This window comes from Prauserella cavernicola (assembly GCF_016595675.1).
Taxonomy (GTDB): domain Bacteria; phylum Actinomycetota; class Actinomycetes; order Mycobacteriales; family Pseudonocardiaceae; genus Prauserella_A; species Prauserella_A cavernicola.
Map to the genome: position 1 here is coordinate 169,158 of NZ_JAENJH010000006.1, position 57,671 is coordinate 226,828.

Consider the following 57,671-nt stretch of genomic DNA (forward strand, 5'->3'; position numbering starts at 1 on the left):
CGTCGAGATCGAAGCGGGCGGCGATCGTCCGGGATCGCCTGCTCGCCCGCTCGAACTCGGCGATCACGTCGGCCAGCGACTCGTCGTCCGCGACAACGAAGGTGCCCTCGTCCCGGTTCGAGTATCCGTCGCATTCGGACTCGTCGAGTCCCGCCCAGAACCGCTGGAACCAGATCCGTTCGGCGGCCGCGGCATGCTTGAGCAAGGAAATCGGTGTCGTCAGTGACGCGACGAGTCGTCGGCGGGCGTCGGCGTCGGAGAGACCGCGTGCGGTCTCGATCAGGGCCTCGCGGTTGCGGTCGAGCAGGTTCTCGATGACCGCGCGCTCGGCGCCGTCGGTGATTCGGACGGTACTCATGGCTTCGCTCCGTTGTTGGGTGCGGCAGCGGATCTGCGCGAGGGAACTGGGGATGGCGACAAGGGCACTCAGGAGAGGTCGCGGAGTTCGATGTGCTCACCGTGGGGAGGTGCGGGAGCGGGTCGATGCGGTCTGACTGAAACACCGCGATCGAAGCCGGCCGGTCAGGAGCCGAACGCGTCGCCGACGCCTGGTGAGGCGGAAGTCGCAGGTTCCCACCTGCTGCGACATGTCTATCACATGGTCTCGCCGGGGGAGGCCCCGGCAGTACGGGAGCAGTACGGGCAGAGCGATGTCATCGGCGATTCCTAGAGTTCCGTCTGCTTCGTCCGGGAACCGGACGGGCACCGGAATGCGCCCATCCTGAAGGGAAGTCCCCGCTGTGAGATGGAAGAATCTGAGACGAAGAGCCGCCGCACTGGCAGTGGCGGTCACCGCATCGCTGTCCGGCATTCTCTTCGTGTCCGCACCGTCGGCATCCGCCGCCGGTCTGAGTAACCCGAGCGGCACGCTCACTGTCGAATGCGCCGGCGCTCGGGCGTTCATCCAGGTCGACTGGAAGGGCGCGAACAAGGTGACCGTTCGATGGCGCATCGACGACACCGGCACGGCGGCCAACATCTCCCCGGTGCTCCGGATCCAGGCCCGGGACGCCGACGGCTCGGCGGCTCCCTTCGTCTTCCCCGGAGACAACGCCTACTTCATCCTCCGCGGCGGCAACGGCCACCACGAGGTCGGTCTGCGTTCCGACTGGAACCCCAGCAACCTCGCCGACATCAACCGTCTCCGGGTGCGCGTGCAGAACGGGACGACCGCGCAGGGTACGCACTGCTACCAGGAGCGCGACATCTTCAACTGGACGCGGATCGGCTACCGGAAGGCAGTGGACCAGCAGGGCAAGTCATACGTGCTCGGAGGAACGGGGCCGAACTCCTTCGACTGCTCGGGCCTGGCACTGACCTCCTACGAGGCCATCCCGCACTTCCCCGACTTCCCGAGCGGTGTCCGTACCGCCGAGCAGATCTACTTCTGGATGCGGGACAACACGTCGCCGTCGAAGCGCTATGCCAAGCCGGTGGCGACCTCGGACCTGAAGATCGGTGACCTGCTCTTCTTCGAAAGGACGGCCAACAACGGCCGGGTGGCCACCCACGTCGCTTTCTGGGCAGGGGACAACAAGCTTTTCCACGCTCTTTCGCCACAGTTCGGTATCGATTTCGGTAGCTATTCGTCGTATTTCAGCAGCCGGTTCATCGGCGCCTACCGCGTCCTCGGGGTCGCGACCGTCGCCAACGGATAACCGTCGTCCTGGCCCCCGGTGCTTCGTGTCGGGGGCCAGGACCCTGGAATTCCGCCGTGAGGGAATCGGTCCGGTCCGGGCCGCTTTCTGACGTACCATCACCCGGTGCCGCCAAGATCGCCGATCGGCTTCGGGAGGTTGCTCCGGGCGCACCGGTTGCGTGCCGGGCTGACGCAACGGCAGCTCGCCGGGCGGGCGAACGTGAGTGCGGGCGCGATCCGCGACCTGGAACAGGGCCGGACCAGAAGTCCGAGGAGCACCTCCGTGCAGGCGCTCGCGGCCGCACTCGGGTTGGCAGGCAACGACGTCGAGCACTTTCACGCCGCCGCCGAGGATCGACGGGTCGCTCAGGCGGAGGCCGGGGGCGGCCGGCTGCGGATCAGGGTTCTCGGCCCCATCGAGGTCTGGCACGGCGACGCACAGGCGTCCCTCGGTTCCGGCAGGCAGAGCGCGCTGCTGGCGCGGCTCGCGCTCGAAGCGGGCACGGTGGTGGGCCAGGACGAGCTCATCGAACTCCTGTGGCGCGACGGCGCCACCCGTAAGACGGTGCAGTTGCTGCACACGCACGTCACGAGGTTGCGGCGGTTGCTGGACACCGAAGCGCGAACCGGCAGCGTACTCGTCGGCAGCCGGACCGGGTACCGGCTCGTGGTCGGCCCGGAGCACCTCGATCTGCTGAGGTTTCGCGAGCTGATCGCCCGGGCGGGCCACGACGCGCCGGAGACCGCCCTGACCCGGCTGGCCGAGGCCGTCGCTCTGTGGCGCGGCGACACCGACGTCGAGCGGTTGGCATCGGACCCGCTGTACACCGCGGTGCAGGCCGAGTACACCGGCGCCGTCCTGAGGTTCGCCGCGCTCGCGCGCGATCTCGGCCAACCCGAACAGGCGTTGAGACCGTTGCGCGAGCTCGCGAGTGTGCAGGGACTGGACGAGCCCCTGCACGCGGAACTGGTGCTCACCCTGGCGGCCGGTGGCAGGCAGACGGAGGCACTGGCGACCTACGACCGGATCCGCTCGGCGCTCGCCGACCAACTGGGCGTCGACCCTGGGCAGCCACTGCGCTCCGCCCAGCTCGCGGTGCTGCGGCACCAGGCCAGACGGACAGCGGGGTTGACCGCGATCCAGCAGGCACCCGCGGCGCCATCGGACTTTCTCGGCAGAGCGAGCGAACTGGCCAGGATCGAGGACGCGCTCGCCGACTCTGACCCGGAGTCCGGCCCCGCCTCGTCCCGGATCGTGCTGATCAGCGGAATCGCCGGCGTCGGCAAGACCGCGCTCGCGCTCGCCGCGGCACACCGGCTGCGCGCGCGATATCCCGACGGACAGCTTTACGCCGACCTGCGCGGCACCACGGCGACCGCGCCTGAGCCGATGCGGGTTCTCGGCCGGTTCCTGCGTGCGCTCGGCGTACCCGACCGGGGAATCGGCATCGACGAGGCGGAGGCGGCCTCGTTGTTCCGTAGCGAGCTCGCCGACCGGCGAATGCTGGTGCTGCTGGACAACGCTCGCGACGCCGAGGAGATCCGCCCGCTGCTGCCGGGCGCGGGCGGCAGCGACGTGATCGTGACCAGCAGGCGGAGACTGCTCGGCCTCGCCGGTGCTGCCGTGACTCGCCTCGGACCACTTGGCCGAGAGGAGTCGGTGGCCCTGATCGCGGCGACCGCGGGAACGCATCGGACCGACGCCGACCCTGACGCGGCGGGCGAGCTTGCCGAGGCATGTGGACGACTGCCGTTGGCACTGCGCATCGCGAGCGCGCGGCTGGCCACCCGTCAGTCGTGGACGATCGGCGATCTGGTTCGACGATTGCACGACGACCACCACAGGCTCACCGAACTGTCGACGAGTGAGTCGAGTGTGCTCGACAGTTTCCGGCTCAGCTACGCCGATCTCGGTGACGCGGCTCAGCGCGCGTTCCGGCTGTGCGGCCTGCACCCCGGTGACGACTTCGATGCCCAGGCCACCGGCGTGCTGCTGGGGATGACGCCGGCCGGGGCGGATCGCGTGCTGGAGGAGCTGCTCGAGGCGAACATGCTGATGCAGTACACGGCCGACCGCTACCGGTTCCACGACCTGCTCGGTCTCTACGCCCGGAGGCTGCTCGCGGACGATGCCGAGGCCGACACCGCGTGCTCCCGGCTGTACACGTGGTACGCCGACGCCGTGACGGCAGCCATGGAGTGGGTGTACCCGCAACTCGTGCGCCTGGACACCTGTCCGGCCCGCGACACGTTCTTCGCCGACGAGGCCGAGGCGCTCGCGTGGCTGGACTCCGAGCTGCCCGCGTTGGTCGCCATCGTCGGGCGCACGGCGGAGACCACCGATCCCGGGCTGTCCTGGCGGATCACCGACCAGCTCCGCGGTTACTTCCTGGTGCGCAGGCAGGCCGACGGCTGGCTGACCGCGGCGGAGTCGGGGCTGGCCGCCGCGGTCAGGGCCGGTGACGACGTCGCGCGAACAGCGATGTTGATCAGCCGCGGCCAGGCCAGGTGGTCGGTCGGCCGGGAGGAGGAGGCGCTGTCCGACTGCATCGCCGGTGAGCGGCTCGCGTGCGCCGTCGGCTGGTCCACAGCCGCCGCGTACCTGGCCCATCACATCGGATGGCTCTGTCTGGAACAGGGCACGCTCACCGACGCGGACGGATGGTTTCGTCGCGCGCTCGATTCGGCCGACGAGGATCGCCTCGGTCATGTGCGGGCGGTCGCGCTCAACGGACTCGGTGTGCTGCGGCTGTGCCAGGGCGAGCTGCGAGCTGCCGCCGAGCTGCTGACCGCCGCGATGGAGATCAACGAGGCGACCGGCCGGGAGACCTCCGCGCTGGCCAACCGGGGCAACCTGGCGAGCGCGCTCCGCCAGCTCGGTGACCGGGCGCGCGCCGCGGAGCTGCTCACCGATGTGCTCGCCGCGTACCGGAAATCGGCACACTTGCGCGGCGAACTGTCCACTCTGGACGAACTGAGCGAACTGTATCGCCAGGGTGGGGACGCCGCGGCCGCGTTGGAGCTGGCCAAGCGCGCACACGAGATGACGTCCACCGTCCGCGACCGGAAGGCGACGGCCCAGACTGCCGCCACCGTGGCACAGGCATACCTCGCGCTCGGCGACCTGGAGTCCGCCGCCCGGTGGTTCGAGGACTGCCTGACGATCGCGCACGACACCTACCCGTTCATCGAAGCTCGGGCGCTGGCAGGCCTCGCGTCGGCCCGGCTGCGCGCAGGCGACCCCGCCTCGGCGTCGGGCGCGGCCGAACGGGCACTGGCGATCGCGGGCTCCTGTGGCTTCCGGCTGCTCGAGGCACAAGCGCTGACCGCCTTGAGCGCGGCGACGCAACTGGTGGCGGCAATCCCCTCGACGCGTGCCGTGCCGGGGGAGCCGGGCCGTGCCGAGTTCTGGCCCGAACCAGGCGGCTGGAACTGACCCGTCTCGCGCAGTGCGGCGATGCCCGGCTCAGGCGTGGGCCGTGGACCCTCGCACGATCAGCTCGGTCGGGATCATGATGCGGCGTGGCTCACCGTGTTCACCGGCCATGCGGGCCACGAGGCGATCCATCCCCTGCTTGGCGATCTCCTCGATGGGCTGGCGGTGGGTCGTCAGGTCGAAGGGATCCCATTCCGACATCGGCAGGCCGTCGTTGCCCATGACCCACACGTCCTCGGGAACCCGGACGCCTCCACGGCGCAGTGCGCTGATGACACCGAACGCGATGAGGTCCGCCGAGCAGAACACGGCGCTCGGCAGCGTCCCCGATTCCAGCAGTGCGGTGGCCGAGGCCCAGCCGTGCTCGTAGCTCGTCGTGCCGACGAACCAGCGCCGCGTGGCGACCTCGACCCCGCGCTCGGCGAGGCAACGCCGGAACCCGCGTTCCCTGGCGGGGCTGGCGAAGGTGTCCCTCGGCCCGAACACCGTCGCCAGGTCGTCGCGTCCACGGTCGAGGAAGTAGGCGGCCGCGGCGTACCCCGACCCCTCGTGGTCCGAGGTGACCTGGTCGACCGGGTTTCCGGGATCGGCGCGGTTGACGAGCATCACCGGCACACCGCGGCTCGCGAGCTGGTCCACCCCCGTGGTCTCCTGCTTCGCGGCCGCGAAGATCACCGCGTCGACGGCTCCGCTCTTGACGCCCGCCTGTGCCATCGGAGCGGCCGGGTCGTCGTCGTTCCACAGCAGGACGGTGAGGTCGCGTTCCCTGGCTTCCCTGGTGAGCGCGTCGAGCAGCCGGGGGAAGTACGGGTTGAGCATCTCGGAGGCCACGATGCCCACCGCGCCGGCGCGAGCCGTGCGCATCGCCTTGGCCGAGGCGTTGGGAACGTACCCGAGCTCGTCGAGCGCGCGCAGTACCCGCTCGCGGGCCTCGGGGGCGACACGGGTGTTGCCGTTGAGGACCCGCGACACGGTGGCCTGGGAGACATGTGCGGCATGGGCGACATCGCGGCTGGTGACCACGCCCACCTCCCGACGATGCCGATCCCGCCGCCCTGGGCGGCGTGGCGCCCAGTGTAGCGGCGGCGGGATCACCGGCCGCGGCACTGCGGGGCCACGCCTCAGTCGGCCACGGCGGTGTCGAGTTCCGCGGGCGGCGCGGTCCAGGAATCCGGCACCTGGGCGAATCCCCGGTCGATGTCGCGTGCCCGGTTGGCGCCGAGCAGCGCGAGCGTCTGCCGGAACTCCTGCTCGAAGATCTGGATCACCCGGTCCACTCCGGGCCTGCCTCCCGCGGCGACCCCGTACACCCACGGCCTGGCCACGGTGACTCCTGCCGCTCCCATCGCGAGCGCCTTGGCGATGTCCACACCGGTTCGCACGCCCCCGTCGAGCAGGACGTCCGCGCGTCCCGCCGCGAGGTCCACGATGCGAGGCACCGCGCTGACCGCGCTCGGCAGGCCGTCGAGCTGGCGGCCGCCGTGGTTGGACACGATGATCCCGTCCACTCCGGCGGCGAGCGCCTTGCTGGCATCGCCGACGGTCGTGATCCCCTTGATCAGCAACGGGCCGTCCCAGGTTGATCGCAGCCACGCCAGGTCGTCCCAGTCCGCCGCGAGGTTCGACAGCTCCTTGTTGATGAACTCGCTGTGCGAGAGCGCGCTGTTGCCTTCGGCGATTCCCTGGAAGTTCCTGAAGCCGATCGGCGGCCCCTGCACCAGGTCGAGGAGCCACCGGGGATGCCGGACGGCGTCGAGCGCGTTGCGGGCGTTCACCTTCGGCGGGATGGACATCCCGTTGCGCAGGTCGCGAATGCGGTTGGCGTTCAGCGGAACGTCGACGGTGAGCACCAGCGTGCCGCAACCCGCCGCCTTCGCCCGCGACACCAGGTCCTTGATGAGCTCCCGGCTTCGCCACAGGTACAGCTGGAACCACAGCGGGCCGGTCGCGGCGTCGGCGATCTCCTCGATCGACCAGGCTGACGAGGTGCTGATGGTGTAAGGGATCCCGCGTGCTCCCGCCGCGCGCACGGCGGCGAGCTCACCGTCGTTGCCGACGACGCGGACGAGACCGGCCGGGCCGAAGACCAGCGGCAGCGGCAGCTCCTGGCCCGCGATCGTGGCCGTGGTGTCCTGCTGCCGGACGTCGACGAGGGTGCGCGCGGCGAAGACCACGTCGCGCAGGTCGTTTTCGTTGGCGCGCAGGGTGTTCTCGTCTCCCGCTCCGCCGTCGACGAAGTCGAAGATCATCTTCGGAACCTTCTTACCGGCGCGAAGACGCATGTCGGCGATGCTCGGCACGGCCGCGACACCCGAGGGGCCTGACGGCGCGGTGACCAGCTTGAGCAGTTCGGCGACACCGGAGAGTCGTCGCATGATGGTGTTCTCCCGTCCCAGTGCCGTCAGACGAGCGGCAGTTTCTTCGAGTAGTCGATGGCGAGGCTGCAGGCGAGGTAGACCAGTCCGCAGCCGGCGAAAATGATGAGCCCGGTGAAGTACGAACCCGTGGCGCTGACGACGAAGCCCGTGATGATCGGGATGATGATGCCGCCGATGTTGGAGAACAGGTTCATCATCCCGCCGAGCACTCCGGCGCGCGAGCGGATGGTGAGCGTGCCGGGCAGCGACCAGTACAGACCGAGGAACCGGCCGAAGAAGAGCGTCGCCGCCAGCAACACGACCGCGACCGTCGTGTCGGACACGAAGGCGACGGCCAGGATCGCGGCGGTGGCGATCAACGCGCTGACACCGATGAGGGTGCGCATCACGAGGTTCGCCGAACCTCCCGCCCTGCGCCAGCGCTGCGCGATCCAGCCTGCGACGTTCTCGCCGACGAAGCCGGAGAAATAGATCGCGAACGACGCGCCGGCCAAGCCGCCGATGTCGAGCCCGCGCTCCTGGAACAGGTACAGCGGCCCGAAGGTCAGCAAGCCGTAGAACAGCATGTTGGCGGCCATGAACCCGATACCCATGAACCAGAACGTGCGGAACTTGAGGAAATGCGCCGCGGACTTGGTGCTGGTGGTGAGCTCGGCGTCGCGCTCGTCCTCGATGGCGTGCTCGCCCTCCACGTAGGCGATCTCGGCCTCGTTGGCGCGCGGGTGCTCGCGCGGTGTGTTCCGGATGAACCGCCAGATCACCCAGCCCGCTCCCGCGGTGACCACGGCGACCACCACAAAGGACTCTCGCCAGCCGCCGAGCAGCGAGATCAGGCCAGCGACGACAAGGCTTCCTACGGCGGCGCCGAGGGTCGAGGAGGAGTCCATCAGCACGGCGCCCCTGGCGCGGTCCTTCTCCGGCAGCCAGAGTGCGGACAGCTTCGCGCCGGTGGGGTACTGCGGCGCCTCGGCCGCGCCGAGCCCGAGCCTGGCCATCAGCATCATCCACATGTTGGCCGCGAGCCCGGTCAGCAGTTGGAAGAACGACCACAGCGAGACGGCGATCGTCAGCACCTTCCGGGGGCCGATCCTGTCCGCCAGCCAGCCGCCGGGCACCTGGAACGCCGCGTAGGTCCAGAAGAACGAGCTCAGCAGGATGCCCTGGACCGCGGGATCGAGGTCGAACTCCTCGGCGATCAGCGGCATCCCCACCGACAGCGAGATCCGGTCGATGTAGCTCAGAGTGCCGACCAGGAGCAGCAGCACGAAGAGGTGCCACCGCACGTTCGTCGGCGAGCCCGACGTGGAATCCAGGGCGGCGGGTGGCTTGCCTTTCCGCATCGAACCGAACGACATCGTTGTCTCCCTCAGTGACCAACCGGGCCCGCGCGGCCCGGCTCGCTCCGGACGGGAGCGAACGATGCGAGACCCTACGTGAATACGTATTCACGAGCAAGCGTGGGCTGCGCCCGAGCTGTGCGCCGTGCGTCTGGCGTTCGCAGAGCAGCCGCCGGAGCTGGATTCGGGGCTCGTCAGCGTTGGCGTGCCTCGGAAAGGGGCCGTGAACGGTAGCTCTGCTGAGGTCAGGGGTCACTATCCGACATCGGCGGTGGTGTCAATCGGTTGATCGACCCACACCGGTCGGCAGCCCGTGCGGGTACCGTGCCCTCGCCCCGTCGCAGGCGTCTGCTCATCCATCATCGACGATCATCGTCGGCGCAGCACGTCCCTCAGCGAGATCACGAGACACAGGAGCACAACATGACCGCCGTCCCTGGCCGGTTGTCGACCCCGTTGGACGACGTCAGGGAGCACGTCGATCGCGTGTTCGGCGCGAATGTCGCGAAGCGACTGGACAAGTTCAAGGACGGGACGTTGTACATCTCCGCGGGAGGCTGGGCGCGCGTGGCGTCCTGGTTCGTGGACTTCGTCGTCTTCGTGCTCGGCATGGCGATCGGCTTCGTCGTGCTGGTGATCGCCCTTCCCGAACCTTCCGACAACATGCTTGTGGTGGCCGTGCTCTGCCTGGTGTTCGGCGTGCCGATGCTGTCCGGTCTGTACTTCGGTAACGGGCGCGCGCTTGGCGCCGTGCTGACCGGCACCCGGCTCGTTCGGGTCAAGAACGGCGGGCGGCTCGGCGCGACGGCCTGGTGGGCCATGATCATGCGGAACGTGCTGCTCGTGCCGTTCTTCGTTCCGGTCATCATCGTCGCGCTGTTCGAGAACGCGACCAGCGTCATCTCCTTCCACCGGATCAGCATCGACGACGGTGCCACCCGGCGGCTGCACGCCGCCGGCTTCCAGCACCTCGGGGGCGCCACGCCCCATGCCTCCACCCGGTGAGGCTCCTCGATCGGTGAGATGACCGACAACTTCAGGTGATCGAGGGCGCTCAGCGCTGCTCGGTCCCCGGATACAACCCCACGTGTGCGCGTCGAGTGCCAACTCGGCGCGCACTTCGTGTTGTCCGGGTCAGTGGAGATCGGGTCAGGAGCCGCTCTGTCACTCCACCCTTGACACGACGCAGATAACGAGAAATAGTTCCCGCCAATCGCAACGAAGGATCCACCATGACTGCTCGACCCGGAGACCTGCACACGGTGAGCCGTGCCCTGCAGGTCCTGCGCGCCTTCACCGAGGACCGCCCCACCCGAGGCGTGACCGAGTTGGCCGACGAGCTCGGCCTGGACAAATCCCAGGTACAGCGGATCTTGGCCACACTGGCCCGACAGGGCTTCACCGTGGTGGACCCGGCCACCCGCCGCTACACGCTCGGCCCCGCCCTGGTGCAGCTCGGCCGTCAGGCAGAACACAGCCCGGGCCTGCGGCACCAGCTCGAACCACACCTCGAGAAGCTGGCCGCCGCCACCGGTGAGTCCGTGGTGGTCTGCGTGCCGGACGGGTTCCGCTACCGCACGATCGCCGCCTGCGACGGTCCCGGGATGTTGCGCTACGCCACCGCACTGGGCCGGTCCTATCCCGGCCACCTCGGGGCGACCGGGCACGCGATCTTCGCGTTCCACCCCGCCGCATCCGCCAAGGATCTGCTCGGTGCCGACGGCCACGAGCCCGACCCCGATGCGGTCACCGACCTGACCCACCGCCAGGAGCAGGTACGGCAGCGCGGTTACTCGATCAGCGAGGGCGAGTTCGACAGCCGGGTGATGGCGGTCGCCGCGCCCGTGCTGCTGGACGGCACCCTCTTCGGCGCCGTGAGCGTCCTGGGGCCGTGGTCCTACATGACGCCGAACGCCGACGAGCTCGTCGACGCCGTGCTCGCGAGCGCTGACCAGCTCGGGCAGGCTCTCCGCCCTCCCGCCGACTGAACCCCGCGCGCACGACAGGCACCTCGCCCGTCACCGCCTATCCCACGCGCACGAAACGAGACCTCCCCATGTCGCATGACTCCGCGCACGACGCTGCGCCCACGAGCACCGAACCGCTCCGCCACCCGAGGGCGTTCGCGCCACGCACGCTGGTCATCACGATCCTGCTGTCCGTGCTGGGCGCCTTCATCGGTCTGCACCTGGTGACCACGCTGGGAATCTCCGCGAACACCTCGGTGATCGGCGCGCTCGTCGCGATGGTCCTTGGCCGGGTGGGTATCTGGGGCCTGCACCAGTTCCGCGACGTCAACCGGCAGAACCTCGCCCAGACCGCGATCTCCTCGGCCACCTTCGGTGCCGCCAACGCCCTGCTCACCCCGATCGCGATCGGCTGGGCGTTCGGCCGCCCGGACCTGATCTGGCCGCTGCTGCTGGGTGCGGCCGCGGGTCTCGGGGTCGACTCCTGGGTGTTGTTCAAGACCTTCGGCTCCCGGTTCCTGCCCGCCACCGCGGCCTGGCCTCCCGGTATCGCCGCCGCGGAGACGATCAGGGCCGGTGACGAGGGTGGGCGCCGCGCCAAGATCCTCGTGGCCGGTGGCGTCGTCGGCGCGGTGCTCTCCTGGTTCGGCCTGAGCGGCTCCGCGGCCGGTGTGGCTCTGATCGGCAACATCTTCGCGCTGCTCATGTTCGGCGTCGGGCTGATGGTCAACCAGTACGCGCCGGACATCCCGGGGCTGTCGCACATCTCGCTCTCCGACGAGTTCATCCCGCACGGGATGATGATCGGTGCCGGTGTGGTCGCCCTGATCCAGGCGGTCCTCATCCTGACCAACCGGCGCAAGAAGAAGGCCGCGGACGCCAAGGCCGAGGCAGAGAAGCACGGCCTCGAGCGGCCGGACGAGTCCGAAGTGGACCAGAGTATCGACCCCGCGATGTACCACACCCGCAACGCGTCCGAGCTGGGCCGCGGACTCGGCTCCGGCGTGGTGATGTTCCTGGTCGCCGCGATGGCGCTCGCGGCGGTCTCCGGCATCATCGCCGACCTGAGCGTGCCCGCCCTGATCGGCTGGGTCGTCTTCGCCGCCGTGGCCGCGTTCGTGCACGAGATCATCGTGGGGCTCGCGGCAATGCACTCCGGGTGGTTCCCCGCCTTCGCGGTGACACTGATCTTCCTGGTCATCGGGCTGGTGATCGGGCTGCCGGAGGTGCCGCTCGTGGTGCTCGTCGGCTACTGCGCCGCCACGGGCCCTGCCTTCGCCGACATGGGCTACGACCTCAAGGCAGGCTGGATCCTGCGCCGCGTCCACTCCCGCCACCCCGGGTACGCCCGGTACGAGATGTCCGGCCGCAAGCAGCAGTACTACTCGTCGATCATCGGCTTCGTCGTCGCGCTGGTCATGGTCGCGCTGCTGTGGCGCTCCTACTTCGAGGCCGACCTGCTGCCCCCGGTGTCGCAGGTCTTCGCCGACACGATCAGCGCCGGGCTGACCAACCCGGACGCCGTGCAGAACCTGCTGATCTGGGCCATCCCCGGCGCGCTCATCCAGGCCATCGGCGGTTCCCGGCGGCAGATGGGCGTCATGCTCGCCACCGGGCTGCTGATCTCCGCCCCGTACGCCTGCTGGCTGGTCTTCGCCGCTCTGCTGGCGCGGGTGATCGTTCGCCACGTCAAGGGCCCCAAGGGCGAGGAGGACCTCAACCTGTTCGGCGCCGGACTGATCACCGGCGACGCGGTGGCCGCACTCGGCCAGGTCGTCCGCTGACCCTGAGCACTGTCCCAATTCCCACCACAGAAAGGAGTTCCGCGTGGAGGTCACCAACCGGGTCGAGTCCCGCAGTGAGTATCTCGCGTTCGAGGCATTCGTCGGCGCGCGCAAGCTGATCGAGGAGATCATGTGCGTGCAGGAGGGCGAGAACGTCCTCATCACCACCGACACCTCGTCGGACATGCGCGTGGCCGAGCTGCTCGGCGGCGCCGCGAAGGCCGTCGGTGCCCACCCCGTGATCGTGCGGTACGAGACCAGGTGGCAGTCCGCCGTCGAACCTCCCGCCCCGGTGGCGGGCGCGGCCCTCGGCGCCGACGTGTGGATCGAGCTCCAGCTCGGCTACATCATGCACTCCGACGCGTTCCGCGCCGCGATGGAGCGCGGCACCCGCTACACCTGCCTGACCGGGCTGGACGTGCAGATGCTCGTCGACACCGTCGCCAAGGTCGACTACCAGGGCGTGCGGGACCTCGGCGACAAGCTGGTCGAGCTGATGACCGCGGGCGAGGAAATCCGCATCACCTCGGCCAACGGCATGGACATCACCGGTCGCACCGGTGACCGCCCGATCCACGTTCGCGGCATCCCCGCGGACAAGCCGGGCATGTCGGTGATGCTCGCGGGCCAGATCTCCTGGAACCCGATCGAGGAGACCCAGAACGGCACGATCGTCTTCGACGGAGCCGTGTGGCCGCCGGACGAGAACGGCCTGATCTCCAACCCGGTCACGCTGACGGTCGAGAACGGCGTGGTCACCAAGGTCGAGGGCACCGGCCGCGACGCCGACGTCTACCGCTCCTGGCTGGCCGCGCAGGACGACGAGAACATGTACCGGGTGGCGCACTGGTCGCTGGGCTTCAACCCCGGCGTGACCAAGTCGACCGGCCGGATCGTCGAGGACGAGCGCGTCTTCGGCTGCGTGGAGTTCGGCATCGGAACCAAGGGCGCCTGGATCGGCGGCGAGCCGTGGGTGGCTCCGGCGCACTCCGACGGGTCGAACGTCGCTCCGTCGATCTACGTCGACGGCGTGGCCCTCGAGGAGAACGGCAAGTACGTCCACCCCGAGCTGGTGGAGATCTGCCGCCGCCTCGGAGTGGACGGGTACTGAGCATGCGGACTCGCAGCCACCGGCTCGACGGGCACGACGTCCACGAGCACACCCTCACCGTCCCCCTGGACCACACCGGTGCCACGCCGGGCACCATCGAGGTCTTCGCGAGGGAGATCGTTCGCGACGGCGGCGCGGACCGGCCGCGCCTCGTGTGGTTCCAGGGTGGTCCGGGGAACCGGGCGAACCGGCCCGCCTCGATTGGCGGCTGGCTGGACCGGGCGCTGCAGGAGTACCGGGTGGTGCTGCTGGATCAGCGCGGCACCGGCCGGTCGACCCCGGCCGACCGGCAGACGCTCGCCGAGCTGGACACCGTGGGCCAGGCCGCCTATCTGGCCCACTTCCGCGCCGACTCGATCGTGGCCGATGCCGAGGCGCTGCGCCTGGCGCTGGGGGAGCAGCCGTGGACGGTGCTCGGCCAGTCCTACGGCGGCTTCATCGCCACCGCCTATCTCTCCCGCGCGCCGCACGGGCTGCGGGAGGTGCTGATCACCGCGGGGCTGCCTGCGCTGAGCGGTCCCGCGGACGAGGTGTACCGCCTGACGTTCGCGCAGACCGCTCGCCGCAACGCCGCCTTCTTCGCCCGCTACCCTGGCGACGCGGTCACCGTGGCCGAGGTGGCGGGGCAGCTGCGCGAGCACGAGGAGCGGCTGCCCACCGGTGAGGCGCTCTCGGTGTCCCGGTTCCTGCAGGTGGGGATCAGCCTGGGCTCCTCGACCGGGTTCGACTCGCTGCACTACCTGCTCGAGGACCCGTTCGTCACCGTGGGCGGGAAACGCCGGCTGCGGGAGCGGTTCCTGCGGGAGGTGGGCGACGTGGTCTCGTTCGCGGCGAACCCGCTCTACGCCGTGCTGCACGAGACGATCTACGCCCAGGGCGCCCTCTCCGACGGGGCGACCTCGTGGGCGGCGCACCGGGTCCGGCAGTCCCTGCCGGAGTTCGACCCGGATGCGGACCGGCCGTTGCTGACCGGGGAGCACATCTTCCCGTGGCAGCTCGCCGAGGACCCGGCACTGGTGCCGCTGCGCGAGGCTGCGGACCTGCTCGCGAACCGCGAGGACTTCCCGGCGTTGTACGACCCGGAAGCCTTGGCGGGCAACGAGGTTCCGGTGGCGGCCGCGATCTACCACGACGACATGTTCGTGCCGCGCCAGCTGTCCCTGGCGACGGCGGAGTCGATCCGGGGCCTGCGCCCGCTGGTGACGAACGAGTACCAGCACGACGGTGTCCGCGTCGACGGCTACCGGCTGCTCGACCGGCTGCTCACAATGCTGCGTCGCTGATCGCGCCCGACCGGGGGCGCCTCGACCGAGGCGTCCCCGGCACGGCCGCTGGGGTCCTTTTCGGACATGAGTCGCCATGTCCGGTGGGGGACGGGTGGCGTTCGGCCGCTGACGCCGGTGCGGCCCTCGTCGGCGCGCGTCACTCGATAAATTTTGTTCCGACCAAAACAAATAATTCCGAGCTTGATTTTTTGTTCTTGAGGAAACAAATAGGACGCCCATTGCGGTTCAATTGTCAATACTCGTCTCGCCACGCGGACGACTATGGAAACCGCTGAAATTAGGTGGAAGGCTGCGTCGACATCTCCTCCGAAAGGCATGACGACGTGAGCTCTCTCCCCAAGTCCCGACTCCTGTCAGCGGCCGTGGCGTTGGTGTCCATCGCAGCGGTGGTGACCGGCTGTTCCCGCGCCGAGGACACGTCCGAGGGCGCGGCGCCCGCACAGAGCGAGGGGCCCGCCTCCGAGGTCCGGCTCGGTTACTTCCCCAACGTCACCCATGCTCCCGCGATCATCGGCGTGAACAACGGACTGTTCGCCGACGAGCTCGGTTCCACCACCTTGACCACACAGACCTTCAACTCGGGCACCGAAGAGGTCAACGCGCTGTTGGGTGGCTCGCTCGATATCGGCTTCATCGGCTCCGGTCCGGCCATCAACGCCTTCACCAAGTCCGAAGGCACCATCCAGATCGCCTCCGGCGCGGTCTCCGGTGGAGCCCAGCTGGTCGTGAAGCCGGACATCACCTCGAAGGACCAGCTGCGGGGCAAGACGATCGCGACCCCGTCGCTGGGCAATACCCAGGACGTCGCCCTCAAGAAGTGGCTCGACGAGAACGACCTCACCGATTCGGTCGAGGTCGCGAACTTGGACAACCCGCAGACCTTCGACGCGTTCCGCGGCGGCGAGGTCGACGGTGGCTGGCTGCCCGAGCCGTGGTCCTCGCGGCTGGTCGACGAAGCCGGTGCCCGCGTCCTGCTGGACGAGAAGGAACTGTGGCCGGACGGCAAGTTCCCCACGACGGTCATCGTGGTGCGCAGCGAGTTCCTCCAGCAGCATCCCGAGACCGTGAGGGGGATCGTGGCGGGTTCGCTGGCGGCGAGCGACTGGGCGAGCTCCAACCCCGACGAGGCCAGGACCACGGTGAACGACGGCATCAAGGAGCTCACCGGCAGTGAGCTGAGCCCGGCCGTGCTCGACCGGGCCTTCTCCAACATCACCCTCTCGTCGGACCCCAACAGCGCCACCTACACACAGCTGGCCAAGGACTCGGTGACCGCGGGCATCGTCGACACCCCGGCGGATCTTCAGGGATTCTTGGATCTGCGCCTGCTCAACGAGGTGCTGAAGGAACAGGGCAGGCCCGCCATCGACGCGGCCGATCTGCAGGCGAACTGAGGCCGGCGCATGAGTGTGAACCTTCACCAGCGGGTTCGACCACAGTCGACCGACGTCGCGGTGCAGCTCTCCGGCGTGGTCAAGAACTTCGGCCGCGGCGAGCACACCGTGACCGCGCTCGACGGGGTGGACCTGACCGTGGCGCCCGGTGAGTTCGTCTGTCTGCTCGGCGCGTCCGGCTGCGGCAAGACGACCCTGCTGAACCTCGTGGCCGACCTGGACGCGCCCACCGCGGGCACGGTCACCCGCAACACGTCGCGGCCAGCGGTGATGTTCCAGGACGCGGCGCTCATGCCGTGGCTGACCGCCGCCACCAACGTCGAGCTTCCCTTGCGCCTGGCCGGTTTCTCCCGCGCCGAGCGCAGGGCGAAGGCAGCCGAACTGCTCGAGTTGGTTCGGCTCGGCGGACAAGATCGCAAGCGGCCGCACGAGCTGTCCGGCGGCATGCGCCAGCGGGTCGCGCTCGCGAGGGCGCTCGCGGCCACGCATCGCCTCGACGGCGGCGAACAGCAGTCGCTGCTGCTCATGGACGAGCCCTTCGCCGCACTGGACGCGATCACGCGCGACGTCATGCAGGGCGAGCTGGTGCGCATCCACGACGCCACGAAGCCCTCGGTGTTGTTCGTGACGCACGACGTCCGCGAGGCGGTCCGCCTCGGACACCGGATCGTGCTGCTGTCCTCCCGTCCGGGAAGGGTCGTGCGCGAATGGACCAAGGACGAGAACACCGACGAGGGCCCGTTGACCGATGACATCACCGCCCGGTTGCGGGAGGTGATCAGCACCCATGCCGCGCACTGACTCCGACACCGAGCTGGCGGCGGTGGGCGCCGGCCTCGACGCGCTCGACACTCCCGCCGTCGAGCAGGCACCCCCGCTGTGGCGGAGGGCCCTGCGTTCGGTGGCGCCTCCCGTGGTCGCCCTCGCGGCGGTCGTGGTGGTGTGGCAGATCCTGTGGTCCACCGCGTGGTGGCCGGAGTTCAAGCTCCCCGCACCGCAGGCCGTGTGGGACGAGTTCTGGACGAGCGCGTCCACAGGCGAGGTGTTCGGCATCGTGTGGACCTCCGTCCACCGCGCGATTCTCGGCTTCCTCGCCGGCGTGGTGATCGGTACTCCACTCGGGTTGCTCGTCGCCAGGGTCCGGGTCGTGCGGGCCGCGATCGGCCCCCTCCTCACCGGGTTGCAGAGTCTGCCCTCGGTGGCGTGGGTTCCCGCGGCCGTGCTGTGGTTCGGCATCAACGACGCCGCCGTCTACTTCGTGGTGCTGCTCGGTTCGATCCCGTCGATCGCCAACGGTCTCGTCTCGGGCATCGACCAGGTCCCGCCGATCCTGCCGCGCGTGGGCAAGGTGATGGGCGCGGGCAGGTACGCCTCGGCGCGCTACATCCTGTTGCCCGCGGCCCTGCCCGGATACCTGGCGGGACTCAAGCAGGGCTGGGCGTTCTCCTGGCGCTCGCTCATGGCGGCCGAACTCATCGCGGTCTCGCCGCAGCTCGGGCTCGGCCTCGGCGCGTATCTCAGCCACGGCCAGAACTTCAACGACATGCCCAAGGTGCTCGCCGCGATCTTCCTGATCCTGCTCGTCGGCGTGGGCATCGACCTACTGGTGTTCCGCCCGCTCGAGCGGGCCGTGCTGCGGGCCCGAGGGTTGACGGCCTCGCTGTAGCCGCAGGCCCGGCCTGCCCGCTGAGCCGGGCAGGCCGGGATCACCTGTGTTCGGTCAGCGCCGCTGCGCCGAGCGATGGGTGAGCTTGCGAAGCGCGGTCAGTGCTCGGGCAGGCAGCGGCGGGCTGGTTACTCGGGTGGTGATCCGGTGCGCGATCACACCGAACAGCGCGGCGTAACCGAGTCCCGCGAAGAATCCGGTGAACAGGTGCAGTGCGGCGCGCTGGTTCCGGGTTCGGACGGCGGCGGGCCAGATCGTTGGTCCTGGACGCGCAAAGCGGGACTCCTCTCGGGCGGTTGCGTCCTCAGGAGAACCCCTGCCGTGGGGACACACTCAAGTCCTGATCACACGGGGTGCCGAGGGCGATGATCGTGGGGAACGATTCGGCCGCACCTGGAGGTACTTCTGGACCGGTCGGGTGTGGCGGGGCAGACTGAACCACGAACGACGGAAGCTGGGCTGTTCATGAATCTTCTGCTGAACCGACTTGTCAAAGGTGCCGAACTCAATGTGGTACAACAGTTATCTCGCTGAGAAGATACCGCCGATGGCCGGTGAGCAGAGTCTGGCCGTGTATCTCGCCAGTCGACGGCAAGGTGGCTGGCGGGTTTTCGGCGGTGTCCTCTACGTGACCAGTCACCGATTGATTTTCTCGCCGAACTCGACGGAAAGACGGCTTGCCGGTCGGGATTTGGTGGGTGCGGAAGGGTCGGATATCCAGGGTCGATGTTGCGCGCAGGAACCCCCTCGATCTCCTCGGCGGCGGAGTCAGAAGGCGGTTAGGGGTGGTTACGGATTCTTCCGAAGACTATTTCGTGATCGGCATGGTGGACAGGGTGATCTTTGATTTACACCGGTGGTTGTCCCAGCCTGGTTCCTAAGAAATCCCCGTGCGGTGTTTGAGTGCGCCGATCTTGGTGCCGTACATGAAGAGCAAGCCGTTGAAGACCTGCAGCTGCGTCGGTCCGTCGAGGTCCTCGTAGAGGTCGTACAGGTCGTCCTCGGCCAGGTCCCCGGTCGCGACGGTGCGCTGGTTGAAGATCCGCTTGGCCAGCTCGTGAGGCCGGTCGCCCATCTGCAACGGCACGATCGTGCGCAGGTCGTACTCGTCGGGCAGCGGGCTGGTGACCAGTTCGGCGGGGTAGCGCGCCGACATGATCCGCATCGCGCAGTTGACCACGTGCACGGCCAGCGTCGGACCCATCATCAGGGTCTCGACCATCGCCTTCAGATCGGACAGTGACGCGACATCGGCTTCGATGTTGATGGAGGAGTCGACGTCGAGGCGTTCCATCGCCTTCGCGATGTTGGCCAGCACCTGAGCCGGGTCGATCGTCGTCCGCTCGCCGTCGCCGGTGGACTCGTGCTCCTGCGTCATGCTGTGCTCCCTCGGGCCCCGGTGTGTGTCACCCTCCACCCTGCCATCCGGCACCGACAGCTCGCGAGCGCCGCCCTCACCTGCTGGGCGCGCGCAGGACCTTGCCGGGTTGGGTGTTCGTCCGGCAGCGTGGCCCTGCCGGAGAGCTGCCCGGTCCGGTCGGGTTCCGTGCGACTCGGGGTGCGGGCGGAGCACATCACGATCTCCGCTGAGGACTCCGGCGACGGGCTGGCGGCCGAGATCGTGAGCGTCGAGCGGCTGGGTGCGGAGACGCTACTGGGGTTCCGGCTCGGGCAGGCAGACGGGCGGACCGGAGTCTCGGACTCGACCCGGTCCGACGTGCACCTGGCACGCATCTCCGGGACCAGTTCCCTGGAACCGGGAACCGCGTGCCGCGTTCAGCCGGCGTTCGAGCTCGCCTCGTGGTTCGACGCCGAGTCCGGCCTGCGACTCACCCCGGACGAACGGGTCGGCGCGCTCGCCGGGTAGCCGCCCGGATCACTAACGGCGACGAGGCTTGCCACCCCGGCCACGTTTCCCCGGCTTTCCGGAACGGTCCCGGGAGTGCCCGCCGGTCGGCTTCGCCTGCGCGGGTTTGCGTTTCGGCGTCTTCGGCGCGGGCGGACGTCCGCGCGTGCTGTTGACGGTCCGGCCACGGACGATGCCGATGAACTGCTCCATCAGCTCGGTGGTCTCGTCCTCGATCCAGGACAACGCCACCTGCGACTGCGGAGCGTCGGTCACCGGCCGGTAGGTGAGGCTCTTGCGGTGGTGCAACCGGGCCAGCGACTGCGGTACGAGCAGCACTCCGACACCGGCCGCAACCAGCTCTATGGCGCCGGGCGTGGTGTCGGGACGGGCAATGGCCGGCTTGCCGGGCAGCTGCTCCCAGACCAGGGTGTCGTCGTGGGGGTGCAGCACGACGTCGTCGGCGAGATCCTCGATCGACAGCTCGTCGGCGGCGGTCAGCACGTGCTCCTTGTCGACCACGGCCACGGTCGTCTCGGTGTAGAGCGGGATCGCGTGCAGGCCGGTGCGGTCGGTCGGCAGGCGGAGCAGAGCCGCGTCGACCTGGCAGTCCCGCACGACGTCCGCGGCCTCGGCGGGGGACACCGCGACGAGCTCCAGCGCCACCTCGGGCACCCGCTCCTTCCAGGTGCGCACCCACTTGTCCGGAGTCACGCCCGGCACGTACGCGAGCCGGAACGGCTGGGACTCGTCCGAGGCTGTCACCAGGCCAGGTTACCGGGAGTGGTCGGCGGCCACGCACCTGGCGATATCCTGGACTCCATGTCGTCACACAAGACCGTCCAGACCATGAAGCCCGCCACCGCGGCCAAGAAGCTGGGTGTCTACCTCGAAGCCACCCCCGCCGAGTTCCAGGAAGGCGTGGTCTCGCGCGACGAGCTGAACGCGTTGCAGACCGACCCCCCGGAGTGGCTGCGCGACCTGCGCCGCAACGGTCCGCACCCGCGCCAGGTCGTCGCGGCGAAGCTCGGCATCTCGATCGGCGGGCTCGCCCGCGTCGGCCTGATGGACCCGCTCACCACCGAGCAGATCGACGCCATGAAGGCCGAGAACCCGGACTGGCTCCAGCGCGAGCGTGCCACCCAGGCCGAGGTCAGGAAAGAGGCGGCCCGCGCCAAGGAGAAGAACGCCGGGACCGACCGGCCACGCTCCTGACCTCGTCAACCACCGCGGGCGCTGCGATCGCCGGCTGCCGCGCGAGCGAACTCGGCGGGGGTGAGCCCGTACCGCCTCGTGAAGGCGCGGATGAAATGGCTGCTGTCGGCGAACTGCCACTGGGCGGCGAGCTCCGACACACTCGGCCTGCCGGACGGCGCGAGAAGTTCGAGCCGGGCTTGTTCCAGTCTGCTGCGGCGAATGTATCCGGCGATGCTCTCGTCGACGGCCGCGAACGCCCGTTGCAGCGTACGTAGGGAGACGTTGAGCTCACGAGCAAGCGTCGACGGCGAGAGATCCGGATCGGTGAGCCGGTTGTCCGCGAGATCCTTCGCGGCCTGAGCCAGCGCGGGGCCGAGGTGGGGCTCGGTGCTGTCCGCCCGCTGCCTCAGCACTCCCTTGACCAGCTCGATCGTGGCGTTGCGAGCGGTCAGCGCTCCGGCCGGGCTGAGGTCGTGTGCGCGCTGGCTGACCAGGTCCAGGTGACCGCGGAGCAACAGCATCTCGGCTGAGGACGCCGGTCCGGCGATCAGCCGGTCCCGGACGAGGTGGGTGAGGGAGGACGCGGGCACGATCAGGACCGTCGCCGAGGTCTGCCGCGCCTCCTCGAACGTCGGCGGGCCGAGTCGCTGCACCATGAAATGCCCGGCGGGGACGGTGCGGTCGCCTTCGCGCGGCCGGGCGAACCGCCAGCTGTTGTGCCTCACCATGTGCAGCACCACCTGCTCGTCGCTCTGGTGGGATGCGCTGGTGTAGCTACCGTAGAGCGACTCGCCACGAACGTCGGCGATCACCGAGTCGTGCACCGTGACGGCGCGGGCGCTCATCTGGAAGTCCCCGGCGCTGCCCGGCGTGAAGTCGGGTGCCGGCAGCTCCTTGCCGAGCTGCTCCTCCCACCCACGCCAGAAGCGGCCGAAGCGATCTTCCACGGCGCCGGCTCCGCCGGACGTCCCGTTCGAACCCGGTCCGTCCGGCACCGTCACGCTGGCCTCGCTTCCGCCGCGCCGGGGCGCGGATGTTCTACCGGTCTGGCGTCGTTGTCCAATCCTATGCGGCGCCTCGCTCGCTAATCTGCGCCTGGCCGGGCACGGCCTTGGGGAACACCGTCGCCATCATCGGGAAGGACAGCAATGCGCTCCGCGAACGCGGTCGAGGAACTCACCCGTCAGCTCGAGCAGCGGTTGGGTGCCGACCGGGTGTCCCGGCAGGACGCCCAGGCCTATTCGGACGCCGTGACGCTGTGGAACGGCGCGGTCACCGCTCGGCCGGCCCTGGTGGTGCGGCCGCGGAGCAGCGCCGAGGTCGCGACGACGGTGACCGCGGCGCGAGAGTCCGGCGCCGCGGTGTCGGTCCGCGGAGGCGGACACGACTGGGCAGGGCGAGCGCTGCGTGACGGCGGCGTGGTGATCGACCTCAGCGCGATGCGCGAGGTCCGGATCGCGCAGGACGTCGCGATCGCCGAGGGAGGAAGCCTGGCGGGCGACGTGGTGGCGGCCGCCGCGCAGCACGGTGCGAACGTCGCGACCGGCACGGCCGGGCTCGTCGGCATGGCCGGGCTCACCCTGGGAGGCGGCTACGGCCTACTGCTGGGGACCGCGGGGCTCGCCGCTGACAACCTGCTCGGCGCGGAGGTCGTCCTCGCCGACGGCAGGCTCGTCTCGACCGACGAGGATCCCGAGCTGTTGTGGGCTTTGCGCGGTGGCGGCGGGAACTTCGGCGTGGTGACGCAGCTGCGCATCCGGACCCATGCCGACCGCGGTCTCGTCGGTGGCATGGTCCTCTTTCCCTGGAATGAGGCGGAGACGGTCCTGGCCCGGTACTCGGAGCTGATCGAGGGCGCTCCCGACGGGCTGACCGTCCTACTTGAACTGTCGGTCGTCCCCGAGATCGGGCCGTGTCTTCTCGCCGTTCCCGTGTGGTCCGGTGAGCGACAGGGCGCCGACGCCGCCCTGGCTGACGTCGGCAAGCTGGGGACCCCGATCAACACCGCCGTCGGTCCCGCCACGCAGCGGGATCTGCTGGCGCAGTTCGACCAGGCCGTTCCGACCGGGATGCACTGGGACCTGCGCACCCGCACCATCGCGACGTTGACGCCTGACATCATCGACCTGCTCGTCGGCTTCGCGGCGGCACGGCCGGGGCCGGGAGCGGGCATCGGACTTCGGCCGTTCCACGGAGCGGCCACCCGCGTCGGCGCCGACGACACCGCCTTCGGCCTGCGCACCCGCCACGTCGTCGTCGAGATCTCGGCCGGTCGCCAGGCGGACGAGGAGGCGAGCGCGTACCGGGGCTGGGCCGACGAGGTCAGGACCGCGCTGGAACCGCACGCACTGCCCGGCGGCTACCCCAACTTCCTGCTGCCGGACCAGCACGACCAGGTCGCGCACGCGTATGGCGCGCACGCGCCACGCCTGCTCGCCGCGAAGAAACGCTACGATCCCGAGCACGTTTTCACCGCCACGCCGCTTCCAGGCGTGCCGTAGTCACACGCTGTGGCGGACATCGGCGCGACCGACGGCGAGAAGTGACGAACTCTCGGTCGTGACCACGAATCCCCGACATCGGTTATGGGTTGAATGACCCACACAGTCCCGGCCACGTGTCGGATAGGTTGATCCAAGCGCCGCTGACGTCGCGGTACTGCGAGGGTCGGTGACCGCGAGCAACGGCGCGTCCGTACTGGAGTGCGACCTGTCGTAATTGGTTACCGGCGATGATGTCAGCCTTCCCTGACTAGGAAGCAGGGCCACGTGTGATCGCCTTGGGAATGATAGAAGAGAGTTCCGGCGGATCCGTCGAGCCATTCTTCACCTGGTTCAACGCGATGGATCTCGACCGGTTCAACATATCGATCAGTCACGTCTCGCCGACGATCGAACGTGCGGCGATGGAGGCGAAGACAAGCAGGCCGGATGTGTGGCTGCTGCGTAGCCGCAGTGCCCCGAACCCCCAGGCGCTGCACGAGCTCTGCGGTGGCTCCGTACCGCGCACGCTGCTCAAGCAGGTCGTCGCGGTGTGCGACGGGACCATCGACGAGATCGGGTACGCGCTGTCGTGCTGCGTGTCCGCGGTGGTGCTGATGAACGATTCTCCGTGGGAGATCATCGGAGCCGTTCATGCCGCGGCATCCCGAAAGCTGTTCGTCTCCTCGCAGATTCTGAATCACTATCGCGAGCAGCTGGTCGAGGTCATCTCCTCGCCGGCCGCCCGCCGCCTCGACGCGCTCACGGAACGCGAGCTGGAGGTGCTGATCTCCCTCGCGGACGGGAAATCCAACGCGGCCATCGCGCGCGAGCTCTTCATCAGCAGGGCCACCGTCGGGTCGCACGTCGTCAGCATCCTGCGCAAGCTCGAGGTCGCCAATCGCACCGAGGCCGCGGTGATGGCCCACAAGCTCGGACTGCGGGACCCGAACCGGCAAGAGAACACGACCTCGATCAACCGGGAGGTTCGACATGGCGGATACGACACCCGAGGACGGGCGCCTGCTCTTTGACGGCGACTGCGGCTTCTGCACGAAGTCCATCTCCTGGCTCGACGCCCGCTCGATGCTGGGGTACCAGGCGATGCCGTGGCAGAGCGTGCCGGACGACGAACTACCCGCTTCGGTCGAACGGCTCACGACGGAAGTCGTGCTGGAACTGCCCGACGGCCGCGTGCTGGGAGGTGCGGACGCACTCGCCGCCAGCGTGCGCGCGTCGCGGTCGCGCCTGCGGTTGCTCGGCGTGGTCGTCGCCGCTCCGGGTTTGCGGCAGCTCGCGAGAGTGGTGTATCGCGTGATCGCGCGCAACCGCTACCGCATGCCGGGCTCGTCGGACGCCTGCAGGATCGGCTGACCCGCTCACGACTCCGACAGTGGGAGCGCGACGCGGTCGGCGCACGACGGTTCGCCGAACGGGCTCTCTCCGCGTAGCTGGATGTCGTTGAGCCGCTGGTACAGCGAGCTCGTGCGCAGCAGTTCGTGGTGGGTGCCGACGGCGCTGACGACGCCGGCGTCCATGACGACGATCCGGTCGGCGTCGACCACCGTCGACATCCGGTGCGCGACGCTGATCACCGCGCACTCGCTCGCGATCGCGCGCAGCGCGGTGCGCATGGCCAATTCCGAGTCCGAGTCCAAATTGGAGGTCGCTTCGTCGAGCAGCAGCAACGACGGCCGCCGGATGAGCATCCGTGCGATCGCCAGTCGTTGTCGTTGCCCGCCGGACAGACCGACACCGTGCTCACCGAGTTCGGTGTGCATTCCCCTGGGCAGTGAGTGGACGAGATCGCGCAGACCTGCCAGGTGCAGGGCACGGTCGACATCGGCGGCCGTGGCGTGCTCGATTCCGTAGCTGAGGTTGTCGCCGATCGTGCCGCGCAGCGTCGTGTCCTCCTGCTGCACGTATCCGATGAGGCCCCGCAGGACGTGCACGGGAACGGAGCCGATGTTCTGGCCGTCGATCAGGATTCGGCCGTCTTGCACCGGGTAGAAGCGCATCAGGAGTTGCAGCAACGTCGTCTTGCCGGAACCGGACGGCCCGACGATCGCCGTCAGCCCTCGTGCGGGCACGGTGAACGAGACACCGCGCAGGGTCGGCTCGTCGTGGCCGTAGGCGAACCGGACGCGGTCGAACGTCACCCCGGGACGGCCGTAGACCACGGTCTCCTGCATGGCGGGCGGCAGTATGACCGACGGCTCCTGCGCGATGTCGGCGAGTTCGTTGATCCGTCCGATCGCCGCCCTGCCCTGCTGCAGCTGGCCGATGCTCGTGAACAGCATGACCAGCGGCGTCACGAGGTAGAAGAGGTACATGATGAACGCCGTGAGCGCGGCCGCGTCGAGCGAGCCGGTGGCCACGCGCCCCATGCCGGTGACGATCACGACCGCGAGCGAGGCCTGCAGGCCGATCCCCATCGTGGGAGACAGCATCGCGCCCAGCGCGCTGACCTTGATGCCGGATCGTCGCGCGGACAGCGCGAGCTTGCCGATCCGGTGGCCTTCGAGCCCTTCCGCACGGCACGCCTTGACGGTGTTCAGCGCTCCGATCGCGCGGTGCAGGTCCGCGCCGAGGTCGCCGACGATCGTCCGGCTGCGCACGGCCTCCTTGCGCAGTTTTCGCGCCAGCAGCAGGGCCACGAGGCTGGCGACGGTCATGCACGCCGCCGTGACGCCGAGCAGCAGCGGGTCGATCAGCAGCATCAGCACGAGACTGCCGAGCACCATGGCGGAGTCCACGATGATGCTCGCCGTGCTCTGCGCCAGGGCGATCTTGAGCAGGGAGGTGTCGGTCACGACGCGCGCCTGGACGTCGCCGTGGCGCAGGGCGCTGAACGCGCGGACGTCGGAGTGGAGAACCTTGTGGATCAGGGTGGTGCGCGTGTCGTACACGATGCGCTCGCCGGTGCGGCCCATGACGTAGGCCTGCACCGTTGTCAGCGCGGCGTCGGCGGCGAACAGTCCGATCACGGCCAGGATCGGCACGAGCAGGGGCGCGTTCGTGCTGACCGTGGTGATGAGGTTGCCGATCATGGCGGGCTGCGCGAGCCCGGCGGCCGCGGCGAACAGGCCGAGTACCACCGCACCGATGATCTTCGGCAGGTGTGCGCGGGCGATCGCGCCGACCCAGTTGCCGTCGCGCGGCGGGGTGACCGTCGTCAATAGAGTCCGCCGTCGGCCCTGAGGTTCTGCCCGGTCACCCACGCGCCGTCCGGGCCGACGAGAAACGCGACCACCGCGGCGATGTCCGGCGGCCTGCCGAGCCGGCCCAGTGGGGTCACGCGCGCGATGCCGGCCAGCGCGCCGTCTGCCGCGTTCTGGTGAACCAGGTCGGTCTCGGTGATGCCGGGCGACACGGTGTTGACCGTGATGCCGCGTGCACCGAGTTCGTAACTGGCCGATCTGGTGAACTGCTCCAGCGTCGCCTTGCTGGCCGCGTAGAGCCCCTCACCCGCACCTGCTTTTGTCGTGGACACCGTGGACACGTTGACAATGCGGCCACCATCGCGGAGCCGCCGCGCGGCGTGTTGCATGGCCAGGAACGGCCCACGCGCGTTGACGGCCATCGTGTGGTCGAAGTCGTCGACCGTGACGGCCTCGATCGTCTGTGGGACGGCGATTCCCGCGTTGTTCACGAGAATTTCCAGCCCTGTGGACGCGGCCGCGAAGCGCCGATCGGCCTCCGCGAACAGGTTCTCGATCGCGTCGGGGGAGACCTGGTCGGCCTGTACCGCCCACGCGGTTCCACCCGCTGACTCGACGTCGTCCACCACCGCTTGCGCGGCCGCGTCGTTCTTGAGGTAGCTGAACACCACGGCGGCCCCGTCACCAGCGAGCCTGCGCACGATCGCGGCGCCGATGCCGCGGGATCCTCCGGTGACGATCGCGCCCTTGCCGTCGAGCGGTCCGCGACCCGAGCTCACCGGGTGGACTCCGTCGCGGCCTGGTTCCCGCGCTCGTCCCACGGGCGATTGCGGATGGCGGCCAGCAGCGCGGTGGCGACAGCGGTGAGGACCAGCAGCGTTTTCATCGCCGGCTCCGTTCCGAGACTCGTAGGACGTGTCCACGCCAGCGAACCTGTCCCGACGCAGGCGGACAACCACGGTCCTGCCGGTATTGGCCGCCGGCTATATCAATCATTGTGTTGATGCCCGGTCGGCGTGATGTGCCTATGTTCCGGTATTGGACCGTTGTGATCTGCGAAGGAGGTTTCCTTGTCCGCGATCGAAGTGTTCGCCAACAGCAAGGCCGACCACGGCCTCGCGCCGTTGACGTCGAGTCCTACGTACGTGCCGGTGCTCTGCACCGAACTGACCTCGGCCACGTGCACGATCCTGGCAGCGACCACGACGAACTACTTCGGCGGCGTGACTCACACCGCCGCTCTCATTGGCGACGTGCCGTCGGCTGGGATTCCCGCCCATGGTTCGGCGGGGGAGTTGCTCAGAATCCGGAGCGGCTCGATCGGCTGATCGTGGGCTACCGGGTGGTGCCCGAACCGGACTGTTGTTCGCATGATCCCTCATCCGGTCCTCTGAGAAGGAGGATTTCCCTGTCCGCGATCGAAGTACTCGCCAACAGCAAAGCCGACCACGGGCCGGCACTGCTCGAGGCGGGCCCCGCCTCCATGCCGGTGCTCTGTCACACCGCGCTTGCGACCGTTGCCACGACCTACACCGCGTACATCGTCGGCACGATCGACGGCGGCGCATTTGTGGGCGACGCGGGCTACCTGCCGTCGGCAGCGATCCCGGCGAATGGTTCCGCGACTGAACTGCTCGACGCCCGGACCAGTTCGATCGGCTGATGTTCCGGCATCCGAGCATGAGCCGAATGATTGACCGACCGGATCCCTGGATCCCTGGATCCCTAAGGAGGATTTCCTTGTCCGCGATCGAAGTGTTCGCCAACAGCAAGGCCGACCACGGCCTCTCACCGTTGGCGGCAAGTCCCGCGTCCACACCTGTGCTCTGTACGATAATCAATTTTGGGACCCCACTGGCTGCTACGTACGTCCTCGGAACGGTCGACACTGGCGCTCCTGCCGGCGACGTCGGTGGCGTGCCGTCGACAGGAATCCCGGCGAATGGTTCGGCGATGGAATTGCTCAATCTCCGGAGCGGTTCGATCGGCTGATCGTGGGCCATTCGGTGGCGTCGGCCCGTCCGCAATATCAGTCGTCTTGTTGATGCTCGATTCGCGCCAGTTCTCTATGTTCCAGTACCGGACCATTATCCGAATGGTTGCTCGACCGGATCCCCTAAGGAGAAGTCCTTGTCCGCGATCGAAGTGTTCGCCAACAGCAAGCCCGACCACGGGCTCTCACCGCTCGAGGCAGGCCCCGTCTACATGCCGGTGTTCTGCACGACCACGACCACGACCGCAGCCGCGTTGGGCGGACTGGGCATGGCCTTCGCGGCAGGCGTCCTGAGCGATGCCTGCGAGGACGTCCATGCCGGTGACGTCTCGTCGGCCGGAATGCCGGCCCGTGGTTCGGCGACGGAACTGCTCAACTTCCGCACCGGCTCGATCAGCTGATCGTGGCCAATCCGGTGGTGCCGGCACGTCGCACCACCGGGTTGGCACGGCTTACACCAGTGGGGTTGTCATGACCGACAGAGTCAAGGCCCTCGCGTCGGCCCCGGACACCGACGAGGCCGCTGAGGTCGACAAGGTGCTGCGCCGGGTCGAGCAGCTCGCGGCCGTGGGGGCCGGAGTGTCCTCTCTGGAGGCACTGGCCGCCATCCGCGACGTCGAGCACGGCTCGTTGCTGAGCTGGCAGGTCGCGCGCACACGTTTCCCGTGGATGGTCGGGCGTGCGGCGCGGGTACTCGATGTCGTGTTCGACAAGGAGGGCCTGCGCGCGCTGCACGGCCTTCGCCTGGTGTCCGCGGGCACCGTTCTCGCCGGTCGCCGGAACCGCGCGGGAAAGCGTGCTGCGAAGGCCTACCTCGCAGGCTCCAGTCATGCGATGCGGCTGCGCTCGCCCTACGGATCGGACGGCTCCGAGGTCCTGCTCAGTATCACGCTCACCGCGCTGACACTCGCCGACCTGGCGAAGGACGATGCTCGCGCCAGGAAGGCGTGCCTGTGGTTCATCGCCGCGCAGTCGTGCCTGTCCTACGGGATCGCGGGTGCCGCCAAGGCCGTCTCGCCCGTGTGGCGGGACGGTTCGGCGATCCGCGACATCTTCCGCACCAAGATCTTCGGCCAGCGCGAGCTGTTCCGGTTCCTGAACGACAAGCCACGGCTGAACCGCGCGATCGGGTGGGTGACCATCGGAGGAGAGGCGCTGTTCCCGCTGGTGCTGCTGGCACCGAAACCGATCGCGCGTGGGTTGCTCGCGGTCGGCCTCTCCTTCCACACGGGCAACGCGGTCGCCATGGGACTGAACCGTTTCGTCTGGGCCTTCGTCAGTACCTACCCGGCCATCGAGTACTGCGCGCGTGGGCTCGGCGGCGACCGACGGAAGGGACAGCCAGAGTCGTGATCGCCGCGAACGCGAGGCGTGACGTACCGGGTCTCGTCGACGTCGGTGGCCGTCGATTGCGGGTACTCGTCCAGGGCACTCGCGACGACGCACCTGCCGTCGTGTTCCTCAGCACGCTCGGCTGCCCTCTGGAGGCGTGGACACGCGTTCAGCGGACCGTGGCCGAGTGGACGACGGCCATCAGCTATGACCGCAGCGATGTCGGGTGGAACGGGCGTCGCGCGGCCGTTCCTCGACGGGCCGACGAACTCGAGGCACTGCTCGCCGAGCTGGGTGTGGTCGGTCCGGTCGTCCTCGTGGGGCACGCCTACGGAGCGCTCGTCGCCGAGGAGCTCGCGCGGAGGAACCCCGATCGCGTGGCCGGCCTGGTGGCCGCCGATGCGTGGCACCCCGACGAGTTGCGACGTTCGGTCCACCAGCGCAAGGCGATGGCCCACCTGGAGGCCCAGCTGCAGCGCAGCATGATGGCGGCGCTCCTGCGTCCTGGCGGGCGCGAGGATTTCGTCGCGCTGGACGGGTTGCCCGCCGAGCAACGGCCGATGGCGTACCGGTACTTGCGCCGACCCCACAACTGGCGTACTGCGCTCGCGGAGCTGGTGTCGTGGAAGCATTCCCCGCCCGGATCGGCGGAAAGGTGGCCGCGGTTCCGGGCTCCGGCGCTGGTCCTGGCGTCCCGAGTGCAGGTCGAACACGACCAGGTAAGGATGCGGATGCAGCAGGAACTCGCGGCGTCCTCGCCGACGTCCGCGGTGCTCGTCGTGCCGGAGGCGGCCAACCTGGAGCTGGTGACCGACGGCCGCTTCAGTCCACACGTCGGCGACGCGGTACTGCGGCTGCTCGGCAACGCGGTCGTGACAGAGGGTGCGTGACATGGGTGGACGGCAGCAGGCCGTGCGAGTGGCGGTGTACGCGACTCTCGGTGGCTGGTTGGGGCTCAGTGTGGTCGGACAGAAACTGTTTCGCGCACCGGGGCGGCGCAGTTGGTGGGACAAGCTGTACCTGCTGATTCCCGACTGGCGGTTCTTCGCGCCGGATCCCGGGATCCACGACTTCCACCTGCTGTACCGGGACGAGCTGGAGGACGGCTCATTGACACCGTGGAAGGAAATCACTTCGGTCGAGGAGCGGCGATGGTCCCACGCGTTCTGGCATCCGCATCGACGGGTCGAGAAATGTATCTTCGACATCTCGAAGGAACTGACGAAGTTCATCGAGGAGTGTCACCGCGACCCGGACAGGCCGGTCGAGTCGGTTCAGGTCAGCGTGCCTTATCTGACCTTGCTGGCGCATGTCACAGAGCAGTCGCACGCACCGGCGACGACGTGCACACAGTTTCTGGTGTCCATCTCCGCCGGTTATGACGAACACGATGAACCACGCGCCATTTTCCTGTCGGCACTGCACCCCGTCGAGCAGCTCGCAAGCTCAACTGTTTGATTGATGCGGCCAATCGGTTTTCTCAATACAGTCGAGACGTTTCCCCGTGAGAAATTCCCCAGATAGTCAGGAGAACACAATGAACAGGGTCGAGCAGATCGCCCAGGCCACGCAAGCGGGACACGACGGCGAGCTGCTTCCGTTGCAGCGCGCTGAGTTCGAGACCCCGGTGCTGTGCTGCCCCGCCGTGGTCACCGCGGTGACCGCCACGGTCGCCGCGACATTCGCGGCCTATAACGCGGGCAACATGGTGAGTGACTTCGTCGGCGAGCACAACAATCCGGAGGTCGACCCCGCCCTGCTGTGCGGCAAGTCCGGCAAGGAACTGCTGAACATCCGACAGGGCGGCGTCCGCCGCTGAGCGGAAACCCACACGGTCCCGGCCCACGCGGTGGCGGCAGTTCATCCGTGTGGGCCGGTCACCGGGCGAGAACCGGGACGAGAGAAACTGGAGAAGGCCGATGTTGACGAAGCAGATCGTGGCCAGGCGCCGCCCGGTCGATGACATCGACAGGGCGTTCAGCCGGGTCGAGCGGCTGACCGCGGTCGGCTCGACGATCGGCGCGCTGGAACAGCTCGTCGAGCGCCAGAAGTACGATGACAAAGGGCTCTTCAGCTGGCCGGTGAACCGCACCCGGCTCGCTGGTTCGCGCCGGACACACTACAAGCACATCGACAAGGTGCTCGCCTATCCACGATTCGTCAATGTCATGCGAGCCCGCTTCGCCAGCGGACTCGGTCTGCTCGCCGGGGGGAGCAGACGCACGAGGGCCGTGTGGCTGACGGGGATGACCGGAACCGGTGGCGCACTGTGCCTCCGCAGCAACTACGGCCTTGACGGCTCGGACCACTTCGCGTTCATCAACTACGCGGTCGCGATGCTCGAGAAGCTGTTCCCGAACGATCGCCAGGCGCGCGAGTACGCGCTGGCCTTCATCGCCTTCCAGAGCTGTCTGTCCTACTTCACGTCGGGTAGCGTCAAGTTGACATCGCCGGTGTGGCGCAACGGAGATGCGCTCACCGGGATCTTCCGTACCCAGACCTACGGCGACCGGTTCTTCTACGATCTGCTCAAGGACCGTCCCGAGCTCACGAAGCTCCTGGCGTGGTCGGTGATGGTCGCCGAGACCGTGTTCCCACTGGTGCTGCTGATGCCGAAGCCGATCGCGCGACTGTTCTTCCTCGGTGGGATGGCCTTCCACGTCAGCAACGCGAAGTTCATGGGTCTCAACCGCTTCTTCTGGTCTTTCGTGGCCACGTATCCGGCCGTCTCGTACTTCACCCGCGGCTCGGTTCGAGCGCGGAGCGGTGCATGACCACCGGCGCCGCGCGCGCCATCGGCCTGGGCGCGTCGGCGATCGCCGCGTGTGGGGTCGCGGCCACGGCAGGCGGACTGGCGCGATCCCGGCTGCGAAGGCCGACCGGCGAGCCCGGCGAGCTGACCGAGGTGGACGGTCTTACGTTGCACTCTCTGGTGCATCGTGCCGGGGGCCCGACCGTGGTGTTCGAGAACGGGCTGTGTTGCCCCTGCACGACCTGGTCGTGGGTGCTGGACGGGATCGCGGACCGGTACAGCTACGTCGCCTATGATCGCCCTGGCAACGGCTGGAGCGGCGACGACGGCAAGCGTCGCTCGGCGCGCGAGATCAACGAGCTCGCCGCTGAACTCGTGGCACATTACGATCTTCCGGCACCATATGTCCTCGTCGGACATTCGATCGGCGGCCTGCTCGGGATGTCCTTCGCGGCGGCGATGTCCCACGACGTCGCGGGACTCGTGCTCGTCGACTCCTCGCATCCTGAGCAGCTGGTGCGCTCCTCGGCGCAACGCGATTCGATGCCCATGGTCGACCACGCGATGGGCGCGCTGTTCTGGCGCACGTTGCTCGGTAGGAAACCCTCGGCGCCGGCCGTGTCGTTCCTCGATGATCTGCCTCCTCATCAGGCGGCGCGGACCAAGTCGGCGATGGAACGACCGTCGCCGTGGCGCGCGGCACTGCGCGAGGTCAGGACGTTCTATGCCTGGTCCGACGAGCTCCGCACGGCGACGCTGCCGAGCTCGTTGCCGGTCGCGGTCGTCACTGCCGGCCAGACCGACGTGGGCGACAGCAAACACCGTGAGCTCCAGTCCGAGCTCGCCGCGCTCTCGGAGGTCGGCTCGCACGTCGTGGTGCCGGGCGCCGACCACGACGGCATCGTGATGCGACAGGACGACGCGACACATGTCATTGACGCGATCGAGTGGACGATCGCGCAGAGCATGGCTCAACCGCAACGAACGCGAGGTGTGTGATGGGACGCGGCTACGCACGGACCGCGCGCCGTTGGAGCCTGTACGGTCTGCTGGCGGGCTGGGCGGGTCTGACGGTGTTCCAGCAGCTGGACAGATCACACTGGCTGCAGTGGAAGGTCGATCCGACGGCGATGGGCATTCCGAACTGGCGGTTCTTCGCGCCGACTCCGGGCAGGCACGACTTCAACCTGCTCTATCGCGACAAGCTCGCCGATGGTGGGCTGGGCGAGTGGCGGGAGCACTCGATCGGAGTGGACCGAAAGGCCTTGCACATGGTGTGGCATCCGGGCAGGCGGGTGGAGAAGGCGCTCTTCGACGCGATCACCCAACTTTTTCAGATGTCCGAGGATCTCGAGGACCAGCGCAGGGTGCAGCTCACGGTGCCCTACCTGGCGTTGCTGAACTTCGTCAGCAATGAGATCGACCACGCCGACGACGCCGTGGAGGTGCAGTTCATGATCGGACAGTCGGCGGCGCACGAGGCGAGCGTGGATCCGAAGCTGCTGTTCCTGTCCGAGTGGCACCGGCTCGACGGGGCCGTCGAGCCTGCTCCGCTGCCATTGGCCGGGTAGTCCTGTGGACACGGTCGAGACGTTGTCCGTCGTGCGTGATCGACTGGCGGCGGGCACGACCGGTTTCGTGCTCGGCGACGAGACGAACGTGCTCGCGCTCACCGGCGGCACGATCGACGTCGAGAACCCGTCCGACGGTTCGGTGCTCGGGACGGTCGCGGCGGCCGGTGCCGACGATGTCGGCGCGGCGGTCGCGCTCGCACGGCAGGCCGTCGCCGACCGGCGCTGGTCCGCGAAGCACCCCGGCAAGAAGTCGTTGGTTCTGTCTGATCTGCGGAAGCTCCTCGAGGACCACAGGGACGAGTTCGCGCAATGGGAGGCACTGGACGCGGGAATCCCGATCAGCCAGACACTCCTGCAGGTCTACGGTGCGGCCGGCATCTGTCACCACTACGCGGGGTGGCCGACCAAACTGTACGGCGATCTCAATCCGCTCGTGTCCTCGTTTCACTCGTACACGGTGCGCGAGCCGGTGGGGGTGGTCGCCGTGCTGGTTCCGTGGAACCAGCCGCTGTTCACGGTGGCCGCCCGGGTCGCGCCCGCACTGGCGGCAGGCAACTGCGTGATCCTCAAGGCGTCCAGACGGGCCCCGTACAGCGCCGTGCGATTCGGCGAACTCGCTCTGGAGGCCGGGCTGCCGCCGGGGGCGCTCACCGTGTTGACCGGCGACGGTGCCACTGCCGGCAGTGCGCTCGTCCGCCACCCCGATGTCGACATGGTGACCTACATCGGTTCGCAGGCAACCGGGACACAGTTGCGGGAACTCGCCGCACCCGATGGCAAGCGATTGCTGATGGAGCTCGGGGGCAAGAGCCCGCACATCGTGTTCCCCGACGCGGACCTCGATCGTGCCGTCGACTCGGCGGCCACGACGGTGTGGCGCAACGCGGGGCAGATCTCCAACGTCGGGAGCCGGTTGTTGGTGCATCGATCCATTCACGACCGGTTCGTCGACCGGGTCGTGGAGACGTTGGCGGAGCTACGGGTGGGTTCCGCGATGGATCGAGAAACCCGGATCGGTCCGTTGATCTCCGCGGGGCAACAGCGCCGGGTCGGCGAGTACCTGCGCATCGCGGAGGAGCAGGGCGCGAAACCCGTGCTGCGTGGCACTGTTCCGGATGGTCCTGGTTACTACACGACTCCCGCGGTGCTCACCGACGTCGATCCGCGATCCCGGATCGCGCAGGAGGAGGTCTTCGGGCCGGTGCTCGCGGTGACGGCGTTCGACGACGAGGAGCACGCGCTGGCCTTGGCCAACGACAGTCGCTACGGTCTCGGCGCCGGCGTGTGGACCTCCGACGTGCGGCGGGCGCACCGGTTCGCCCAGCGGCTCGGCGCGGGAAACGTCTGGATCAACGTCTACGGCATGTCCGACGTGTCCGCGCCTGTCGGTGGCTTCGGTGCCTCTGGGGTCGGAGCCGATGGCGGCCGGGAGTGGATCAACGCCTACACCCGGCCCAAGGCGGTGTTCGTCTCGTTGCTGTGAGACAAGCACCGACCTCCGCCACCGATCTCGTGTTACCCGCGGATGGGTTGCGGCTGGCCGCAGTCGCCGCCGGTACGGCAGATCTCGATCGACGCGGTCCAGTTCGCCGTCGACGTGCCGATCGCCATGTCGATCGGTGTCGTCCCCTGACCGCATTGTTCCGCTGATTTGTAGAATCCCGGTGCGAGGTCGTGCACGACGGTGACGTTCGCGAAATAGCAGCCGGAGTCGGTCGCCCGGAGAGTTCCGTCCAGCGTCAGTTCTCCACCGATGACGCCTTCCCTGACGAACGTCGCCGTGCCGCTGGCAGATCCGCCGTCGTGAGAGACAGTCCAGGACTCGGCAGCGGTCTGCTCGGCTGCGGTGGCGGTGAATCCTGCGCCGACGGTGCCCAGCACGGCGGCGGCGACGACCGCGCTTCGGCCGATTCCTCTGGTCAATCCCCTCGAACCTGTCGTGCGCATGTTGTGGCTCCTCTCCAGAACGTGGCTCAGTGCCCGATCAGCCTATGAATTCTGGGAATGGAAATCTTCAGTAATTCGACTGATTGTCCTGGTTGAAGAATGCGCGGTAGTGATCGTCTGCCGGGAAGCGTTCAGTTCACGGTCAGCCGGCGCAGGTAGGCATCCCGGGACGGCGTCAGATGGGTGACGCACAGCCGGACCAGGTCCTCGGAGTCGCCGTTTCGAGTGCGCGAAACCCGTGCTGCGTGGCACTGTTCCGGATGGTCCTGGTTACTACACGACGCCCGCGGTGTTCACCGACGTCGATCCGGGATCCCGGATTGCGCAGGAGGAGGAGGTCTTCGGGCCGGTGCTCGCGGTGACGGCGTTCGATGACGAGGAGCATGCGCTGGCACTGGCCAACGACAGTCGCTACGGTCTCGGTGCCGGCGTGTGGACCTCCGACGTTTCCGCGCCCGCCACCGGCCTCGCCGCGTGCGGCATTGGCGCCGATGGCGGACGGGAGCGGATCAACGCCTACACCCGGCCCAAGGCGGTGTTCGTCTCGTTGCTGTGAGACAAACCGGCACCGAACTGTGCGCCCGACTCAGCCGAACACATTGATACTGGTCGGATCGCCGCAGTCAGTACGGTCGGTCCGGCAGATCTCGATTGTCGCGGTCCAGCTCCTCAAAGTGACGCGGATCGTCTTGTCGACCGGGATGTTTCCCGGGCCGCATTGTTCCGCCGTGTCGTAGTGTATCGGCGCGAAGTCGTGTACGACGATGATCTTCGCGAAATAGCAGTCCGAGTCGTTCACCCGAAGAGTTCCGTCCACGACGAGGTCTGCGCCGATACCTTCGGGATTCACGTGACTCGCCGTGCCGCTGGCCGACCCGCCGCCGTGCGAGGCCGTCCAGGACGTGGGACTAGCCTGCTCGGCTGCGGTGGCGGTGAATCCTGCGCCGACGGTGCCCAGCACGGCGGCGGCGACGACCGCGCTTCGGCCGATTCCTCTGGTCAATCCCCTCGAACCTGTCGTGCGCATGCGGTGGCTCCTCTCCAGAACGCGGCTCCGTGCCCGATCAGCCTACGAATTCTGGGAATGGAAAATCCTCAGTAATTCGACTGATTGTCCTGGTTGAAGAATGCGCGGAAATGATCGTCTGCCGGGAACCGTTAGTTCACGGTCAGCCGGCGCAGGTAGGCATCCCGCGACGGCACCAGATGCGTGACGCACAGCTGGACCAGGCCCTCGGAGTCGCCGTTCTCGAGTGCTCGGATCATCGCCCAGTGCTCCTCCTGCGCGCGCAGCAGGTGGTCGTCGTCGGCGACGGTGAGCGAGCGGATCGTCGCCGCCATGCGGGCGTGGTGCCGCACCGCCTCGACGAGGGTCTTGTTGCCCGACAGCCCGAACAGGATCTCGTGGAACCTCAGGTTGGCTCGCAGCGCGCTCCGGCGGTCCTGCTCGTCGATGGCCGCGTCGTGCTCGCGCTGGACGTCGACGAGCGGGGTGAGCGACTCGGTGCGGACCGGCAGGTCGATGCTGCTGGCGCAGCGCGCTTCGAGTAGTTCGCGGACGTCGTAGAGGTCGCGGACCTCCTTGGCCGAGTACGACCGCACGAACGCACCGACGTTCGCGCGGCGCTCCACCGCACCGCGGGACTCCAGCGTCGCCAGGGCGGTCCGGACCGCGTGGCGCTTGGCCCCGAACCGCTCCATCAAGTCGTCCTCGACCAGGCGTTCCCGAGGGTGCAGGAGGCCGAGGGCGATCTCCTCCTCGATCTCCGCGGCGAGGCCGGCCACGACGCCCGCCGCACGCGTCCGCGGCGCGCTGCCGCTCCCGGCTCCGGCAGTCACCATCGGTCGCACCCCTCTCTGCCTGACCTCCGGCGCCATGGTCCCACGGAGCCGGAGGTCAGGGACCCCGGCGGGTCAGCCGACGAACGGGCTCAACGCGAGCACGACGGTGAAGCCGACGATGCCGACCAGCGATTTCATGATGGTCCACGACTTGAGCGTGTCGGCCACGCTCATGCCGAAGTAGCGGTTGGCCATCCAGAATCCCGAGTCGTTGACGTGGGAGAAGCCGGCGCCGCCGCAGGCGATGGCGATGCACGTCAGTGCCACGGTCGCCGGGCTCGCGCCCAGCGATTCGGCCAGCGGTGCGCTGAAGGTCGCTCCCGTGACCATCGCGACGAGGCCCGAGCCCTGCGAGATCCGCATGGTGGCCGCCACGACGAACCCGAACACGACCAGCGGGATGCTCGCATCGCGCATGGCGTTCGACAGGGTGTCGCCGAGCCCGGACGAGACGAGCACGCCACCGAACACTCCACCGGCGCCGGTGACCAGGATGATGTTGCCCGCGGGGCCGAGTGCGTTGCCCGCCAGCTCCTGCAGACCGGCGCGGCTGACTCCGCGGCGGATCCCGAACACCCACATGCTGTAGAGGACCGTGATCAGCAGCGCCATGACGGGGTGCCCGACGAAGGTCAGCAGCGCGACCACCGTCGACTCGTTGTCCAGCACCCGCCCGGCGGTGCCGACGAGGATGAGCATCAGGGGCATCAGGAGCGCGACCACGACGGAACCGAAGCTCGGCAGTTCCTCGGCCGGCTTCTCGTTCACCGGCGAGGTGCTCGTGCCGTCGGGACCGGCGACCGAGGCCGGCGGCACCACGTGGATCCGACGGCCGATGAAGCGGCCGAACAGTGGGCCCGCGACGGCGACCGCGGGAATTCCGCAGATCACGCCGAACAACACCACGAGCCCGATGTCGGCTCCCATGATTCCGGACGCGGCGAGGGGGCCGGGCGCGGGCGGCATGAACGTGTAGGCGGCACTGAGACCGGCGCACAGCGGGATTCCGTAGTGCAGCAGTGACTTGCCGGTTCGCTGCGCCACGCCATAGAGCATCGGCACAAGGATCACGATCGCCACGTCGATGTAGACCGAGGTGGCCACGAGAAATCCGGCCAGCCCGAGTCCCCAGGCGATGGTTCGGTCGGAGTAGCGCTCGACCAGGGTGAGCGCGATCCGCTGCGCTGCTCCCGCGCGTTGCAGGATCATTCCGAAGATCGCGCCAAGTGCGATCACGATCGCGAGCTGGCCTAATGAGTCGCCCATCTCGCCGACGATGAGGTCCATCAGCTCGGTCGGCGTGTTCCCGACGGCGAGTCCGAACAGGATGGTGGTCAGCAGGAGCGCGAGGAACTCCTGCACCTTCAACGCGATGATCAGGACGAGCAGGACACCCACCGCCAGTACGGCGGCGAGCGCGACCCAGACCTCAAAGGACATCATTGTCTCCAGATTCGGTGAAGTCGTGCGAAGAACGTCAGCGCTCGGCGCGCAGGGGGACGCTCACGCTGGTGTCGACGGCCTGCAGGAAGCGGAAGTCGCAGCCTTCTTCCGCCTGGGTGACCTCGTCGACGTAGAGCCGGGCATAACCCCGCTCCGGTCGCGGCCGCGGGGCGACGTCGGCCGCGCGGCGCTCGAGCTCGTCGTCGTCGACCTCGAGGGTCAGTGACCGCGCGCTGACGGAGAGGGTGATCATGTCGCCGGTGCGGGCGAGCGCGAGCGGGCCGCCGACCGCGGCCTCGGGCGAGGCGTGCAGCACGATGGTGCCCGCCGCCGTGCCGGACATCCGGCCGTCCGAGATCCGCACGATGTCCTTGACCCCGGCACGGGCGAGTTTGCGGGGGATCGGGATGTAGCCCGCCTCGGGCATGCCGGGGAACCCGACGGGCCCGATGTTGCGCAGCACCAGCACGTCCGAGGCCTCGACGTCGAGGTCGTCGCGGTCGATGCGCTCGGCCATGTCGGCGGCGTCCTCGAAGACCACCGCGCGCCCGCGGTGCTCCAGCAGCGCGGGCGTGGCGGCCGACTGCTTGATGATCGCGCCCGCGGGCGCGAGGTTGCCGTGCAGGACGGCGATGCTGCCGCCACTGTGGATCGGGTTGTCGCGCGGGCGGATCACGTCCTGGGGGAACGGTTCCGGCGCGTCGTCCAGTTCCTCGCCGAGCGTGCGCCCGGTGACGGTGAGGGGCGTGGGGTCGAGCTGGTCGCGCAGTTCGAGCATGAGCCGCTGGACTCCGCCCGCTCGGTGCAGGTCCTCCATGTAGTGCTCGCCGGACGGCTTGAGGTCGACCAGCACCGGGGTGTCGAGGCCCATCGCGTCGAAGGCGTCGAGGTCGAGGGGGAAGCCGAAGCGTCCCGCGATGGCCGCCAGGTGCACCAGCGCGTTGGTGGATCCGCCCATCGCCAGCAGGATGCGGAAGGCGTTGGTGAACGCGGCGGGAGTCAGGATCTTGTCGATGGTCAGGTTCTCCGCGGCGATGCCGACGGCGCGCTTGCCGGTGGCCTCGGCCACTCGCATGCGGTCGGCGGTGACCGCGGGCGGCGTCGCGCTGCCGGGCAGTGCGATGCCGAGTGCCTCGCTCACCGCCGCCATCGTGCTTGCCGTGCCAGCGACGGAGCACGTTCCGACGCTGCCGACCAACCTGCCGTTGACCTCGGCGATCTCGTCGGCGTCGATCTCGTCGGCGCGGAACTTGCCCCAGAACGCGCGACAGTCGGTGCAGGCGCCCACGGTGCGGCCCCGGTGGGAGCCGGTGAGCATCGACCCGGTGACGAGCTGGATCACCGGCTTGCCCGCCGAGGCGGCTCCCATGAGCTGCGCGGGAACGGTCTTGTCACACCCTCCGATGAGCACGACCGCGTCGAGAGGCAGTGCCCGCAGCATCTCCTCGGTGTCCATCGCCATGAGGTTGCGCAGGAACATGCTGGTCGGGTACGCGAAGCTCTCGTGCACCGAGATCGTCGGGAACGAGATCGGCAGGCCTCCGGAGAGCATGACGCCGCGCTCGATCGCTTCGATGAGCTGCGGCACGTTGCCGTGGCAGGGGTTGAAGCCGCTCTCGGTGTCGACGATGCCGATGACCGGGCGGTCCAGCGCGTCGTCGCTGTAGCCGGCGCCCTTGATGAACGCCTTGCGCAGGAAGAGCGCGAACTCGGGGTCACCGTAGCTGGTGAGGTTCGAACGCAGCCCGGACTCCATCGACGGCAATGTCATCATCCTTATTATCGATAATCGAACGCGGGGATTTGACCACACGGTCGCTCCGCTGCGCAAGCCTGTCGGCGAGCTGTGTTACGATACGAAACGTGCCGTATCCAAAAGAGTCCGATCGTGCCCGGCCTGGGCGGCCGCGCGATGCCGCGCGCGAAGGCGAGATCCTCGACGTCGTCACCGCGGTGCTGGCCGAGCGCGGGTACGACGGTGTCAGCTTCGAGGAGGTCGCTCGCCGCGCGGGTGCGTCGAAAGCGACGCTCTACCGGCGCTGGGAGTCCAAGAAGGACATGGTGGTCGCCGCGTTGAAAGCGGGCCCCGCCCGACGCGACACGGCCGATGACATAGACACGGGCAGTCTTCGAGGCGACCTGCTCGCCCTGTGCGACCGGCTCATCACGACGATGCGCTCCACGGACGGCCAGACCGCGCTGCTGCTGTTGCAGGCGGGACTGGAGGACCCCGACCTGTGCAACGAGATCGAGCGATCCCTCGGCCCGACCGGTGCCCGGCTGCCCGACTCGGTGCTGCGGCGTGCCATCGCGCGCGGAGAGCTACCGGCGGGCTCGGCTCCCTTTCCCTACGACGAAGCGGTGGGAGCGGTCCTGCTCCTGCGCAGGCTCAACGGGCTCAAGATCGATGACGGCTACCTGACGTCTCTCGTCGACTCGATCCTGATTCCCGCGCTCGGGGCTACAGCGCAGCTCGAACAACGACTTCCCGCGGGCATCTTCTCCGGACGCCCTGAACCCGAACCGGACCACGACAAGTGAAAGAGCAATCCATGACCTCCCTCTCGATCGAGGACTTCCGTTACCTGACGCTGCCCGGCGACGCGGACGTCGCGGTGAACGTCGCCGTGGGCGGAAACGGCCCGGCCGTCGTCCTTCTGCACGGCTTCCCTCAGACACACCTGATGTGGCGTGACGTCGCCCGCGATCTCGCCACCGACCACACCGTGATCGTTCCCGATCTCCGCGGCTACGGGGACAGCGCGAAGCCCGTTGAAGAAAGCCCGGAGACGTACTCCAAGCGCACCATGGCGAACGACATCGTTGCCGTGGCACGGGCTCTCGGCCATGATCGGTTCGGCCTGATCGGTCACGACCGTGGCGCGCTGGTGGGCGTGCGAGCCGGGCTCGATCACCCGGAAACCGTGCGGTATCTCGGTATTCTCGACGTGCTCCCGACCCTGGACACCTGGGACGTCCTGCACGGCGTGGACGCGAAGGTCGCGTGGCATCTGTATTTGATGGCGCAGCCCGCCGGACTTCCGGAGAAAATGATCCGCGCCGTCGCCGACGAGTTCTTCGCCTCGTTCCTCGACGCATGGGACACCGACGGCTCGACATTCACACCGGAGATTCGCCGACACTACATCGACAGTTCTGTGCGCGCCGTCGATTCGATCGTCGCCGACTACCGCGCCACCGCGGGAATCGACCTGGCCATGGACCGCGAGGATCGCGACGCCGGAAGGACTCTGCCGATGCCCGTCGGGGTCATCTCCCAGGACTGGGGATCCCAGCTCGGCTTCGACGCCGCGTCCCTCTGGCGCACATGGGCAACGGATTCGACCTACGAACCGATCGACGCCGGACATTTCATGGCCGAGGAGAAACCCGCCGACATCGCGAGGTTCATCCGCGGTCTGTCCGTCCGCGCCGACGGCTGAGCCACCGTGACGGACCTGCGGGCGCCGGTCGGGGACGCGCGATGCGCCGGGTGAACCGCTTCCGCCGATTCGCACGACCGATCTGAACACCTGTCGAAACGCCCGTCCTGCGAGTTCGACATCGTGCGCTATCACGCCGCACTTCGCCCGTCCTACGGTGGTCGGCACACGGCGACGCGACCTGAAATCCGCGCCGGCTCGACGGCAGAGCACAGGACGAGGAGCAGCTCATGGCGCAGCTTTCCGGTCGGTTGAGGGTCGCGGCGGACGTCGGCGGGACGTTCATCGATTTCGTCGCCGTCGACGAGAACGACACGATCATGGTCGACAAGCAGCCCGCGAGCGCGGACCGGCTGGTCCAGGAGTTCGCCGCCGGCCTGGCGCGGCTCGGTCCCGGCGAGGCGGTGACGCACCTCGCCCACGGTACGACGACCGCGATCAACACCATCGTGCAGGAGAAGGGCGCGAGGGTGGGCCTGGTGACCACGAAGGGTTTCCGCGACGTCCTGGAACTGGGCCGCGGCGGGCGCAACGAGATCTACAACTGGCGGTTCAGCCCGCCCCCGCCGCTGGTGCCACGCGCGCTGCGACTGGAGGTGGACGAACGCACCCTCGCCGACGGGCGGATCCTGACGGCGGTCTCGCCGGAGCAGGTCGCCGCGATCGCCGACGAACTGGCCGGACTCGAGGTCGAGGCGATCGCCGTCTGCCTGCTGCACTCGTACGCGAACCCCGAGCACGAGCTGGCGGTCGCCGACGTCCTGCGAGCCAGGCTGCCTGGCGTGTCGGTGACGATGTCGCACGTGGTGGCGCCCGAATGGCGTGAGTTCGAGCGCACCTCGTCGACGGTGCTGAACGCCTACGTGCACCCGATGTTCGGCACGTACCTGTCGCGGCTGACCGAGCGGCTCAACACGGACGGCTACCGCGCGCCGCTGGCGATCATGCAGTCCAACGGCGGGGTGCTGTCGGTGCCGCGGGCGCATTCCGTGCCTGTGCGGACGTTGTACTCCGGCCCGGCCGGTGGCGTGGTCGCGAGCCGGGCACTCGCGGAGTCACTCGGCATCGAGCACGCGATCTGCGCAGACGTCGGCGGGACCACGTTCGATGTCGCACTCGTCGTGGACGGCGACATCGTCGAGCGCCACGAGACCCGGTTGCACGAACGGCCGGTGCTCGGGGCGACCGTCGACATCACCTCGATCGGCGCAGGGGGCGGCTCGGTCGCCTGGGTCGACGCGCGGGGCGCCCTCAAGGTGGGGCCGGAGAGTGCCGGGGCGAAACCGGGTCCGGCCTGCTTCGGCCACGGCGGCACACTGGCGACGGTCACCGACGCGCAGTTGCTCCTCGGCTTCCTCGACGCGGAGCGGTTTCTCGGCGGCCGGATGAAGCTGGACGTGGCGGCCGCCGAGGCGGCGATCACCAAGCACGTCGCCGAGCCGCTGGGCCTGTCCCTGACCGAGGCCTGTCTCGGCATCGTCCGGATCGCCGAGACGAACATGGCGAACGCGGTCCGGGCGATCACGGTGCAACGGGGGCTCGATCCTCGTGAGTTCGCCCTGATCACCTACGGAGGCGGTGGGGGACTGTTCGGCGCGTCGCTGGCGGAGGAACTCGGGGTGCGGCAGGTCGTCGCGCCGCGAGCGGCCGAGGCGTTCTCCGCCTGGGGCATCCTCGCCAGCGACTACAGCGAGGACCTCAGCGTGACGCGCGTGTTCCAGCTCCAGGAGAACGCCGTCGACGACGCCGTTCGGGAGCTGACGAACCTGGCTGCCGCCGTCACCGACGGCCTCGCCGACTACGGACTGCCGCGCGACCAGGTGCGCCTGCACCACGCCGCGGACGTCCGCTTCGCGGGCCAGCACCACACCGTGACCGTGCCGATCGAGGCCGCCTGGATCGGCGACCCCGCGACCCTTCTGCCCGGCGTCGAGCAGGCGTTCCGGACGCTGCACACGCGTATGTACGGGCCGCGCACGTCGGACAGCGTCCTCGAGGTGGTGACCCTGCGGGTCCGCGGTTCCGTGCCGGTGCCCAGACCGCACTGGCCACCGTTGCCGGAACGCGAGCCAGGACCGGCCCGCGAGCATCGGCCGGTCTGCCTCACCGAACGCCACGGGCCGACACCGGTCCACGTCCGCGACAGCCTGGCGGTCGGCCAGCGGGTGGGCGGGCCCGCGGTGGTCGAGGAGTGGGCGAACACCGTGCTCGTCCCCGCGGGCTGGGCCGCGCACCTCGACGAGCACGGCCACCTCCGCCTGTACTCGACCGACGACGCGACGGGAGCCGGACGATGACGTCGACGCAGTCCACCGGGACCGACCCGGTCACCCGCGAGGTGATCGGCAGTGCGCTGGTCACCACCGCCCACGAGATGAACAACATCATCGTGCGCACCGCGTTCAACCCGCTTCTCTACGACACCAAGGACTTCGCGGTCGCGGTGCTGTCGCCCACGGGTGAGCTGTGGGCGGAGGACCCCGGGCTGACCATCTTCATCGGCTGTCTGCCCGCGACGATCAAGACGGGACTGGTCAAGCACGGCCCGGAGCACTACCGGGCCGGCGACATGTTCATCGTCAACGACCCCTACCTGACCGGAACGCACATCTCCGACACGACGGTGTACGCCCCGGTCGTCCACAATGGAGCACTGGTGGCGTTCGTCGCGGTGACGGCTCACTGGGCCGACGTCGGTGGCCGGACCCCGGGCGGCTGGGACATGACGTCCACCGAGCTCTACCAGGAGGGGCTCTGTTTCGGTCACCAGCGACTCGTCGACCGGGACGAGCCGGTGGGTGACCTGCTCGACCTGATCGCGGGCAACGTCCGCTTTCCCGAGATGGTCCGTGGTGACCTCGACGCGCAGATCGCCGCCTGCAGGGTGGGCGCGGACAGGGTCGCCGCACTGTGCGAGCGCTACGGTGCGGCCACGGTCGAGAGCTCGATGGACGAGATCGTTCGGGGCACCGCCGAGACGATCGCCCAGCAGATCCGCGCGCTGCCCGACGCCACGTTCACCCAGTCCGTCGAGATGGACTTCGACGGCATCGACCCGGAGATCAGACCCCGCCTGTCGGTCAGCCTCACCGTGGAGGGTGAGCGCATCCGCGCCTCCTTCGAGGGCACCAGCGGGGTGTCCCAGGGATCGATGAACTGCACCGGCATCGGCACCAGCAGCAGTGTCCTCGCCGCCATCAAGGGCCTGCTCGCCCCGACCGAACCGACCAACGCGGGCCATCTCGTCAACGTCGACATCGAGCTGCCGGAGTCCTCGCTCGTCAATCCCGCCCGGCCTGCCGGATCGGACGCGTTCGGACTGGTGGCCGTGGCGATCTCGGAACTGACCCAGCTGGCACTGGCTCCGCTGTTCCCGGACACCAGCCGGGCCGGTTCCTACCAGCTGTTCGGGCTGTACCTCTTCCGCATCGACCCGAGCGCGGGGGAGCCGTTCATCCTCATCGACCCCATCGACGGCGGACACGGCGGGCACAGCCAGGGGCACGGAACCACGGCGATCTTCATGGGCGACGGGGACACGCTCAACCTGCCCGCCGAGGTGATGGAGAACCAGTACCCCATCCGGTGCCTGCAGTACGCGCTGGCCGAGGACTCGGCGGGGGACGGGAGCGCCCGCGGCGGATACGGCGTGGTCCGCGACTACCAGGTCCTCGAGGCCGGGACGCTGCTGAAGTACTCCAACGAGAACACCCTGGACGTGCTCGCCCGTGGTGCCGAGGGCGGCGGCACGGGCCGGCCCAGCTACCTCGTGCTGCGACCGGGAACCGACAGCGAAGAGGTACTCCTGCGCCGGACCAACGACGCGGGCGTGCTGCGCCCGAACGACGTGGTGCGGGCGGTGTCCGGAGGCGGCGGGGGCTGGGGCCGTCCACTCGGGCACGACTGAGGCGTCCGGTTCGACGGTCGTCGAGATGACGGCGACGAGGGTTTGCCTCTCGCCGATTGTTCGCCGCTGTCGGCGGCCATACGGTCAGGGCACCCGGAGATCGGGTGCGATCGGACTCACCCCGTCCCCGGACGGGCGCTCTCGCACTGAACCTGACGAAGGGACACCCGGTGAGCGATGACCAGAGCACCATCGATGCGAAGGCAGGCCCCGTCGATCGGCTGGGGCAGGAGTACTTCGAGCTCTTCGTGTCCGCGCACCCGTTCACGGCGACGACGTTCGGCGTACCCGGCCACGACGCGGAGGTGCCGGACGTCTCGGCCGAGGCGCAGGCCGAGCTGGGGCGCCGGATGGCGAGCATCCGCGACCGGGCCGCGGCGCTGAGCCCGGAGCGGCTCGACGACACCGACCGCACCTCGCGCGCGCTGGTCATGCACGACGCACAGGCGGTGGTGAACACGGTCCAGGCTCGCGAGAGCGAGTGGCAGCTTGGAAGTCTGACCGGCGCCGCGTCCGCCGTGCTCGGCACCGTTCCGAAGGCCGTGCTGACCGATGCGCGCAAGGCCGCGGACTACGCCGAACGCTGCGCACGGTTGCCGTCCTACGTCGAGGCCTCGGCCGAGGCGCTGCGCCGCGGAATGGGCGACGGCCTGGTGGCGAGCCGCAGGCTCGTCGAGTCGACGATCGCCACGATCGACGGCTACCTCGGCGCCGCAACGGATGTCGACCCGCTGCTGACTCCGCTGGAACAGGTGGAGGACGCCGCAGTGCGCGAACGGGTGCGCGACGCCGTGACCGGCGGCGTCCGACCGGCGATGGCGCGCCTGCGCGACGTGCTGCGGGCCGAGCTGCTGCCCGTGGCCAGGCCGGACGAGAAGTGCGGCGTTCTGCACCTGCCCGGCGGTGAGGACATCTACCGGAGGCTGGTCGAGCAGCACACGACGACCACCCGGACACCGGAGGACCTGCACGAGACCGGTCTGCGACTCGCGGAGCAACTCCGGGAGGAGTTCGCCGAGCTGGGCGGCCGGGTGCTGGGCACGAGCGACTTCGCCGAGGTGACGGCGCGGCTTCGCGACGACGAGGCCCTGCGCTACGCGTCGGCGGAGCAGATCGTGACCGATGCTCGGGCTGCGCTGCGCCGGGCCGAGGAGGCGGTGCCGGACTGGTTCGGCAGGAGGCACCGTGCGCCGTGTGAGGTCGACCGGATGAACTCCGCCGAGGCTGAGACGTCGGTGCTCGGCTACTACCAGCCGCCCGCGTGGGACGGCAGCAGGCCGGGCCGGTGCTGGCTGAACACGTCGAATCCCGGCAGCCGGGCCCGGTACGAGTGCGAGACCCTGACCTTCCACGAGACCGTGCCAGGGCACCATCTGCAGTTCGCGCTCGCCCAGGAGCTGGAAGAGCTGCCCGCGTACCGGCGCTTTGCCTACGTCACGGCCTACGGCGAGGGCTGGGGGCTCTACACCGAGCGGCTCGCCGACGAGATGGGGCTCTACTCCAGCGATCTCGCGCGGTTCGGGATGGTGTCGTTCGACGCCTGGCGTGCGGCCCGGCTCGTGGTCGACACCGGCCTGCACTCCGCGGGGTGGTCCCGCCGGCAGGCGATCGACTATCTGTGGGAGAGCACGGCGTTGTCGATGGGCAACGTCGTCAACGAGGTCGACCGCTACATCAGCATGCCCGGCCAGGCACTGGCCTACATGACCGGACGGCTGGAGATCGCCCGGCTGCGCGAGCTCGCGCAGTCTCGCCTCGGGTCCCGGTTCGACATCACGGCGTTCCACGACATCGTGCTCGGCAGTGGCTCGATCCCGCTGTCGCAGCTCGCCGACACGGTCGACCGTCTGCTCGACGGCACGGCCGCACCCGCCGACACCGTCATCGCGGACTGAAGGGGTTTCCACAATGGACGCAGCAACGCGTGCACAGCTGACCGACCAGGCGCGGTTCGGTCGCAAACAGCCCGCCAGCGGCCGCGACGGCATGGCCGTCACCAGCCATCCGATCGTCACGCAGACCGCCGTGGACATCCTGCGCGGCGGAGGCAACGCGGCCGACGCCGCGCTCGGTGCGTCGGTCGCGCAGGCGGTCGTCGAACCGCACATGACGACCATCTGCGGTGTCCTGTCGATGCTCTACTACGACGCCAAGACCGGCGAGACGACGTATCTCAACGGGTCGATGAACCGGCCGAAGGAGCTGACGTCGTTTCTGCCCACGGACCTTCCCACCGGCAAAAGCGTTGCCGTGCCAGGGTTTTGGGCCGCGTTCGAGGCCGGACTGGAGCGGCACGGGTCGAAGTCGAAGAGCGAGCTCGTCGCGCCCGCGATCGAACTCGCGCGGGACGGGTTCGACGTGTACCCGTTCCTCTACGGCATGGCGTTCGAGCAGATCGGCACGCTCGGCCGCTACCCCGGCGGCCGGGAGCTGTTCTTCCCGGACGGACGGCTGATCGAAGTCGGTGAGCCGCTCCGGCAGCCCGCTCTGGCCGACACACTGGAGAATCTCGTCTCCGAGGGCGCCGACTACTTCTACCGCGGCAAGTTCGCCCAGAAGCTGGTCGACACGGTCCAGCGGGCCGGTGGCGTCATGACGTTGGAGGACCTCGACGAGTACAGCGTCCGCTGGGTCGAGCCCGCACGCGGCACGTACCGCGGCTACGACGTGGTCGCGTCGCCGCCGCCGGACACCGGCGGTACCCACGTGATCGAGATCCTGAACCTGCTCGAACTGATCCCGCTGGCCGAGTGGGGCCCGCCCACGGACAGCGCCGACACGCTCTACTGGATGCTGCGGTTCTGCGGCGAGGTCTTCGACGACGGCGGCAGGTTGCGCGACCCGGAGTTCTTCGACGTGCCGCTCGACCTGCTGGTCAGCAAAGAGTACGCGCGGCAGCGGTTCGAGCTGATGAAGATGAGCGCACCACGGCCCGCGCCCACGGCTCAGTACCCGGGATCGAACCACGTGACGGTCGTCGACGGCGAGGGCAACGTCGCGAGCATCCTGCACTCGGTGATGAGCCTGCCCTGGACCAACGGGCTCTACGTCGACGGAGTGCAGCTGTGGGCGGGCGCCGCGCACTTCCTGCGGATGCTGCCGCCCGCCGGTGGCCGCGGAACCTGTTACGTGGCGCCCACGATCATCTTCAAGGACGGCGCACCCGTGCTGACCGCGGGCTCGCCGTCGGTCGGGCTGATCCAGAACATCGTCCAGAACACGGTCAACCTGCTCGACTTCGGCGTCGGCATCGAGGAGTCGGTGCACCGGCCACGCTTCGGCGGCCCGTCACTGGCGACCATGATCAACCCGGCCGCGCCGCCCGGGTACTACATCGAGTCCGACATCGACGAGTCCCTGCGGGACGAGGTGGCCTCGCGCGGCGTCGCGCTGGACGTGTGCAACCCGTGGAACTTCCACTCGGGCAGCTACGAGGGCGTGCACATCGCGGACGACGGCACGATGTCGGCCTGCGCCGACCCGCGCCGCGCGGGTAAGGCGCTGGCCGTCTGAGTCCGGCGCACTCACGCTCCACACCACCGCGCCGCCGGTCGCCTCGACCGCGCCGGCGTGGTGCACACCTTCGCAGGTTTTCGATCCCTGGCTTTCCCACCGCCGCGCGGCATGTCCTCCTGCTCGCGCGCAGAACGTCCTGTCCCGCAACAGCAACGAGCGTATGGAGGCACCATGGGCACACTCGCAACCCGGCGGAGGACGGCCTCCCGTCTCGCGGCCGCCGCGGCCGTCTCGCTGATCGTCGTGTCGTGCGGCGCGGCGCCGGGCTCCGGCGACGGGCAGGCGCGGGAAGCCTCCGATGCCGACATCGCGTCGCTCACGGTCGCGGTGACGGCCGCGCCACGAAGCCTCGACCCGGCCGGCTCGTGGGACTCGAACTCGATCTACGTGCTCGCCGAGCTGCTCGACCCGCTGGCCAAGATCGGTCCGGACGGCACGGTCGAGCCGTGGCTGGCGACCTCGTGGGAGACCCCGGATCCGCGGACCTACGTGTTCACCATCAGGGACGACGTGACGTTCTGGGACGGTTCCCCGCTCACGGCCGAGGACGTCGCGTTCTCGCTGGGGCGGCACACCGACCCCGACGTCGCGTCGGAGCTGGCGGCCACGTTCCAGTACGTCGACACCGTCACCGAGACCGGACCGCACGAGGTCACCGTGACGTTGACCCAGCCGGATCCGCAGTTCCTCTACGCCGTCTCCGCAGGCGGGCTCGTGCTGCAGAAGAAGCACGCCGAGGCCAGCGGCGACGATCTCGGTGGCCCGCAGGCGATGGTCATGGGTTCCGGTCCGTACCGCGTGGTCGACTACTCCTCGTCGACCGGCGCGACGCTGGAACGCAACGACGACTACTGGGGCGAGGCTCCGGCTGCCCGGACTCTGGAGTTCACCCAGATCGCCGACCCGGAGACCCGTCGGCTGGCGATGCAGTCCGGCGACGTCGACCTGACGTTCTCGGTTCCGATGGACGGCGTCCGGCAGTGGGAGACGCTGCCCGGTGTCACCGTCGACTTCTTCGACACCCCGATCATCGGCTATCTCGTGCTGGACACGTCGCAGGAGCCCTTCGACGACGTGCACGTGCGCCGGGCACTCGCCCACGCCCTCGACCGGGAGGCGATCGTCGACTCGCTCTTCCGCGGCCATGCGCGTCCGGCCGAGAGCATGGTGGATCCGTTGTCGTGGCCCACGTTGGCCGAGAAGACCGGTACGGACGTGGAGCGCCTCTACGACGAGCTGCCGACGTACGAGTTCGACCTGGACAAGGCGCGGGCGGAACTGGCGAAGTCCGACCACGCCGACGGGTTCACCATCACGGCGAAGTATCCGGCGTCGCTGCCGATGCTGGGCAACATCGTCCAGGTGCTCGCGGCCAACCTGGAGAAGATCGGGATCACGCTGACCGCCAGCGAGGTCCAGTACCAGGAGTTCCTCGGCGGCATCATGAACAACGGTTATCTCGGATTGACGCCGTTCCAGATGGGAGCCGAGAGCCCGGACCCCGGAACGGCGCTCCGTGGACTGCTCGGCGCCGAGCGGGCGAAGCCGGGCAGTGGCGGTTTCAACCACGCGAAGTACGTCCCGGCAGAGCTCGAGGACGCCGTGTCGGCCAACCTCACCGGGACCCCCGAGGAACGCGCCGATGCCATCGACACGCTCATGACCGCGCTGGCCGAGGACGTGCCCTACGTGCCGATCTACTTTGCCCAGTACGCGGTCGCGCTGTCCGAGGACTACGTCTACACCGGTGAGCTCTCGTACTGGAGCCTGTTCTTCACCGAGTGGGCCACGGCCATCAAGGCCGCGCGATGAGCGTGGCGCTGGTCATCGGCCGACGGCTGCTGGCGATCGCGGTCATCATGATCGTGGTGTCGTTCCTGGTGTTCGCCATCCTGTTCGCGACACCGGGCAGCCCGGAGCAGTTGCTGCTCGGTGCGGGACCCACGACGCCGGAGGCGCTGGCTGCGGTCCGGGCGAAGTACCACCTGGACGAACCGTTGTTCACGCAGTACCTGTACTGGCTGGGTGACGCGGTCCGGCTGGATTTCGGGGAGTCGATCCAGACCAGCCAGCCCGTCGTGAGCGTGCTCGGCGAACGGCTGCCGATCACGCTCTTCCTGGCCGGCTACGCCACGGTGATCGCGTTGCTCGTCGGAATCCCCAGCGGTCTGCTGGCCGGGCTGCGCAACGGCACGGCGGGCGACCGGCTGGTGACGTTCGTGACCACGCTGGGCATCAGCGCGCCGTCGTTCGCGATCGGCATCCTGCTGCTCTACGTCTTCGGCATCACGCTGGGCTGGTTCCCGATCTTCGGTGCGGGGGAAGGCTTCGCGGACCGGTTGCTGCACCTGACGTTGCCCGCCGTCGCGCTGTCGGCGACGGTACTGGCCATCATCGCCCGGCAGACGCGGGCCGCCGCGCTGACCGTCGAGAGCCAGGACTACATGACCTTCGCCAGGGCCCGCGGGCTGCCGAGACGGCTGCTGTTCGGCCGCTACGCGCTGCGCAACAGCTCGCTGCCGGTGGTGACCTCGTCCGGTCTGGTGCTGGCTTCGTTCCTGACCGGGGCGGTGCTGGTCGAGCAGGTCTTCGCCATCCCCGGTCTGGGCTCGCTCACCGTCGCCGCCGTGACGAACAAGGACGTGCCGGTGGTCCAGGCGGTGGCGCTGCTGGCGGCCCTGGTCGTGCTGGTGCTGAACCTGCTGGCCGACCTGGCCTACACCGTGCTGGATCCCCGGGTGCGCAAGGTGGTGTTCCCTCAATGAGCGAACAGGTGAATCCGGTGCTGCTCAGGACGGGCGGCCCGCGGCTCGGCGTGGCGGTGCCGGTCTGTGCCGTCCTGGCCGCGGTGATCGCGGTCGCCGCCGTCGCGGGCCGGTGGCTGGCGCCGCACGATCCGGGGGTGCAGGACCTGCTGAACGCCTCGACCGGCCCGTCGGCGACGCACTGGCTCGGTACGGACGACTTCGGCCGCGACGTGCTCTCCCGCGTGCTCGACGGAGCGGGATCGTCGCTGCTCGGTCCCGTCGTCGCGGCGCTGGGAGCGACGCTGCTCGGACTGCTGCTCGGGCTCATGGCCGGGTTTCTGGGAGGCGCGTTCGAGGCCGTCATCATGCGCGGGGTCGACCTGCTCTATGCCCTGCCCGCGCTGCTCGTGCTGATCGTCCTGGTCGGCATGTTCGGCGGCGGTTACTGGGCCGCGGTGGGAATCCTGATCGTGTTGTCCACGCCCGGCAGCACCCGCATCATCCGGTCGGCCGTCCTCGGGCAGCGGACTCTGCCCTACGTCGAGGCCGCCCACACGGTGGGCCTGCCCCGGCACCGGATCATGATCGTCCACGTCGCGCCCAACGTGCTGCCGACCGTGGTCGCCACGCTGCTGCTCGACTTCGTCGCCGCCCTGGTGGCGTTGTCCGCGTTGTCGTTCCTCGGGCTCGGGCTGCCGCCGGGTTCGACGAACTGGGGCCGGATGCTCGCGGAGAACCGCACGCTGCTGGAGCTCAATCCCTGGGCCGCGATCGCGCCCGCACTGCTCATCATGATCGCCGCGATGTCGGTGACCATCATCGGCGACTGGCTGCACGGCCGCCTGGAACGGGGGAGGCTCGACCATGACTGAGCGGACCGAGACCGAACCCGCGGTCCTCGCGCACGAGGAGACGGCCGAACTGCTCGACGTCCAGCGGCTGGTCGTGAGTTCGGCGGCGACGGGACGGCGCGTCGTGGACGGGATCGACCTGCGGATCGGCCGCGGCGAGACCGTGGCACTGGTGGGGGAGTCGGGCAGCGGGAAGTCGATGACCGCGCGCGCGATCACCGGACTGCTGCCCAACGGACTGGTGGCCGGCGGCAGCGTCCACTTCGCCGGGCACGAGCTGCTGGCTGCCGGTGACCGGAACATGCGGCGGGTGCGGGGCAACGGCATCGGTCTGCTCATGCAGGACCCGTTCACCATGCTCAACCCGCTCACCACCGCGGGCACGCACATCGCGGAAACGCTGCGAAGCCACCGCTCCCGTGGCGATCGCCCGGTCCGAGGCGACCTGACCGGGGAGGTCGCGGATCGGCTCGCCGAGGTCGGCATCACCCAGCCCGGCGCGGCACGGAAGTATCCGTTCGAGCTGTCCGGCGGGATGCGCCAACGGGTCTCGCTGGCCGCGGCGATCGCGAACGACCCGGCCCTGCTCATCGCCGACGAGCCGACCACGGCGCTGGACTCGACCACCCAGCGCGAGGTTCTGCGGCTGATCCGCCGGATCCAGCTGGATCGTGCGATGGGTCTGCTGCTGATCACGCACGACCTGCGGGTCGCCTTCTCACTCTGCGACCGCATCCTGGTGATGCGCGCGGGAAACATCGTCGACGCCGCCGACCCGGTCACGCTGCGAGCCGCGCCGACCAGCGACTACACGCGGCACCTGCTCGCGGCGGACCTGCCCGTCGATCACCAGCGCCCGGACCTGTCGGTGGACGCGCCCGGCGCGGACGCCGACGCCGTACCTCTGCTGGAGGTGACCGGGCTGACCAAGCGGTTCGGGACGCGCAGGCAACTGCGCGGGCCGGACGGCGGGTCCCTGGCACTCGACGGGGTCGGCCTGCGGCTGAGCGAGGGCCGCAGCGTCGGAATCGTCGGGGAGTCCGGGTCCGGCAAGACCACGCTGGCCCGGTGCGTTCTCGGGCTCGAACAGGCGACGTCGGGCACGATCGTCGTCGACGGAATCGACGTCACGGACTACCGGACGCTGTCGAAGACCGACCGGCACCGGGCGCGCCGGCTCGTGCAGTGCGTGTTCCAGGACCCGTACTCGTCGCTCAACCCGTCGCACACCCTGCGGTTCATCCTCACCGAGGCGATCCGGCAACGCCGCGACAACGGCACCGACGGCACCGACGGCACCGACGGGGACAACGAGGACGACGACGCCGAGGTCGCCCGACTGCTCGCCGACGTCGGCCTGCCCGAGAACTACGCCCGGCGTCGTCCGGTGGCGCTGTCCGGTGGGCAACGCCAGCGCGTGGCGATCGCCCGTGCTCTCGCGCAGCGTCCGAGGGTGCTCGTGTGCGACGAACCGGTGGCCGCCCTCGACGTGTCGGTCCAGGAACAGGTCCTGCGGGTGCTGCGCGACCAGCGCGCCCGTGGGGTGAGTCTGCTCTTCATCACCCACGACCTGGCCGTGGCGAGGCACATGACCGACGAGCTCGTGGTGCTGCATCGCGGCCGCGTGGTGGAGAGCGGCGACACCGCCGACGTGCTGGACCGGCCCCGGCACGACTACACCGCGCGGCTGCTGGCGGCCGTGCCGACGGGGGAGCCGGCCTGGCTGGCGTGACGTCGACGCGACCGTCGTCCGGCCATAGGCTCGGTGACCGTGGCGTCTGACTTGCAGCGGCTGATCGACAACCTGGGCCGGCGGTTGGCACGGTCGGTGGCGATCGACGACCGCTACATCAGGCTGCTCGCCTACAACTCGCACGTCGGCGCCGTGGACGAGATCCGGATCGAGTCGATCATGCGCCGCGAGGTGTCCTCGGACCTGGTGCGCTACATCCAGGGCCTGGGCATGCTCGAGGCGAACGACCTGTTCAGGGTGCCCGCGAATCCCGCGCTGGGGCTGACGCTCGACCGCATCGGGATGCCGGTGCGGGTCGAGGGCGCGGTGGTCGGGGTGCTGTGGCTGCTCGCGTCCGACGGGCCGCTGTCCGACGATCACGCCGACGCGGTGCGCCAGGCCGCCGAGCACGCGGCCCAGATCCTGCACCGGGAGTACCTGTTCGACGAGCTGCGGCGGGGACGGGAACGCGAACTGTTGCGCGACCTGCTCTCCGGCGATCCGCACCTGCACGGCGAGGCTGCTCAACTGCTGATCGAGGAGGAGCTGCTGATGGCGGGGCCCGCCGTCGCCATCGTGGCCACCGTCTCGCACGAGCAGGGCCAGCCGCTGCCCGAGAACGACCGGCTCGGGTTGGCGGCGGGGCTGGAGCAGTGCCGCCGCCGGGTGTCGCCACGCACCGCGGTGCACCTGGAGCGGGCCGACCACGGCGTGCTGGTGGTCGTCCAGGCCGAGCGGTCCACGACCCGCGACATCGACGAGGTGGCGGCGGTCGCGCACGAGCGGATCCGCGCCGAGACCGGGCGGGATCCGCAGGACTGTCAGGTGGGGATCGGCACCCAGCGCCGTGGCCTCGGCGAGGTCCACGCCTCCTACACCGAGGCACGCCGCGCCATGGACGTCGCCAGGGTGGTCCCGGTGCACGGCGCGGTGGTGCGGTTCTCGCGGCTCGGCGTGTTCGGTCTGCTGGCGGAGCTCCCGCCCGCGCAGCTGGCCCGCAACATCCACCCCGGTCTGCACCGGCTGCTGGAGTACGACGCCGACGGCAGCACGCTGACCGGAACTCTCGAGGCGTTCCTGAACAACGCGGGCGACGTGCGGCGGACCGCGGCCGAGCTGAACATCCACCGCGCGAGCGTGCACTACCGGCTGCGCCGGATCGAGGAGATCGCCGGCGTCGACCTCTCCGACGGCAACGACCGGCTGGACATGCACGTCGGCCTCAAGGTGGCGCAGCTGGTCCAGCTGCGCTGAACCACCCTTGCGCTAGCCGAAGACCGTGCCGGTGCTGTGTTCGTTGACCGGACGTTTCCGCGAGAACGAGCCGAGGTCGATCGTGAGCCCGCTGTGCTTGCCGACGAACTGGATCGGGTGCGCGTCGTGGTCCGCTCCGGCCTCGGTGCCGTCGATGATCGCGGTCAGGAGCTGGCCGACCACCGGGGCGTTCTTGAACTGGTTGCCGCTGGTGCCGATCGCGACGTAGAAGCCGGGCAGCTCGGTGCGGTCGTAGATGGGCGTCCAGTCGTCGCTGACGTCGTACACCCCGACCACACCCTTGGGCCGGCTGGGCACTCCCAGCTCCGGCAGCCGGCGGGCGGCGCGGGTCACCTGTGCCTCGAACAACGCCGCCTTCGGGAGCTCACCCGCCTCCTCGGGGTTCTCCAGCCACTCCAGCGGTTCGCACTCCGGCTCCGTGCCACCGACGAGCACGCCGCCGGTCTCGGGCCGCAGGTAGGTGCCGAGGTCCATGTCGGCGATCGCCATGCTCACGAACGGGCGCGGGTTCGTGGGGACGTAGTGCACCTCCTGACGAAGCGGCCGCACGCCGACGGTGAAGTCGCCGCCGACGTCGGCGAGGCGGTTGAGCCCGCCCGACCACGGGCCCGCGGCGTTGACCACGACGTCCGCGC

Annotated in this window: 52 protein-coding genes and 1 pseudogene (2 of these 53 cut by a window edge); 38 read left to right on the forward strand and 15 right to left on the reverse strand. The window is 69.0% G+C overall.

Features of this window, described 5'->3' with window-relative positions:
• A protein-coding gene (locus JHE00_RS23175; protein ID WP_200321634.1) for a DinB family protein crosses the window boundary here: on the reverse strand, positions 1-358 show its 5' portion. Its footprint begins 146 nt before the window's first position; 358 of the gene's 504 nt are visible here — the first part of the coding sequence; the start codon lies at positions 356-358; its stop codon lies beyond the left edge, outside the window.
• A gap of 424 nt (positions 359-782) precedes the next feature.
• On the opposite strand from JHE00_RS23175, the gene JHE00_RS23180 reads away from it, so the two are divergent.
• Positions 783-1,658, forward strand: coding sequence for a C40 family peptidase (locus JHE00_RS23180; RefSeq protein ID WP_307832069.1), 876 nt, complete (start codon positions 783-785; stop codon positions 1,656-1,658).
• Between the two features lie 105 nt (positions 1,659-1,763).
• Positions 1,764-5,075, forward strand: a complete 3,312-nt coding sequence (locus JHE00_RS23185; RefSeq protein ID WP_200321638.1) for a BTAD domain-containing putative transcriptional regulator — start codon at positions 1,764-1,766, stop codon at positions 5,073-5,075.
• A gap of 30 nt (positions 5,076-5,105) precedes the next feature.
• On the opposite strand, the gene JHE00_RS23190 is transcribed toward JHE00_RS23185, so the two are convergent.
• The 3 genes from JHE00_RS23190 to JHE00_RS23200 form a co-directional block, all read right to left on the reverse strand.
• Positions 5,106-6,098: a LacI family DNA-binding transcriptional regulator gene (locus JHE00_RS23190; RefSeq protein WP_200321640.1), complete on the reverse strand. Its 993-nt coding sequence runs from the start codon at positions 6,096-6,098 to the stop codon at positions 5,106-5,108.
• A 98-nt stretch (positions 6,099-6,196) separates the two neighbouring features.
• Positions 6,197-7,450: an alpha-hydroxy acid oxidase gene (locus tag JHE00_RS23195; protein WP_200321643.1), complete on the reverse strand. Its 1,254-nt coding sequence runs from the start codon at positions 7,448-7,450 to the stop codon at positions 6,197-6,199.
• Between the two features lie 26 nt (positions 7,451-7,476).
• Positions 7,477-8,808, reverse strand: coding sequence for an MFS transporter (locus tag JHE00_RS23200; RefSeq protein ID WP_200321645.1), 1,332 nt, complete (start codon positions 8,806-8,808; stop codon positions 7,477-7,479).
• Between the two features lie 405 nt (positions 8,809-9,213).
• Here JHE00_RS23200 and JHE00_RS23205 point away from each other — a divergent pair, with 405 nt between their 5' ends.
• From JHE00_RS23205 to JHE00_RS23240, 8 genes are all read left to right on the forward strand, one after another.
• Complete coding sequence (locus tag JHE00_RS23205) at positions 9,214-9,795, forward strand: RDD family protein (RefSeq protein WP_200321647.1); 582 nt, start codon at positions 9,214-9,216, stop codon at positions 9,793-9,795.
• A gap of 227 nt (positions 9,796-10,022) precedes the next feature.
• On the forward strand, positions 10,023-10,778 hold the full coding sequence (locus tag JHE00_RS23210; protein ID WP_200321649.1) for an IclR family transcriptional regulator: 756 nt from the start codon (positions 10,023-10,025) through the stop codon (positions 10,776-10,778).
• 68 nt (positions 10,779-10,846) lie between these two features.
• Positions 10,847-12,541, forward strand: a complete 1,695-nt coding sequence (locus tag JHE00_RS23215; protein WP_200321651.1) for an OPT/YSL family transporter — start codon at positions 10,847-10,849, stop codon at positions 12,539-12,541.
• A 43-nt stretch (positions 12,542-12,584) separates the two neighbouring features.
• The gene (locus tag JHE00_RS23220; protein ID WP_200321653.1) at positions 12,585-13,652 is read left to right on the forward strand and encodes a 2,5-dihydroxypyridine 5,6-dioxygenase NicX family protein; all 1,068 of its coding nucleotides are present in this window, start codon (positions 12,585-12,587) and stop codon (positions 13,650-13,652) included.
• Between the two features lie 2 nt (positions 13,653-13,654).
• Positions 13,655-14,935 (forward strand): alpha/beta fold hydrolase, encoded by a 1,281-nt coding sequence (locus JHE00_RS23225; protein WP_200321655.1) that lies wholly within the window; start codon positions 13,655-13,657, stop codon positions 14,933-14,935.
• A gap of 326 nt (positions 14,936-15,261) precedes the next feature.
• On the forward strand, positions 15,262-16,332 hold the full coding sequence (locus JHE00_RS23230) for an ABC transporter substrate-binding protein (RefSeq protein ID WP_200321657.1): 1,071 nt from the start codon (positions 15,262-15,264) through the stop codon (positions 16,330-16,332).
• 9 nt (positions 16,333-16,341) lie between these two features.
• On the forward strand, positions 16,342-17,133 hold the full coding sequence (locus JHE00_RS23235; RefSeq protein ID WP_200321659.1) for an ABC transporter ATP-binding protein: 792 nt from the start codon (positions 16,342-16,344) through the stop codon (positions 17,131-17,133).
• The gene (locus JHE00_RS23240; protein ID WP_200321661.1) at positions 17,120-17,998 is read left to right on the forward strand and encodes an ABC transporter permease; all 879 of its coding nucleotides are present in this window, start codon (positions 17,120-17,122) and stop codon (positions 17,996-17,998) included. Before JHE00_RS23235 ends, JHE00_RS23240 begins: the two co-directional genes overlap by 14 nt.
• Positions 17,999-18,875: 877 nt before the next feature.
• Here JHE00_RS23240 and JHE00_RS23245 read toward each other — a convergent pair.
• Entirely contained in the window at positions 18,876-19,376 is a 501-nt protein-coding gene (locus tag JHE00_RS23245; protein WP_200321663.1) for a hypothetical protein, read from the reverse strand.
• A 168-nt stretch (positions 19,377-19,544) separates the two neighbouring features.
• On the opposite strand from JHE00_RS23245, the gene JHE00_RS23250 reads away from it, so the two are divergent.
• Positions 19,545-19,865, forward strand: coding sequence for a TOBE domain-containing protein (locus JHE00_RS23250; RefSeq protein ID WP_200321665.1), 321 nt, complete (start codon positions 19,545-19,547; stop codon positions 19,863-19,865).
• Positions 19,866-19,877: 12 nt separating this feature from the next.
• Here JHE00_RS23250 and JHE00_RS23255 read toward each other — a convergent pair whose 3' ends face one another.
• Complete coding sequence (locus JHE00_RS23255; RefSeq protein ID WP_200321667.1) at positions 19,878-20,609, reverse strand: LysR family substrate-binding domain-containing protein; 732 nt, start codon at positions 20,607-20,609, stop codon at positions 19,878-19,880.
• Positions 20,610-20,666: 57 nt separating this feature from the next.
• Between JHE00_RS23255 and JHE00_RS23260 the strand changes: the two genes are divergently transcribed.
• Positions 20,667-21,059 carry a DUF5997 family protein gene (locus JHE00_RS23260; RefSeq protein ID WP_200321670.1) on the forward strand — a complete coding sequence of 131 codons (393 nt, stop codon included), beginning with the start codon at positions 20,667-20,669 and terminating at the stop codon, positions 21,057-21,059.
• A gap of 5 nt (positions 21,060-21,064) precedes the next feature.
• Here the strand turns inward: JHE00_RS23260 and JHE00_RS35940 are convergent, their stop codons facing one another.
• On the reverse strand, positions 21,065-21,988 hold the full coding sequence (locus tag JHE00_RS35940; protein ID WP_200321672.1) for a helix-turn-helix domain-containing protein: 924 nt from the start codon (positions 21,986-21,988) through the stop codon (positions 21,065-21,067).
• A gap of 201 nt (positions 21,989-22,189) precedes the next feature.
• On the opposite strand from JHE00_RS35940, the gene JHE00_RS23270 reads away from it, so the two are divergent.
• From JHE00_RS23270 to JHE00_RS23280, 3 genes are all read left to right on the forward strand, one after another.
• Entirely contained in the window at positions 22,190-23,542 is a 1,353-nt protein-coding gene (locus JHE00_RS23270; RefSeq protein WP_200321674.1) for an FAD-binding oxidoreductase, read from the forward strand.
• 269 nt (positions 23,543-23,811) lie between these two features.
• The gene (locus JHE00_RS23275; protein ID WP_200321676.1) at positions 23,812-24,555 is read left to right on the forward strand and encodes a helix-turn-helix domain-containing protein; all 744 of its coding nucleotides are present in this window, start codon (positions 23,812-23,814) and stop codon (positions 24,553-24,555) included.
• On the forward strand, positions 24,515-24,895 hold the full coding sequence (locus JHE00_RS23280; RefSeq protein ID WP_200321678.1) for a thiol-disulfide oxidoreductase DCC family protein: 381 nt from the start codon (positions 24,515-24,517) through the stop codon (positions 24,893-24,895). The genes JHE00_RS23275 and JHE00_RS23280 overlap by 41 nt, the downstream gene beginning before the upstream one ends.
• A gap of 5 nt (positions 24,896-24,900) precedes the next feature.
• Here the strand turns inward: JHE00_RS23280 and JHE00_RS23285 are convergent, their stop codons facing one another.
• Positions 24,901-26,700: an ABC transporter ATP-binding protein gene (locus tag JHE00_RS23285; protein WP_200321680.1), complete on the reverse strand. Its 1,800-nt coding sequence runs from the start codon at positions 26,698-26,700 to the stop codon at positions 24,901-24,903.
• Positions 26,697-27,461: an SDR family oxidoreductase gene (locus JHE00_RS23290; protein ID WP_200321682.1), complete on the reverse strand. Its 765-nt coding sequence runs from the start codon at positions 27,459-27,461 to the stop codon at positions 26,697-26,699. The genes JHE00_RS23285 and JHE00_RS23290 overlap by 4 nt, the downstream gene beginning before the upstream one ends.
• 291 nt (positions 27,462-27,752) lie before the next feature.
• Here JHE00_RS23290 and JHE00_RS23295 point away from each other — a divergent pair, with 291 nt between their 5' ends.
• The 11 genes from JHE00_RS23295 to JHE00_RS23345 all read left to right on the forward strand — a co-directional run bounded on the left by JHE00_RS23295 (position 27,753) and on the right by JHE00_RS23345 (position 35,816).
• Positions 27,753-28,010, forward strand: a complete 258-nt coding sequence (locus tag JHE00_RS23295; RefSeq protein WP_200321684.1) for a hypothetical protein — start codon at positions 27,753-27,755, stop codon at positions 28,008-28,010.
• A gap of 2 nt (positions 28,011-28,012) precedes the next feature.
• Positions 28,013-28,345 carry a hypothetical protein gene (locus JHE00_RS23300; protein WP_200321686.1) on the forward strand — a complete coding sequence of 111 codons (333 nt, stop codon included), beginning with the start codon at positions 28,013-28,015 and terminating at the stop codon, positions 28,343-28,345.
• Between the two features lie 467 nt (positions 28,346-28,812).
• On the forward strand, positions 28,813-29,076 hold the full coding sequence (locus JHE00_RS23305) for a hypothetical protein (protein WP_200321688.1): 264 nt from the start codon (positions 28,813-28,815) through the stop codon (positions 29,074-29,076).
• Between the two features lie 70 nt (positions 29,077-29,146).
• The gene (locus JHE00_RS23310) at positions 29,147-30,028 is read left to right on the forward strand and encodes an HTTM domain-containing protein (protein ID WP_200321690.1); all 882 of its coding nucleotides are present in this window, start codon (positions 29,147-29,149) and stop codon (positions 30,026-30,028) included.
• A complete protein-coding gene (locus tag JHE00_RS23315; RefSeq protein WP_200321692.1) occupies positions 30,025-30,897 on the forward strand; it encodes an alpha/beta fold hydrolase in 873 nt (290 codons plus the stop codon). Before JHE00_RS23310 ends, JHE00_RS23315 begins: the two co-directional genes overlap by 4 nt.
• A gap of 1 nt (position 30,898) precedes the next feature.
• The gene (locus JHE00_RS23320; RefSeq protein WP_200321694.1) at positions 30,899-31,465 is read left to right on the forward strand and encodes a hypothetical protein; all 567 of its coding nucleotides are present in this window, start codon (positions 30,899-30,901) and stop codon (positions 31,463-31,465) included.
• 79 nt (positions 31,466-31,544) lie between these two features.
• Positions 31,545-31,826, forward strand: a complete 282-nt coding sequence (locus JHE00_RS23325; protein WP_200321696.1) for a hypothetical protein — start codon at positions 31,545-31,547, stop codon at positions 31,824-31,826.
• A 100-nt stretch (positions 31,827-31,926) separates the two neighbouring features.
• Positions 31,927-32,781: an HTTM domain-containing protein gene (locus tag JHE00_RS23330; RefSeq protein WP_200321698.1), complete on the forward strand. Its 855-nt coding sequence runs from the start codon at positions 31,927-31,929 to the stop codon at positions 32,779-32,781.
• Positions 32,778-33,758 (forward strand): alpha/beta hydrolase, encoded by a 981-nt coding sequence (locus tag JHE00_RS23335; protein WP_200321700.1) that lies wholly within the window; start codon positions 32,778-32,780, stop codon positions 33,756-33,758. Before JHE00_RS23330 ends, JHE00_RS23335 begins: the two co-directional genes overlap by 4 nt.
• Positions 33,758-34,330, forward strand: a complete 573-nt coding sequence (locus JHE00_RS23340) for a hypothetical protein (RefSeq protein ID WP_200321702.1) — start codon at positions 33,758-33,760, stop codon at positions 34,328-34,330. The genes JHE00_RS23335 and JHE00_RS23340 overlap by 1 nt, the downstream gene beginning before the upstream one ends.
• A 31-nt stretch (positions 34,331-34,361) precedes the next feature.
• Positions 34,362-35,816, forward strand: coding sequence for an aldehyde dehydrogenase family protein (locus tag JHE00_RS23345; RefSeq protein WP_200321704.1), 1,455 nt, complete (start codon positions 34,362-34,364; stop codon positions 35,814-35,816).
• A 32-nt stretch (positions 35,817-35,848) separates the two neighbouring features.
• Here the strand turns inward: JHE00_RS23345 and JHE00_RS23350 are convergent, their stop codons facing one another.
• Positions 35,849-36,280 (reverse strand): hypothetical protein, encoded by a 432-nt coding sequence (locus JHE00_RS23350; protein WP_200321705.1) that lies wholly within the window; start codon positions 36,278-36,280, stop codon positions 35,849-35,851.
• Between the two features lie 235 nt (positions 36,281-36,515).
• Between JHE00_RS23350 and JHE00_RS23355 the strand changes: the two are divergent.
• A pseudogene (locus JHE00_RS23355) lies at positions 36,516-36,836 on the forward strand (aldehyde dehydrogenase family protein); the annotation flags it as partial.
• Between the two features lie 30 nt (positions 36,837-36,866).
• On the opposite strand, the gene JHE00_RS23360 reads toward JHE00_RS23355, so the two are convergent.
• From JHE00_RS23360 to JHE00_RS23375, 4 genes are all read right to left on the reverse strand, one after another.
• Positions 36,867-37,307, reverse strand: coding sequence for a hypothetical protein (locus JHE00_RS23360; RefSeq protein WP_200321709.1), 441 nt, complete (start codon positions 37,305-37,307; stop codon positions 36,867-36,869).
• Positions 37,308-37,438: 131 nt separating this feature from the next.
• Positions 37,439-38,122, reverse strand: coding sequence for a GntR family transcriptional regulator (locus JHE00_RS23365; RefSeq protein ID WP_200321711.1), 684 nt, complete (start codon positions 38,120-38,122; stop codon positions 37,439-37,441).
• Positions 38,123-38,194: 72 nt separating this feature from the next.
• A complete protein-coding gene (locus tag JHE00_RS23370) occupies positions 38,195-39,565 on the reverse strand; it encodes a GntP family permease (protein ID WP_230424818.1) in 1,371 nt (456 codons plus the stop codon).
• 34 nt (positions 39,566-39,599) lie between these two features.
• Complete coding sequence (locus JHE00_RS23375) at positions 39,600-41,336, reverse strand: IlvD/Edd family dehydratase (RefSeq protein ID WP_230424819.1); 1,737 nt, start codon at positions 41,334-41,336, stop codon at positions 39,600-39,602.
• A gap of 92 nt (positions 41,337-41,428) precedes the next feature.
• Between JHE00_RS23375 and JHE00_RS23380 the strand changes: the two genes are divergently transcribed.
• From JHE00_RS23380 to JHE00_RS35945, 11 genes are all read left to right on the forward strand, one after another.
• Entirely contained in the window at positions 41,429-42,106 is a 678-nt protein-coding gene (locus JHE00_RS23380; protein ID WP_307832070.1) for a TetR/AcrR family transcriptional regulator, read from the forward strand.
• An 11-nt stretch (positions 42,107-42,117) separates the two neighbouring features.
• Positions 42,118-43,008: an alpha/beta fold hydrolase gene (locus tag JHE00_RS23385; RefSeq protein WP_200321715.1), complete on the forward strand. Its 891-nt coding sequence runs from the start codon at positions 42,118-42,120 to the stop codon at positions 43,006-43,008.
• A gap of 230 nt (positions 43,009-43,238) precedes the next feature.
• A complete protein-coding gene (locus JHE00_RS23390; protein ID WP_200321717.1) occupies positions 43,239-45,305 on the forward strand; it encodes a hydantoinase/oxoprolinase family protein in 2,067 nt (688 codons plus the stop codon).
• Complete coding sequence (locus JHE00_RS23395; protein WP_200321719.1) at positions 45,302-46,915, forward strand: hydantoinase B/oxoprolinase family protein; 1,614 nt, start codon at positions 45,302-45,304, stop codon at positions 46,913-46,915. The genes JHE00_RS23390 and JHE00_RS23395 overlap by 4 nt, the downstream gene beginning before the upstream one ends.
• Positions 46,916-47,085: 170 nt before the next feature.
• A complete protein-coding gene (locus JHE00_RS23400) occupies positions 47,086-48,810 on the forward strand; it encodes a DUF885 domain-containing protein (RefSeq protein ID WP_200321721.1) in 1,725 nt (574 codons plus the stop codon).
• A gap of 13 nt (positions 48,811-48,823) precedes the next feature.
• Positions 48,824-50,428: a gamma-glutamyltransferase family protein gene (locus tag JHE00_RS23405; protein WP_200321723.1), complete on the forward strand. Its 1,605-nt coding sequence runs from the start codon at positions 48,824-48,826 to the stop codon at positions 50,426-50,428.
• A 174-nt stretch (positions 50,429-50,602) separates the two neighbouring features.
• Positions 50,603-52,243, forward strand: coding sequence for an ABC transporter substrate-binding protein (locus JHE00_RS23410; RefSeq protein ID WP_200321725.1), 1,641 nt, complete (start codon positions 50,603-50,605; stop codon positions 52,241-52,243).
• Positions 52,240-53,196 carry an ABC transporter permease gene (locus tag JHE00_RS23415; protein WP_200321727.1) on the forward strand — a complete coding sequence of 319 codons (957 nt, stop codon included), beginning with the start codon at positions 52,240-52,242 and terminating at the stop codon, positions 53,194-53,196. The genes JHE00_RS23410 and JHE00_RS23415 overlap by 4 nt, the downstream gene beginning before the upstream one ends.
• Positions 53,193-54,050, forward strand: a complete 858-nt coding sequence (locus tag JHE00_RS23420; protein ID WP_200321729.1) for an ABC transporter permease — start codon at positions 53,193-53,195, stop codon at positions 54,048-54,050. The genes JHE00_RS23415 and JHE00_RS23420 overlap by 4 nt, the downstream gene beginning before the upstream one ends.
• Positions 54,043-55,761 (forward strand): ATP-binding cassette domain-containing protein, encoded by a 1,719-nt coding sequence (locus JHE00_RS23425; RefSeq protein ID WP_200321731.1) that lies wholly within the window; start codon positions 54,043-54,045, stop codon positions 55,759-55,761. Before JHE00_RS23420 ends, JHE00_RS23425 begins: the two co-directional genes overlap by 8 nt.
• Before the next feature lie 39 nt (positions 55,762-55,800).
• Entirely contained in the window at positions 55,801-57,015 is a 1,215-nt protein-coding gene (locus JHE00_RS35945) for a helix-turn-helix domain-containing protein (protein WP_200321734.1), read from the forward strand.
• A 12-nt stretch (positions 57,016-57,027) separates the two neighbouring features.
• Here JHE00_RS35945 and JHE00_RS23435 read toward each other — a convergent pair whose 3' ends face one another.
• Positions 57,028-57,671 carry the 3' portion of an NAD(P)/FAD-dependent oxidoreductase gene (locus JHE00_RS23435; protein ID WP_200321736.1) on the reverse strand. It continues 643 nt past the right edge of the window, so the window shows 644 of its 1,287 coding nt (coding positions 644-1,287); its start codon lies off the right edge, out of view; its stop codon occupies positions 57,028-57,030.

Coding starts and splice junctions, on each gene's coding strand:
- JHE00_RS23340 (WP_200321702.1), top strand. CDS start 33,758: ATGGGACGCGGCTACGCACGGACCGCGCGCCGTTGGAGCCTGTACGGT.
- JHE00_RS23420 (WP_200321729.1), top strand. CDS start 53,193: ATGAGCGAACAGGTGAATCCGGTGCTGCTCAGGACGGGCGGCCCGCGG.
- JHE00_RS23385 (WP_200321715.1), top strand. CDS start 42,118: ATGACCTCCCTCTCGATCGAGGACTTCCGTTACCTGACGCTGCCCGGC.
- JHE00_RS23390 (WP_200321717.1), top strand. CDS start 43,239: ATGGCGCAGCTTTCCGGTCGGTTGAGGGTCGCGGCGGACGTCGGCGGG.
- JHE00_RS23330 (WP_200321698.1), top strand. CDS start 31,927: ATGTTGACGAAGCAGATCGTGGCCAGGCGCCGCCCGGTCGATGACATC.
- JHE00_RS23415 (WP_200321727.1), top strand. CDS start 52,240: ATGAGCGTGGCGCTGGTCATCGGCCGACGGCTGCTGGCGATCGCGGTC.
- JHE00_RS23370 (WP_230424818.1), bottom strand. CDS start 39,565: ATGATGTCCTTTGAGGTCTGGGTCGCGCTCGCCGCCGTACTGGCGGTG.
- JHE00_RS23410 (WP_200321725.1), top strand. CDS start 50,603: ATGGGCACACTCGCAACCCGGCGGAGGACGGCCTCCCGTCTCGCGGCC.
- JHE00_RS23240 (WP_200321661.1), top strand. CDS start 17,120: ATGCCGCGCACTGACTCCGACACCGAGCTGGCGGCGGTGGGCGCCGGC.
- JHE00_RS23205 (WP_200321647.1), top strand. CDS start 9,214: ATGACCGCCGTCCCTGGCCGGTTGTCGACCCCGTTGGACGACGTCAGG.
- JHE00_RS23215 (WP_200321651.1), top strand. CDS start 10,847: ATGTCGCATGACTCCGCGCACGACGCTGCGCCCACGAGCACCGAACCG.
- JHE00_RS23310 (WP_200321690.1), top strand. CDS start 29,147: ATGACCGACAGAGTCAAGGCCCTCGCGTCGGCCCCGGACACCGACGAG.
- JHE00_RS23335 (WP_200321700.1), top strand. CDS start 32,778: ATGACCACCGGCGCCGCGCGCGCCATCGGCCTGGGCGCGTCGGCGATC.
- JHE00_RS23425 (WP_200321731.1), top strand. CDS start 54,043: ATGACTGAGCGGACCGAGACCGAACCCGCGGTCCTCGCGCACGAGGAG.
- JHE00_RS23235 (WP_200321659.1), top strand. CDS start 16,342: ATGAGTGTGAACCTTCACCAGCGGGTTCGACCACAGTCGACCGACGTC.
- JHE00_RS23245 (WP_200321663.1), bottom strand. CDS start 19,376: ATGACGCAGGAGCACGAGTCCACCGGCGACGGCGAGCGGACGACGATC.
- JHE00_RS23395 (WP_200321719.1), top strand. CDS start 45,302: ATGACGTCGACGCAGTCCACCGGGACCGACCCGGTCACCCGCGAGGTG.
- JHE00_RS23210 (WP_200321649.1), top strand. CDS start 10,023: ATGACTGCTCGACCCGGAGACCTGCACACGGTGAGCCGTGCCCTGCAG.
- JHE00_RS23360 (WP_200321709.1), bottom strand. CDS start 37,307: ATGCGCACGACAGGTTCGAGGGGATTGACCAGAGGAATCGGCCGAAGC.
- JHE00_RS23320 (WP_200321694.1), top strand. CDS start 30,899: ATGGGTGGACGGCAGCAGGCCGTGCGAGTGGCGGTGTACGCGACTCTC.
- JHE00_RS23365 (WP_200321711.1), bottom strand. CDS start 38,122: ATGGTGACTGCCGGAGCCGGGAGCGGCAGCGCGCCGCGGACGCGTGCG.
- JHE00_RS23260 (WP_200321670.1), top strand. CDS start 20,667: ATGTCGTCACACAAGACCGTCCAGACCATGAAGCCCGCCACCGCGGCC.
- JHE00_RS23200 (WP_200321645.1), bottom strand. CDS start 8,808: ATGTCGTTCGGTTCGATGCGGAAAGGCAAGCCACCCGCCGCCCTGGAT.
- JHE00_RS23280 (WP_200321678.1), top strand. CDS start 24,515: ATGGCGGATACGACACCCGAGGACGGGCGCCTGCTCTTTGACGGCGAC.
- JHE00_RS23375 (WP_230424819.1), bottom strand. CDS start 41,336: ATGACATTGCCGTCGATGGAGTCCGGGCTGCGTTCGAACCTCACCAGC.
- JHE00_RS23325 (WP_200321696.1), top strand. CDS start 31,545: ATGAACAGGGTCGAGCAGATCGCCCAGGCCACGCAAGCGGGACACGAC.
- JHE00_RS23405 (WP_200321723.1), top strand. CDS start 48,824: ATGGACGCAGCAACGCGTGCACAGCTGACCGACCAGGCGCGGTTCGGT.
- JHE00_RS23195 (WP_200321643.1), bottom strand. CDS start 7,450: ATGCGACGACTCTCCGGTGTCGCCGAACTGCTCAAGCTGGTCACCGCG.
- JHE00_RS23225 (WP_200321655.1), top strand. CDS start 13,655: ATGCGGACTCGCAGCCACCGGCTCGACGGGCACGACGTCCACGAGCAC.
- JHE00_RS23270 (WP_200321674.1), top strand. CDS start 22,190: ATGCGCTCCGCGAACGCGGTCGAGGAACTCACCCGTCAGCTCGAGCAG.
- JHE00_RS23350 (WP_200321705.1), bottom strand. CDS start 36,280: ATGCGCACGACAGGTTCGAGGGGATTGACCAGAGGAATCGGCCGAAGC.